Origin of the sequence: Marinobacter sp. M1C, assembly GCF_023314135.1 — a bacterium.
In the GTDB taxonomy this organism is placed as follows: domain Bacteria; phylum Pseudomonadota; class Gammaproteobacteria; order Pseudomonadales; family Oleiphilaceae; genus Marinobacter.
Window position 1 is genome coordinate 3,565,634 of sequence record NZ_CP092289.1, and the last position, 56,849, is coordinate 3,622,482.

General features: G+C 52.5%; 56 protein-coding genes and 5 pseudogenes (2 of these 61 running past the window's edge). 29 read left to right on the forward strand and 32 right to left on the reverse strand.

Annotated elements, in window-relative coordinates; all coding sequences use genetic code 11:
- Positions 1-38, forward strand: a pseudogene (locus MIH19_RS16775) (sodium-dependent transporter); its annotated part reaches 472 nt to the left of the window's first position; the annotation flags it as partial.
- Positions 39-234: 196 nt separating this feature from the next.
- Here the strand turns inward: MIH19_RS16775 and MIH19_RS16780 are convergent.
- The 9 genes from MIH19_RS16780 to MIH19_RS16820 form a co-directional block, all read right to left on the reverse strand.
- Positions 235-990, reverse strand: coding sequence for an ice-binding family protein (locus MIH19_RS16780; RefSeq protein WP_249005961.1), 756 nt, complete (start codon positions 988-990; stop codon positions 235-237).
- Positions 991-1,635: 645 nt separating this feature from the next.
- Positions 1,636-2,058, reverse strand: coding sequence for a sel1 repeat family protein (locus MIH19_RS16785; protein WP_249005962.1), 423 nt, complete (start codon positions 2,056-2,058; stop codon positions 1,636-1,638).
- A 117-nt stretch (positions 2,059-2,175) separates the two neighbouring features.
- Positions 2,176-3,861, reverse strand: coding sequence for a choline dehydrogenase (betA, locus tag MIH19_RS16790; protein WP_249005963.1), 1,686 nt, complete (start codon positions 3,859-3,861; stop codon positions 2,176-2,178).
- A 26-nt stretch (positions 3,862-3,887) separates the two neighbouring features.
- A complete protein-coding gene (gene betB / locus MIH19_RS16795) occupies positions 3,888-5,357 on the reverse strand; it encodes a betaine-aldehyde dehydrogenase (RefSeq protein ID WP_249005964.1) in 1,470 nt (489 codons plus the stop codon).
- Positions 5,358-5,397: 40 nt separating this feature from the next.
- Positions 5,398-6,012: a transcriptional regulator BetI gene (gene betI / locus MIH19_RS16800; protein WP_249005965.1), complete on the reverse strand. Its 615-nt coding sequence runs from the start codon at positions 6,010-6,012 to the stop codon at positions 5,398-5,400.
- Between the two features lie 212 nt (positions 6,013-6,224).
- The gene (locus MIH19_RS16805; RefSeq protein ID WP_249005966.1) at positions 6,225-7,283 is read right to left on the reverse strand and encodes a proline racemase family protein; all 1,059 of its coding nucleotides are present in this window, start codon (positions 7,281-7,283) and stop codon (positions 6,225-6,227) included.
- Positions 7,283-8,425 (reverse strand): zinc-binding dehydrogenase, encoded by a 1,143-nt coding sequence (locus MIH19_RS16810; RefSeq protein WP_249005967.1) that lies wholly within the window; start codon positions 8,423-8,425, stop codon positions 7,283-7,285. The genes MIH19_RS16805 and MIH19_RS16810 overlap by 1 nt, the downstream gene beginning before the upstream one ends.
- Positions 8,426-8,516: 91 nt before the next feature.
- On the reverse strand, positions 8,517-8,825 hold the full coding sequence (locus MIH19_RS16815) for a hypothetical protein (RefSeq protein WP_249005968.1): 309 nt from the start codon (positions 8,823-8,825) through the stop codon (positions 8,517-8,519).
- Positions 8,826-9,032: 207 nt separating this feature from the next.
- A complete protein-coding gene (locus MIH19_RS16820) occupies positions 9,033-9,416 on the reverse strand; it encodes a PAS domain-containing protein (protein ID WP_249005969.1) in 384 nt (127 codons plus the stop codon).
- Positions 9,417-10,042: 626 nt separating this feature from the next.
- Here MIH19_RS16820 and MIH19_RS16825 point away from each other — a divergent pair.
- The 5 genes from MIH19_RS16825 (at position 10,043) to MIH19_RS16845 (ending at position 16,615) form a co-directional block, all read left to right on the forward strand.
- Entirely contained in the window at positions 10,043-10,972 is a 930-nt protein-coding gene (locus tag MIH19_RS16825) for an ABC transporter substrate-binding protein (protein ID WP_249005970.1), read from the forward strand.
- Positions 10,973-11,173: 201 nt separating this feature from the next.
- The gene (locus tag MIH19_RS16830; protein WP_249005971.1) at positions 11,174-12,226 is read left to right on the forward strand and encodes an ATP-binding cassette domain-containing protein; all 1,053 of its coding nucleotides are present in this window, start codon (positions 11,174-11,176) and stop codon (positions 12,224-12,226) included.
- A gap of 17 nt (positions 12,227-12,243) precedes the next feature.
- Positions 12,244-14,304 carry an ABC transporter permease subunit gene (locus MIH19_RS16835; protein WP_249005972.1) on the forward strand — a complete coding sequence of 687 codons (2,061 nt, stop codon included), beginning with the start codon at positions 12,244-12,246 and terminating at the stop codon, positions 14,302-14,304.
- A gap of 182 nt (positions 14,305-14,486) precedes the next feature.
- A complete protein-coding gene (locus MIH19_RS16840; protein WP_249005973.1) occupies positions 14,487-16,097 on the forward strand; it encodes a phosphodiesterase in 1,611 nt (536 codons plus the stop codon).
- 212 nt (positions 16,098-16,309) lie between these two features.
- Positions 16,310-16,615: a hypothetical protein gene (locus tag MIH19_RS16845; RefSeq protein WP_249005974.1), complete on the forward strand. Its 306-nt coding sequence runs from the start codon at positions 16,310-16,312 to the stop codon at positions 16,613-16,615.
- 67 nt (positions 16,616-16,682) lie between these two features.
- Here MIH19_RS16845 and MIH19_RS16850 read toward each other — a convergent pair whose 3' ends face one another.
- Together MIH19_RS16850 and MIH19_RS16855 are read right to left on the reverse strand one after the other, a co-directional pair.
- On the reverse strand, positions 16,683-17,897 hold the full coding sequence (locus MIH19_RS16850; RefSeq protein WP_249005975.1) for a serine hydrolase domain-containing protein: 1,215 nt from the start codon (positions 17,895-17,897) through the stop codon (positions 16,683-16,685).
- Between the two features lie 36 nt (positions 17,898-17,933).
- Entirely contained in the window at positions 17,934-19,004 is a 1,071-nt protein-coding gene (locus MIH19_RS16855) for a mechanosensitive ion channel domain-containing protein (RefSeq protein WP_249005976.1), read from the reverse strand.
- A gap of 146 nt (positions 19,005-19,150) precedes the next feature.
- On the opposite strand from MIH19_RS16855, the gene MIH19_RS16860 reads away from it, so the two are divergent.
- The 4 genes from MIH19_RS16860 (at position 19,151) to MIH19_RS16875 (ending at position 24,086) form a co-directional block, all read left to right on the forward strand.
- On the forward strand, positions 19,151-20,584 hold the full coding sequence (locus tag MIH19_RS16860; protein WP_249009035.1) for an aldehyde dehydrogenase family protein: 1,434 nt from the start codon (positions 19,151-19,153) through the stop codon (positions 20,582-20,584).
- Between the two features lie 157 nt (positions 20,585-20,741).
- Entirely contained in the window at positions 20,742-20,942 is a 201-nt protein-coding gene (locus MIH19_RS16865) for a PLDc N-terminal domain-containing protein (RefSeq protein WP_249005977.1), read from the forward strand.
- Positions 20,943-21,009: 67 nt separating this feature from the next.
- Positions 21,010-23,295, forward strand: coding sequence for an FdhF/YdeP family oxidoreductase (locus MIH19_RS16870; RefSeq protein WP_249005978.1), 2,286 nt, complete (start codon positions 21,010-21,012; stop codon positions 23,293-23,295).
- A gap of 122 nt (positions 23,296-23,417) precedes the next feature.
- Positions 23,418-24,086, forward strand: a complete 669-nt coding sequence (locus MIH19_RS16875; RefSeq protein WP_249005979.1) for a glutathione S-transferase — start codon at positions 23,418-23,420, stop codon at positions 24,084-24,086.
- A gap of 44 nt (positions 24,087-24,130) precedes the next feature.
- On the opposite strand, the gene MIH19_RS16880 is transcribed toward MIH19_RS16875, so the two are convergent.
- Entirely contained in the window at positions 24,131-24,511 is a 381-nt protein-coding gene (locus MIH19_RS16880; RefSeq protein WP_249005980.1) for a DUF2237 domain-containing protein, read from the reverse strand.
- 232 nt (positions 24,512-24,743) lie between these two features.
- On the opposite strand from MIH19_RS16880, the gene MIH19_RS16885 reads away from it, so the two are divergent.
- The 6 genes from MIH19_RS16885 to MIH19_RS16910 all read left to right on the forward strand — a co-directional run bounded on the left by MIH19_RS16885 (position 24,744) and on the right by MIH19_RS16910 (position 30,128).
- Positions 24,744-25,964, forward strand: a complete 1,221-nt coding sequence (locus tag MIH19_RS16885) for a dicarboxylate/amino acid:cation symporter (protein WP_249005981.1) — start codon at positions 24,744-24,746, stop codon at positions 25,962-25,964.
- Positions 25,965-26,265: 301 nt separating this feature from the next.
- A complete protein-coding gene (locus MIH19_RS16890; RefSeq protein WP_249005982.1) occupies positions 26,266-27,234 on the forward strand; it encodes an ABC transporter substrate-binding protein in 969 nt (322 codons plus the stop codon).
- Positions 27,235-27,335: 101 nt separating this feature from the next.
- Positions 27,336-28,367 (forward strand): ABC transporter permease subunit, encoded by a 1,032-nt coding sequence (locus MIH19_RS16895; RefSeq protein ID WP_249005983.1) that lies wholly within the window; start codon positions 27,336-27,338, stop codon positions 28,365-28,367.
- Between the two features lie 11 nt (positions 28,368-28,378).
- Positions 28,379-29,437: a betaine/proline/choline family ABC transporter ATP-binding protein gene (locus MIH19_RS16900; RefSeq protein WP_249005984.1), complete on the forward strand. Its 1,059-nt coding sequence runs from the start codon at positions 28,379-28,381 to the stop codon at positions 29,435-29,437.
- 162 nt (positions 29,438-29,599) lie between these two features.
- Positions 29,600-29,842, forward strand: a complete 243-nt coding sequence (locus MIH19_RS16905; RefSeq protein ID WP_249005985.1) for a type II toxin-antitoxin system ParD family antitoxin — start codon at positions 29,600-29,602, stop codon at positions 29,840-29,842.
- Positions 29,835-30,128, forward strand: a complete 294-nt coding sequence (locus MIH19_RS16910; RefSeq protein ID WP_249005986.1) for a type II toxin-antitoxin system RelE/ParE family toxin — start codon at positions 29,835-29,837, stop codon at positions 30,126-30,128. The genes MIH19_RS16905 and MIH19_RS16910 overlap by 8 nt, the downstream gene beginning before the upstream one ends.
- Before the next feature lie 73 nt (positions 30,129-30,201).
- Here MIH19_RS16910 and MIH19_RS16915 read toward each other — a convergent pair whose 3' ends face one another.
- The 6 genes from MIH19_RS16915 to MIH19_RS16940 all read right to left on the reverse strand — a co-directional run bounded on the left by MIH19_RS16915 (position 30,202) and on the right by MIH19_RS16940 (position 34,650).
- Entirely contained in the window at positions 30,202-30,687 is a 486-nt protein-coding gene (locus MIH19_RS16915) for an acyl-CoA thioesterase (RefSeq protein WP_249005987.1), read from the reverse strand.
- A gap of 92 nt (positions 30,688-30,779) precedes the next feature.
- Positions 30,780-31,028 (reverse strand): DUF3297 family protein, encoded by a 249-nt coding sequence (locus tag MIH19_RS16920; protein ID WP_249005988.1) that lies wholly within the window; start codon positions 31,026-31,028, stop codon positions 30,780-30,782.
- 100 nt (positions 31,029-31,128) lie between these two features.
- Positions 31,129-31,302, reverse strand: a complete 174-nt coding sequence (locus MIH19_RS16925; protein ID WP_249005989.1) for a FeoB-associated Cys-rich membrane protein — start codon at positions 31,300-31,302, stop codon at positions 31,129-31,131.
- Positions 31,303-31,365: 63 nt separating this feature from the next.
- Positions 31,366-33,240 (reverse strand): ferrous iron transporter B, encoded by a 1,875-nt coding sequence (locus tag MIH19_RS16930; protein ID WP_249018603.1) that lies wholly within the window; start codon positions 33,238-33,240, stop codon positions 31,366-31,368.
- Positions 33,241-33,244: 4 nt separating this feature from the next.
- Complete coding sequence (locus tag MIH19_RS16935) at positions 33,245-33,679, reverse strand: FeoA family protein (RefSeq protein ID WP_249018604.1); 435 nt, start codon at positions 33,677-33,679, stop codon at positions 33,245-33,247.
- A 518-nt stretch (positions 33,680-34,197) separates the two neighbouring features.
- Positions 34,198-34,650, reverse strand: a complete 453-nt coding sequence (locus MIH19_RS16940) for an Sbal_3080 family lipoprotein (protein ID WP_249005991.1) — start codon at positions 34,648-34,650, stop codon at positions 34,198-34,200.
- A gap of 538 nt (positions 34,651-35,188) precedes the next feature.
- Here MIH19_RS16940 and MIH19_RS16945 point away from each other — a divergent pair.
- Positions 35,189-35,581: a globin gene (locus MIH19_RS16945; RefSeq protein WP_249005992.1), complete on the forward strand. Its 393-nt coding sequence runs from the start codon at positions 35,189-35,191 to the stop codon at positions 35,579-35,581.
- Positions 35,582-35,846: 265 nt separating this feature from the next.
- Here MIH19_RS16945 and MIH19_RS16950 read toward each other — a convergent pair.
- A pseudogene (locus MIH19_RS16950) lies at positions 35,847-36,683 on the reverse strand (IS5 family transposase); the annotation flags it as partial.
- Between the two features lie 17 nt (positions 36,684-36,700).
- Positions 36,701-36,964 (reverse strand): hypothetical protein, encoded by a 264-nt coding sequence (locus MIH19_RS16955; RefSeq protein ID WP_249005993.1) that lies wholly within the window; start codon positions 36,962-36,964, stop codon positions 36,701-36,703.
- A gap of 262 nt (positions 36,965-37,226) precedes the next feature.
- On the opposite strand from MIH19_RS16955, the gene MIH19_RS16960 reads away from it, so the two are divergent.
- The 6 genes from MIH19_RS16960 to MIH19_RS16985 all read left to right on the forward strand — a co-directional run bounded on the left by MIH19_RS16960 (position 37,227) and on the right by MIH19_RS16985 (position 43,975).
- Positions 37,227-38,489: a site-specific integrase gene (locus MIH19_RS16960; RefSeq protein WP_249005994.1), complete on the forward strand. Its 1,263-nt coding sequence runs from the start codon at positions 37,227-37,229 to the stop codon at positions 38,487-38,489.
- Positions 38,486-39,430: a tyrosine-type recombinase/integrase gene (locus MIH19_RS16965; RefSeq protein ID WP_249005995.1), complete on the forward strand. Its 945-nt coding sequence runs from the start codon at positions 38,486-38,488 to the stop codon at positions 39,428-39,430. The genes MIH19_RS16960 and MIH19_RS16965 overlap by 4 nt, the downstream gene beginning before the upstream one ends.
- Positions 39,427-40,434, forward strand: coding sequence for a tyrosine-type recombinase/integrase (locus tag MIH19_RS16970; RefSeq protein WP_249005996.1), 1,008 nt, complete (start codon positions 39,427-39,429; stop codon positions 40,432-40,434). The genes MIH19_RS16965 and MIH19_RS16970 overlap by 4 nt, the downstream gene beginning before the upstream one ends.
- Before the next feature lie 333 nt (positions 40,435-40,767).
- A complete protein-coding gene (locus MIH19_RS16975) occupies positions 40,768-42,030 on the forward strand; it encodes a site-specific integrase (protein WP_249005994.1) in 1,263 nt (420 codons plus the stop codon).
- Positions 42,027-42,971: a tyrosine-type recombinase/integrase gene (locus MIH19_RS16980; RefSeq protein ID WP_249005995.1), complete on the forward strand. Its 945-nt coding sequence runs from the start codon at positions 42,027-42,029 to the stop codon at positions 42,969-42,971. The genes MIH19_RS16975 and MIH19_RS16980 overlap by 4 nt, the downstream gene beginning before the upstream one ends.
- Entirely contained in the window at positions 42,968-43,975 is a 1,008-nt protein-coding gene (locus MIH19_RS16985) for a tyrosine-type recombinase/integrase (protein WP_249005996.1), read from the forward strand. The genes MIH19_RS16980 and MIH19_RS16985 overlap by 4 nt, the downstream gene beginning before the upstream one ends.
- Positions 43,976-44,262: 287 nt before the next feature.
- Here MIH19_RS16985 and MIH19_RS16990 read toward each other — a convergent pair whose 3' ends face one another.
- The 9 genes from MIH19_RS16990 to MIH19_RS17030 form a co-directional block, all read right to left on the reverse strand.
- The gene (locus tag MIH19_RS16990; protein WP_249005997.1) at positions 44,263-44,814 is read right to left on the reverse strand and encodes a hypothetical protein; all 552 of its coding nucleotides are present in this window, start codon (positions 44,812-44,814) and stop codon (positions 44,263-44,265) included.
- Position 44,815: 1 nt separating this feature from the next.
- Positions 44,816-45,181, reverse strand: coding sequence for a hypothetical protein (locus MIH19_RS16995; protein ID WP_249005998.1), 366 nt, complete (start codon positions 45,179-45,181; stop codon positions 44,816-44,818).
- Positions 45,181-45,372 (reverse strand): hypothetical protein, encoded by a 192-nt coding sequence (locus MIH19_RS17000; RefSeq protein WP_249005999.1) that lies wholly within the window; start codon positions 45,370-45,372, stop codon positions 45,181-45,183. The genes MIH19_RS16995 and MIH19_RS17000 overlap by 1 nt, the downstream gene beginning before the upstream one ends.
- Positions 45,373-45,640: 268 nt before the next feature.
- Positions 45,641-45,886, reverse strand: a complete 246-nt coding sequence (locus MIH19_RS17005) for a BrnA antitoxin family protein (RefSeq protein ID WP_249006000.1) — start codon at positions 45,884-45,886, stop codon at positions 45,641-45,643.
- On the reverse strand, positions 45,870-46,133 hold the full coding sequence (locus tag MIH19_RS17010) for a BrnT family toxin (RefSeq protein WP_249006001.1): 264 nt from the start codon (positions 46,131-46,133) through the stop codon (positions 45,870-45,872). The genes MIH19_RS17005 and MIH19_RS17010 overlap by 17 nt, the downstream gene beginning before the upstream one ends.
- Before the next feature lie 252 nt (positions 46,134-46,385).
- On the reverse strand, positions 46,386-46,646 hold the full coding sequence (locus MIH19_RS17015) for a helix-turn-helix transcriptional regulator (RefSeq protein ID WP_249006002.1): 261 nt from the start codon (positions 46,644-46,646) through the stop codon (positions 46,386-46,388).
- Positions 46,647-47,302: 656 nt separating this feature from the next.
- Positions 47,303-47,848, reverse strand: a complete 546-nt coding sequence (locus MIH19_RS17020) for a hypothetical protein (RefSeq protein ID WP_249006003.1) — start codon at positions 47,846-47,848, stop codon at positions 47,303-47,305.
- Between the two features lies 1 nt (position 47,849).
- Positions 47,850-50,072, reverse strand: a complete 2,223-nt coding sequence (locus tag MIH19_RS17025) for a hypothetical protein (protein WP_249006004.1) — start codon at positions 50,070-50,072, stop codon at positions 47,850-47,852.
- Between the two features lie 160 nt (positions 50,073-50,232).
- The gene (locus tag MIH19_RS17030; protein ID WP_249006005.1) at positions 50,233-50,340 is read right to left on the reverse strand and encodes a hypothetical protein; all 108 of its coding nucleotides are present in this window, start codon (positions 50,338-50,340) and stop codon (positions 50,233-50,235) included.
- Between the two features lie 125 nt (positions 50,341-50,465).
- Between MIH19_RS17030 and MIH19_RS17035 the strand changes: the two are divergent.
- The 4 genes and pseudogenes from MIH19_RS17035 to MIH19_RS17055 form a co-directional block, all read left to right on the forward strand.
- Positions 50,466-50,912, forward strand: a pseudogene (locus MIH19_RS17035) (transposase); the annotation flags it as partial.
- A gap of 254 nt (positions 50,913-51,166) precedes the next feature.
- Positions 51,167-51,671: pseudogene (locus MIH19_RS22555) on the forward strand (acyl-CoA dehydrogenase family protein); the annotation flags it as partial.
- Between the two features lie 9 nt (positions 51,672-51,680).
- On the forward strand, positions 51,681-52,388 hold the full coding sequence (locus tag MIH19_RS17050; RefSeq protein WP_249006006.1) for an acyl-CoA dehydrogenase family protein: 708 nt from the start codon (positions 51,681-51,683) through the stop codon (positions 52,386-52,388).
- Between the two features lie 39 nt (positions 52,389-52,427).
- Positions 52,428-52,681 (forward strand): annotated as a pseudogene (locus tag MIH19_RS17055) (IS3 family transposase); the annotation flags it as partial.
- Here the strand turns inward: MIH19_RS17055 and MIH19_RS17060 are convergent.
- Positions 52,667-53,128 carry a hypothetical protein gene (locus MIH19_RS17060; protein ID WP_249009080.1) on the reverse strand — a complete coding sequence of 154 codons (462 nt, stop codon included), beginning with the start codon at positions 53,126-53,128 and terminating at the stop codon, positions 52,667-52,669. The pseudogene MIH19_RS17055 and the gene MIH19_RS17060 sit on opposite strands and share 15 nt — an antisense overlap.
- Positions 53,129-53,780: 652 nt before the next feature.
- Here MIH19_RS17060 and MIH19_RS17065 point away from each other — a divergent pair.
- Both MIH19_RS17065 and MIH19_RS17070 read left to right on the forward strand, forming a co-directional pair.
- Positions 53,781-55,348, forward strand: a protein-coding gene (locus tag MIH19_RS17065) for an IS3 family transposase (protein ID WP_249008996.1) whose coding sequence is annotated in 2 segments (ribosomal slippage) — positions 53,781-54,269 and positions 54,272-55,348 — 1,566 coding nt in all. Because the reading frame shifts where the segments join, the coding sequence is not laid out codon by codon here.
- Positions 55,349-55,387: 39 nt separating this feature from the next.
- Complete coding sequence (locus tag MIH19_RS17070) at positions 55,388-55,948, forward strand: YdhK family protein (protein WP_249006007.1); 561 nt, start codon at positions 55,388-55,390, stop codon at positions 55,946-55,948.
- 336 nt (positions 55,949-56,284) lie between these two features.
- On the opposite strand, the gene MIH19_RS17075 is transcribed toward MIH19_RS17070, so the two are convergent.
- Together MIH19_RS17075 and MIH19_RS17080 are read right to left on the reverse strand one after the other, a co-directional pair.
- A complete protein-coding gene (locus MIH19_RS17075) occupies positions 56,285-56,416 on the reverse strand; it encodes a hypothetical protein (protein ID WP_249006008.1) in 132 nt (43 codons plus the stop codon).
- A gap of 155 nt (positions 56,417-56,571) precedes the next feature.
- Positions 56,572-56,849, reverse strand: the 3' portion of a protein-coding gene (locus MIH19_RS17080; protein ID WP_249006009.1) for a DUF3703 domain-containing protein. 91 nt of this gene lie beyond the right edge of the window; 278 of the gene's 369 nt are visible here — the last part of the coding sequence; its start codon lies beyond the right edge, outside the window; the stop codon is at positions 56,572-56,574.

Consider the following 56,849-nt stretch of genomic DNA (forward strand, 5'->3'; position numbering starts at 1 on the left):
TGGGCGCGGTATTTATCTACAACCTGTTCGGATCGTAAGCGGCGTCGGGTAAGTGTCTGTTTATAACGGATCGGGGAGGCCTGCAGGGCCTCCCCGATAAACGCCTTCAAAAATAAATCTGTCCCGGTTTTCTGCAGAGACTCTGGATGACAGAACGCCAGATGATGTTCATTATTCATACCCGGTCAAACTGGCCGCTTAACTGTGGAAGACCACTTAGCGAACTGTCTGGTTTTAGGGGTTTAGTTCTATGAGCCCTAAATTGCCAGGCGCTGTAATGTTGCTCTTTTGAAGTGTCACGGCCGTTTGTGCCAGCAATCTACCATTAACTGACGCACCCGTGTTCACTGCAATCAATGTTTTACCCAGTACCACACCTTCAAAATGTGCATAGGTTCCAATCGTTACTGAACCTGCAACCTGCCAGATAATATTCTTAGCTAAGGCACCACCCGCTAAGACTACTTTCACTGCACTGGCCTCGGTCAGTTCACCTGATACCTGCATGATCCAGACATCATTCGGACCGCCAGAAAAAGTGACGTCAGTACTAATGTTAAGACTTGAAGACCATTTGTAAAGCCCGGGAGCAAGGGTTAATCCGCCAATTTCACCCGCACCAAGTTCTGTAAAATCAGGCGATGTTCGTCCTGCTGCGTTTTCGTATGCAAATCCCATATCGTTTATTGCTACAGACAACGAACTAGGAGAAATGGTGTAACAGGGAAGCGGACCAGCCGCATCGACGGTATATATATTTCCGGTTACTTCGTCGCACTTAAGGAGTAACGCTGCACCAGTAATCGGACTTGTACCTACATCGCCAACAATTGCCGACCGGTAAACATCGGTAATACCGCTCTGACTAAGAATGGCAAAACTTCCTGCGCTTCTCAAATTTATGGGAGACGGGCCAGACGCTGCTATTGTACTTCCTGAAAACAAACCACCTATAATTAGGGGTAAGAGTATTCTTTTTGAAATATTCATAGTTATTTTATCCTTGTCTTGTTATATGATAGTTAAATCATCAAAGGTAAATATTGTTTATTGTCATTTACCTGATAATATTGCAATAAGCATTCCAATTCAAACTTTAACTTATATAAGTAATATAAAACTGACATTAAATAAACGAGGTGGCTAGCTAGCGCCTCCAGCCACTACCCGATGAGGCATCATTGGCCTCAGTCGTAACCGCGTTAACCCTCTAAAATTAAGCGTTGACAGTAGATTATGGGAGCCGAACCTTCCATAATCTAATCTGTATATTGTATAGCGACGCGCTAGTTAACCAACCCGCTTAGGAAAAATCAAAAGGAGGAAGAGCGGACGCTCGCCTTCCTTAACTGACAAGGTTTGGATGTAAGAAAAATTTTAAATTCAACAGATCAAATACCACAGAAAGTACAACTTGAGCCTTCCTTTCTGGGTTTCTGCGAACTAACTCTTGAACATTAGATCTTGATCACAGAAACATCTGCTATAAATATGTTTTTAATTGTCAGCATTTGTAACGGATGGACAAGTTGACTCCTTAGAATGGGATGGAGAAGAACGTGGCTCGTTACTACCCCAAGGGCCAAAGCGGTCGGCCAGAAAGAGTTGTTGAAATGACAAGAACGACCGATTAGCTCAGTTTCCAACCTCGGCACGTTCTTCCCAATACCGAGCCCGTTCTGCATCCTCTTTTACGCCGGTGCCTGTCCGGTAGGCCTTTGCTGTTTCCTCTATACCGATTCGGTCGCCCGATTCTGCCAGCCGGAGATACCACTGAAAGGCATTGCTGTCGCTTTGCTTTACCCCTTTGCCTTCAGAGTACATGTTGGCGGCGTTCAGCATGCCCTGGCGGTTGCCATCCTCGGCCAGGGCAATGTAGCGCTCAAACGCCAGATCATACTGGCCCATTTTGTACACTGCGTAGGCTTCCAGCACCCGGATCATATCCCGGGCAACACGCATCTGGTCGTCTGCCGGTTCTGCCTGTGTTGTGCTCGGCGCCAAACCGATAAGGACCACAAGCGCCATCGCCTTGAGTGCGTGCCTGGTGCGGTGCATAAGAGCGTCCTTTACAGGTGGCGTGAAGATTGTTTGACCAATTCACGTTAGCAGCGCCGGCAGAGAAGGTGAACGGTACTTAAGTACCTTTGTCATTCGACTCAACACTCCATAGCATTAGCTCTGCTGCCGCTTTGCCTCTCCTGGACGCTGACGTACCTGCCATTGTTCATCCATGACCACAGGTGCATCTAAAGATTGCAGGGGCTCCTTGCCGCGGATCAGATCGGCGGCGCGCTCAGCCACCATGATGGTGGGCGCGTTCAGGTTGCCATTGGGTATGGTCGGGAAAATCGATGAATCCACAACACGCAGATTTTTGATGCCATGAACCCGAGTTTGCGGGTCTACCACCGCACGCTCATCGATGCCCATTTTGCAGGTGCAGGATGGGTGATAAGCGCTCTCTACCGTCTGCCGAACGAAAGCGTCAATTTGCTCGTCGCTGTCAACCGCGGTACCTGGCTGAATTTCAGGCCCGCGGTACTCATCCATTGCCGGCTGATTAATAATTTCCCGGGTCAGGCGAACGCACGCCCGAAAACCTTCCCGGTCGGCGTTGTGCTGCAGATAGTTGAACTGTATCCGTGGCGCTTCTTTTGGATCCGCAGACTTTACGTGTACGGTGCCGCGACTTTTGGGTTTGTTGTGGCCAACATGTAGCTGAAATCCGTCGCCATCAAACGCTTCTTTGCCGTCATAACGCATTGCCGCAGGCAGGAAATGGTATTGCATATCTGGCCATTCCACGCCCGCTTTGGAGCGGATAAAACCGCAAGATTCGAAGTGGTTGGTGGCGCCAAGGCCATCTTTTTTCAGAATCCAGCGCACGCCTATTTTCAGTTTGTTCCACCAGTCGAGCTTGCGGTTTAACGACACCGGCTGCTCACAGCGGAACTGAAAATAAAACTCCAGATGATCCTGTAGGTTTTCACCCACTCCCGGCAGCTCGTGCTTCACCTCAATGCCGGCCTTTTCCAGAACCTCGCGGTTACCAATGCCGGAAAGCTGCAACAGGTGCGGAGAGCCAATGGACCCTGCCGACAAAATCACCTCTTCAGTGGCTTTCACCTCTCGGATCTTACCGCTCTGTTCGTAACGCACACCCGTAGCGGTATTGCCGTCGAGAAGCACTTTGTGCACCAGAGCATGGGTAACCACGGTCAGATTAGGGCGATCCATAGCCGGCCGCAGATACGCATTCGCAGTAGACCAGCGACGACCATTTTTAACCGTCATGTGCATGCTGCCAAACCCTTCTTGCTGGGCGCCGTTGTAGTCCTTTGTAGGGAAATAACCGGCGTCCTGACCTGCGTCAATAAAGGCCTTATACAGGGGGTTTTGCATGTTGTTGCCGTTGTTTACGCCCAACGGACCGTCACCGCCACGGTAGCGATCACCGCCGAATGCCCAGGTCTCCGCTTTTTTGAAATATGGCAGTACCTGTTGGTAATTCCAGCCTTCTGCGCCTTGTGATTCCCACTCATCAAAGTCGCGGGCGTGGCCACGCACGTACACCATGCCATTGATGGACGACGATCCGCCCAGCACTTTGCCGCGTGGGCAATGCATGCGACGGTTGTCCAGATAAGGCTCCGGTTCGGTTTCAAACTGCCAGGCGAATTTTTTGGTGTTCATCGGAATGGACAAGGCGGTCGGCATCTGAATAAAGATGCTTTTGTCGCTACCACCGGTCTCCAGTAGCAGAACCTTACGGTGGGTATCTTCGGTCAGGCGGTTAGCCAGCACACAGCCAGCAGAGCCCGCGCCCACAATGATGTAGTCGTATTGGTTGTCGTTCACACACGTTCCCCTTTTTAGCTCCGAAATCAAAATGGCGCGTCGATGTCTTCCATGCCCACATACACCGCCTTGAGCTGGGTGTAGTGAGAGATCGTCTCGCGGCCATTTTCGCGGCCAATACCAGAGAGTTTGTAGCCGCCCACGGGCATTTCTGCCGGGGAAGCTCCGTAGCTGTTAATCCAGCAAATACCTGCCTGCATCTGATGAACAACCCGGTGGGCACGGCGAATGTCATTGGTAAACACGCCCGCCGCCAGTCCGGTTTCAGTCGAATTCGCGCGATCAATCACTTCATTTTCAGCGGCGAACGTGAGCACAGACATCACCGGCCCGAAAATTTCTTCCCGCACGATCGCCATATCGTCAGTGCAGTCGGTGAAAATGGTCGGTTCAACAAAATAGCCGCCCTTGGAATCTTCCGGCTCAAATCCGTGACCTCCGTGACGGAGTGTTGCGCCTTCTGCCACACCTTTAGCGATATAGCTCAAAACCAGCTCGCGGTGCTTTTCAGAAATAAGCGCACCAAAGTTGGTTTGCGGGTTCATCGGATCGCCCGGCAGGATGTTGTTGCGGGTACGCTCCAGCAAACGCTCCATGAATTTCGGGTAGATATCCTCATGCACGAACACTCGGGTGCCGTTGGTGCAGACTTCGCCCTGGGTATAAAAATTGCCCACCATGGCGGCCGAGATGGCATTCTCCAGATCAGCATCGTCAAAAATAATGAGCGGGGATTTACCACCCAGCTCCATGGTCACACTTTTCAACGTAGTAGCCGCAGCGGCCATGACTTTCTTGCCGGTACCTACTTCGCCGGTAAACGACACTTTGGCGATTTCGGGATGGTGAGTCAGCCAGGAGCCGACCTCTGCTGCGCCCTGCACGACGTTAAACACACCGGCAGGAACACCTGCTTCAATATAAATCTGGGCCAGTTTGGTGGCGCCCATTGGCGTTTCTTCAGAAGGTTTGAAGATCATCGCGTTGCCACACGCCAGTGCCGGAGCAGACTTCCAACAGGCGATCTGTAACGGATAGTTCCAGGCGCCGATACCGGCGCATATGCCCAGCGGTTCCCGGCGGGTGTAATAAAAGTCACCCCCAAGATCCTGCTGGTTACCTTCAATCGACGGCGCCAGACCGGCAAAAAATTCAATCGAGTCTGCGCCCGTTACGATGTCAACGGCTTGGGCTTCCTGCAACGGTTTGCCGGTATCCAGAACCTCAATAACGGCCAGCTCGTCGTTACGTTCACGCAGTAATGCGACGGCTTTCAGAAGAATGCGACTGCGCTGCACGGCAGGCATGGCAGCCCATTCTGTAAATCCAGCCCGGGCGCTCTCAATGGCGGCCTGCTGCACAGATTCATCCGCTATTTCTACTTCGTAGATCACTTTGCCCGTGGCCGGATTGACAACTGGAAACACCTCACCGGTATTGTTGGCAAAGAAGCGACCGTGAATAAAGTTCTGTAAACGAGGTACTGAGTGGGACATAAAAGCGTCAAACCTTAACGTGAATAATGAGTGATTCTGCTTAAACGATGCGGCTACTAAATGTTGCCTGGGGCCGGGCCAGCGTGTCCCGTATAAAGCGCTTACACAGCCGCTCACCCGCTTCGAAACTTTCCTGTGGGTCCAGGCTCAACGCACTACGCAGCCAGAACCCGTCTATCATCGCCGCCGTTTGCCGCGCCACCTCGGTCGCAGCTGTAGGCTCCATCACCTGGGCGAAGGAATAACGCAGGTTGCTATAAAGACGCGCATTGTTGATCTGCTGCAAACGTTGCAGACCGGGCTCATGCATGGACCGCGACCAGAAACTCAGCCAGGTTTTTGCCGCCAGTGCCGAGCGCTGGAAGTTGGAAAAGTTGGAATCAACGATGCAGTCCAGGCGCTGTTCCGGCGACCCGTCGGTCTTCGCCATACGCTCACGAAGCTCTTTTCCCAGCTGGTCCAGTAAATATCGAAGCGCTGCTTCAATCAGGCCCTGCTTACCACCGAAATAGTGGCTGATGATGCCCGAGGACATTCCCGCGCGTTTGCTGATGCTAATAATGGTGGTATTCTGCATCCCCAGTTCCGCAATCGACTCCATCGTTGCTTTGATCAGCTGCTGTTTTCGGGTGTCTTTCACTCCAATTTTTGCCATGATTATTCGCTACTTTATAGCCCTGAGTTTATTAATTGAACGTTCAATTAACTTTAAGGCTACAGAAACTACAACGGAGCTGCAACCTGCAGAAGTACAAAAAATAACCGATCAGAGTCTGGTAAGTCGGGGAACGAGCATCAAACAGATACCCATTATTTGTCCGCATAGTCCGCAGAAAAATGCCCTTTAATTAGCCAATACAATCGTGTTCACAGCGGGTCTGTAGTGCCTGATTGTTGACCGGACAAAATGTGGTGCAAGCTGCGGCACTCAACCATGGGGTCGTCACAGTTGACGACAATATCGGAACGGGCAATCACATAACTCTTGCCGGTAATCTGGTTCTTCACCATCTGGACCTCGCCGTTCTGCTCTACGGCACTGAACTCGCCGATGAAGCTGGTTTCCCGCAGAGAAACAGTTTCCAGCCGGTCACCGGGTTTGATGGTACCTTCGTAATTCATCAATGCCAGCCGCGCCGAGGTTCCGGTGCCAGTGGTGCTGCGGCAGATGACGCCGGGATGCACATAAGTCGCGGAACGGGAACGGTAATAGCCTTCGCCCACATGCTCTACGGGGCCCATAAAGTGGAGAAACGGCAAGGGCCCCACATCGCCCAAAGTGTGATGGGAAAAACTTCGTTCCGCCTGCACCGCCTCAACAATGGCATGAGCCGCCTCGGCAAGCCTGCGCTCTTCGGCCAGAGTAAGGTCGAACCCCAGCTCTTTCGCATCTACCAGAGCATAGAAACCGCCACTGTAAGCAACGCTGTAAGTTACCCTCCCCAAAGACGGCACCTCAACGGTAGCCCTGTAGGTGTGGATGTAGCTGGGCAGACCTTCACAGGTGATGGATTCCACCACCCCGTCACGCACCGTTGCGTCTATTTGCACCAGCCCGGCCGGCGATTCCAATAGGAACTGTTGCCGGCCTTCCTGCTTGGGCACAATGCCCGCTTCCAGAACAGCGGTGGCGGTGCAGATGGTGTTGGAACCGGAGTAAATCGGATACCCCATCACTTCCATGATGATATACCCGGCCGCTGCTCGCGGGTCTGTCGGCGGCACCAGCAGGTCAACAGACATCTCGGGAATACCGTGGGGCTCTTCCAGCAACAAACGGCGCAAGCCATCGGCATTGTCCCGCAGGTATTCCATCTGGGCCCGCACTGTGTCGCCCGGCAGCGGATCAATGCCACCGGTAACAATTCGGCTAACGTCGCCGCCAGCATGGGTATCCATCAACTGAATGGTCAGTTCCGGTTTCATCACACGTCCTCCAGAGTGAAAGGCTTACCATGCTCGTCCCATTGCGCGTCGGGAACAATCACGATCTTGCCGAGATAATTGCTGCCCCGATTTTCAAAATAGACCTCGGCATGGTGCAAATCCGACAGTTTGAACGCGCCGTGCAGCACCGGCTTCAATTTCCCGTCACGAATCCAGGCCATGAGTTGGTCGGCTTCGTCACGGGTACCGTGTGAGACCCCAAAAATTTGTACCTGATAAAGGTAGATGCGGGTCCAGAGAATCTCGCTGATGTTGCCACCACTGGCACCAGCGATGCTCAGCCGCGGGTAGGTGCTGCGGGCCTTCATATCAAAGATCATCGTATCGATGAATGTGTCGGTCATCTCTCCGCCCACCAGATCCATCACCGCGTCAAACGGTTTGCCGCCCGTTGCCGTCTTTACCCGGTCAACAAAGCTGTTCATATCAGAACGATCCAGCACGGCCTCGGCCCCCAGCTTAAGCAGCGCATCGGCTTTATCGTCTTTGCTCAGAGCGAAGGGAATAGCGCCCACAATGCGGCACAGTTGAATCAACGCAGTACCCACACCGCCGCTGGCACCCGTGACAAGTACCCGTTCGCCAGCCTGAATGTTAGCCGAGGTGACCATATGATAGGCCGTTTGGTAGGAGCACATGCCCATTGATGCCAGTTCAGCGTCGGACAATTCTGGGTTGGGAATGTGATGAAACTGGTCCGAAGGCAGCGCGACATATTCTGCATAGCCACCATCCGCGCCGTGGCCATAGTAATCAGGGGTCAGGTTAATATCTGTGCGGGCATCGGCGTAAATATTGAAATCCAGTAAGCCACGTTCGCCTATGCGGCTTTCATCAACACCTTCACCCACGGCCACAACGCGACCGGCTATGTCAGCACCCTGAATGCGTGGGAAAATCAGCGTCGGCTTGCCACCCATTTGGAAAGACGTCATCTCTCCTTTTTTAGTAGGGTAAAGTCCTTCACGGGCCTTGCGATCCGTGTTGTTTTTGGCTGTGGCTGTTACCAACACCAGCACCTGCCCTGGCGCCGGCTCAGGTGTCGGTACCGTCTGGTATTCAAGCGTGTCGATACCACCATGGCCGGTTAAAACCATGGCTTTCATAGTATTGGGAATCATAAGCGCGCGCTCTTGCCAAGTAGAATCCCGATGTTAACAGTTGCAGCGACGATCACCACGTCAACGGGTTTTACCTAACAGCTTTCTGCGCTCACATATGGCCACGCCGAATGGCGGATCGGTCTTGCCACTGCATGTCATACCAAGGGCAATTCAGACTTTCTATCTTTTTTTCCCTCAACCAGACCGTTTGCCCCTGATAATCTTGCGGTTTCCAATTTTCTGTTACTTTTATGCAAAACCCGGGGCGGTCCGGAAGAGACTTTATGTATGTTTTCGGATACCCCGCCGGCTTTTCACCCGTCACAGCAGATTTCAGATCATCCAGAGTCGTAACCTCTTTCTGTGTTGAACAACCGACGACAAAAACGGCAAGAAAAATCGCTATGATTTTTTTCAATGTTCTTCCTCGTTCTGGGCAAAACATCTGCTGTTGCGGCTACCTGAATTCTGGTGCAACTTCAAAATTTTACGTGCGGGGCGCTTGATCACAACCAGAGGGAATCTGAATCAGCCCAAAACTGACCAGCCCTGAGTTACGCCAATAAACCGAGTCAAGCCAGCATTCAGGCTTGACTCGGTGTACTCCAAGATGAATTTGTAAATCTTAGTCAACGGCTCTCTGCACCGCCACATAATGTGTGACCTTAGCGCCGTCCATCACCGGCGATACCTTCCATTCAATGGTAAAAGGTGACCCGTCTTTGCGATAGTTGATGGTGCTGCCGTGGAAGGTCCGATTGTGCTTCAGATCGTCAGCCAAACGATCCGTTTCCGCTTTATCGGTCTTCGGACCCTGCAGCAGACCAGGCGTTTTGCCCATCACTTCATCGGCCGAATAGCCGGTCAGGTCGGTAAAGGCCTGGTTGACATAAATGATCACTGAATTTTTATGATCATCGGTCACGTCAGTCACCATCACCGACTCGAAAGCCAGACCCGCAACAGACTGAAAAAGTGGGGATTGCAGCAATTCTTTGGAATTATTCATACATTTCCTTTTGTATTAAACACACTGGCCCGAGTTAAACGACCATTCTTGTATATACGCACAGCGGCCGGCGCTGTATCAATACCCGCAACGCGATAGACTGGGGCAAAATTATTTTTCAGAGCCCTGCCTATCCGGTTTTCCTCGAGTGAAAAAAACGCCGACACCTAAGATGTGTTAGCCTGCTGATCCTGGCATACGAGTTATCAAGTAGTTTTGCTGCTTGACCAGTTCGAGCGCTTTCTTCCGGCGTTTTCTCGAGATCTCGCGTTTCATCGGCGGCCTGACCGCCCTCGGCCCTCTGTTTCACCGACAGATGCAGCCTTTTCAAAGACAGATACAGCCTTCATAGCATTGCGCCATTGACACATTTAACCCTGGCGCGCATGACCTAAAAACCGAAGTCATTGTGACTTTTAGACGTGCCATTTTAGGTGCTGGCCCAATATCGTGCTTTTAAAAAAAGCTCGCGATGCCGTCGTTGCCGTCTATTTTTTTGCCCAGATATAATTTTTAGCTAAAAACGAAACAGGACTTTGCCTGCGATCAAAGAAAGTAGGAAAGAAAGTACGAGACAAAGAAAGAAACGATCAATTACTGATAACAATACTTTTTCGGAGATGTGTATGAGATTTTTAAAAAAACTTGCTACTGCCGCTGCAGTTAGCTCACTAGTGCTTGGCGCGACGGTAGCCCAGGCAGATTCAAAAGAGCCTATTGTCATTGCCACCCATAACTGGACCAGCCAAATTACTATGGCTTACGTTATTGGCGGTATTTTTGAAAGCATCGGCGATAACGTTTCTTACGTACCTGCTGATAGCCAAGCGGTTTACGAATCTGTTCGTAACGGCGACGTTACTATTGCCCATGAAGTCTGGCAGTCTACTTTTGGCAAGTCTTTCAACAACGCTTTAGACGCTGGCGGCATTATTGATGTGGGCACCCACGCCTCTGTTACCCAAGAAGAGTGGTGGTACCCCGCGTATGTAGGCGACTTATGCCCGGGCCTACCCTCCTGGGAAGCGCTGAACGATTGTGCCGAACTGTTTGCAACACCAGGCAGTGGTGGCAAAGGGCGTTATCTTGACGGCCCTATGGACTGGCATGGCCAGGAAACCCTGGACCGCATTGAAGCTCTTGATATGAACTTTACAGCCAAGTTTGCCGGGTCATCCGGTGCACTTTGGGCTGAACTGGAGTCTGCAGCCAAAGACAACCGTGCGGTGGTTGTATTTAACTGGTCACCCAACTTCACCGATGCCGGTGACGGTGGCAGCTTCGTTGAATTTCCCGCGTATACAGAGGGCTGCAAGAAATCAGACGGCGGCGATGGCAAGTGTGGTTCGCCCCCAGCAGGTTGGTTGAAGAAAGCCGCTTATTATCAAATGCCCGCAAAATGGCCAACCGCTTATAAGATCTTTAACAACGTATCCTTTACCAAAAGCGATATCGGCAATATGGCAGCATTGGTAGACATCGATGGTATGTCCCACGAAGCAGCCGCTACTAAATGGCTGGCTGATAACGAAGCAACTTGGAAAGCCTGGTTGTAAGCTAAACACGCTAACCTGAATGCGCTGCATTCAGGTTAGCTTTTATATTAAGAATCTCTATTTATTTGTTTTTTTTCAGTGACAGCAGTGCTATTGACGCGGTGCAACAATACTCTATTGCGCTTGTTAGTCCGATATATTCACTGAATTATTGCCATCAACCCTATCTTTTAGCACTTCTTTTTTTACAGGAATTTGATTATGTCAACGTCAGCTCAGCCGGTCATCAAGTGCGAGTCTGTCTATAAAATTTTTGGCGATAACGCTGTAAAAATTCTGGAACAATCCGGCGGAAAAGTAGATACAGCATCATTACTCAAAGCCGGCTGTGTCATTGGTGTTAACAACGCTTCTTTTGAAGTGCACAAAGGTGAAATGCTCGTCATCATGGGCCTGTCAGGCTCTGGTAAATCGACCCTTTTACGCTGTATTTCACGCCTGATAAACACCACTGCAGGCGATATTTTTATTGATGGTGAAGACCTGCTTGCGATGAATGCAAAGGAACTCATCAACATTCGCCGTAATAAAATGGGCATGGTATTCCAAAGTTTTGCCCTTCTGCCTCACAAAACCGTTCTGGAAAACATTGCCTTACCCTTGCAGGCAAAAGGCATAAGCACCCGCGACAGCATGGCCCGTGCGATGGACATGGTGAACCTGGTAGAGCTCACAGGTTGCGAAAACGACTTTCCGCGCCAACTCTCCGGTGGTCAGCAACAGCGTGTCGGCATTGCCCGCTCATTGGCCGTAGAACCTGAAATCTGGTTCCTCGATGAGCCCTTCTCGGCTCTGGACCCGTTGATTCGCAGGGAAATGCAAGACGAGTTTCTGCGCTTGCAAAGTGTATTGCACAAAACCATTTTATTCGTTACCCACGACTTCGATGAAGCGCTACGCCTAGCCGACCGCATTGCCATTATGAAAGACGGCGTCATCGAACAAATTGACACCCCGGCCAACATTGTACTCAAGCCAGCCACGGAATACGTCGCCAAGTTCACCCGTGGCGTACCTCGTGAGCGCGTACTTTCTTGCAAAACCATCATGGAAGATTACGACGCAACCGCCAAGATGAGCGACGTCACTGTCTCTGCCAATGCCATTATCGAAACTGTAGCTGGATCTGTTCTAACCGAGCAAAACCCAGTGGCTGTCATTGATGCCGAGGGCAATATTGTTGGCGCTTTAAACCGCAACATTATGATAGACGTCTTGTTTGGTGAAACTAACAGCATGCCAGTTAATAACTAAGTTATGAGCAAAGCCTAATGCAATATTTTACCGAACATAAATGGACGCAGTTTGTCGCCCTATTGGTAGTGTTCTTTGGCCTTGTGATGGCTATCGACCCAGCCACAGGTGGTAACCTATGGCGCCTGCAAGAAACCCGATTTTGGTTGCTTCCCGACGTTGTTAACGACGGCCTTAAGTTCTTAATCAATGATTTTTGGGTGGTCGAGACTTACGATGCCGAGTTAGACATCACCGAACAGTCGACCATGATGAAAGAGTTTACCCGCGACTTGTCTGGCGTGGTTCTGTTCAGCATCAACCTGATTCGTGAGCTCCTGTTAGGGGGCGTCAAAACCGTTGTGGCCTTCACCAGCTGGGATTTTATCAGCGAAAACGAGTGGGCTCGAATTCCGGCACTGCCGTGGCCCGCCGTTGCTGCGGGTGCCTTTTTAACAGGGCAGTATCTTGGTGGCCGCAACCTGTCACTTCTGGCCGGCATCAGCACCATTTACATTGCCGTATTTGGTCAGTGGACACCCGCCATGCAAACCTTATCGTTTGTGTTGGTGGCCGTGCCTTTATCGGTTTTGCTGGGGTTAACCTTAGGCATTGTCGCCTTCAGGAACAAAACCTTCGAGGCTGTTTTGGCGCCACTATTGAACGTGGCTCAAACCATGCCCCACTTCTCGTACTTGATTCCAGTGGTGGTGTTCTTCGGCATTGGTGACCACGCCGGTGCTATTTCAACGGTTATTTTTGCCACTCCCCCAATGATTCGCCTCACCATTCTGGGCCTTAAAAAGGTCTCACCAGAAGTCGTGGAAGCCGGCATGATGAGTGGCTGCAACTCACGCCAGCTGATGTTTAAAGTACTCATCCCCACCGCACGCCATGACATTTTAATCGGGGTGAACCAAGTCATCATGCAGTGTTTGGCTATGGCGGTTATCGCATCGTTTATTGGGGCAAAGGGCTTGGGCTACGACTTACTTGTTTCGTTGAATATGCTCAAGATAGGCCAGGCCCTCGAATTGGGTATATCCATTGTCTTGATTGCGGTGGTTCTGGACAGGTTATCCTTGGCCTGGGCAAAAAAGCAGGTGGATTACTTCGCTGACGTACCCTTTCATTTGCGTCACAAGTATTCACTCGCCTTCGTGGGCATTCTGATTTTCACCTCCGTTGCTGCCTATGTGGCATCCGTGGCTTTTCCAGACAAAGCCAATTACTTCTACTTCATTCATGAATCACAAGGGCTTACCACTGAAAAATTCTGGGATTCTATTGTTGACTGGATCATAACCAACACTTACGACAGCGTACAAAGCTTCAATGCCTTTATGATCATCTCGATTCTGATGCCCATGAAAGAAGCCTACTTAGCGATGCCCGTCGCGGCCACTTTGCTCCTGGTTGCAGGTACCGGTTACATCGTTGGCGGCCTTCGCTCTGCTATGGTTGTAACGGGTTTTATCGCTTTTATTGCCTTGACGCCTTGGTGGGATCGCGCCCTCATTACAGCCTACATGGCCACCTTTGCCGTCATCATTTCCGTCACTATTGGCTGTAGCGTCGGCATTTTGTGTTCGCGAAGCGCCAAGGCAACCAAGTTTATATTGTTGGTCTGTGACACGTTTCAGACATTTCCGTCGTTCGTTTACTTAATCCCGGTCATCATGTTGTTTGGTGTAAGCGACTTATCGGTGCTTATTGCGGTGATCGTGTACGCCACCATCCCTGCCACACGTTACACAGTGGAAGGGTTGAGTAACGTGCCAAAAAGCTTGCAAGAAGCCGGTTCTATGTCAGGAGTTAACCGCACGCAGCGTTTACTGAAAATTGAACTGCCCCTGGCTTTCCCGCACATCATGCTGGGCATCAACCAAACCGTCATATTCTCATTGTTTATGATCATCATCGGCGCCTTTATCGGGACCGACGACTTAGGTCAGCTCATCATGCAGTCTTTATCTGAAGCCAACGGTATGGGCCAAGGCATCGTGCTCGGTTTGTGCGTTGCCTTTATTGGTCTGGCCGTAGACCACTTGATTCATACCTGGGCAGAGCAGCGTAAGAAAGTGCTGGGGCTTGCTTAACCGATACACCGGGACAGGTTTATTATCCATAGCCTAACCTGCCTGGTTTCCCGACAATAAATCATTCATCTGCTGTTGGCGCTGGCGGGTAGTTGAAGCCGGCCGGTGTCGCTTACACAATCGCGGGAGATCAATGCCATACTGCACGAACGCATGAAAGCAGCAGCTGAGGAATCGGATATATGGCAAATGGCAAATGGAATTGGGATCCGAACAGTTTCCTCGATGATTTTCCAGTCGAAGATACCCCCGGTATAAAACTTTTGCTTAACAGTGCTGGCGTGCTTATGGCTGGCCGTGGCGAAAGTATCGACAAGGTTCTTAATCCAGATCAACATTCGCTCGGGGAACACATCGACACCTTATTCCCCGAAACGGCGGGAAACCGGGGACTACGAGAGGCCCACTCCAAGGCTATGGGAGGCGATCTACAAAACTGTCGCCAGCGAGTTGGTAGCCTGGATGTAGCCTGGGAACTCATTCCTGTGAATACAAAAAGAGGCCGGGAAGTGCTCGCGTTGGCCATTGTACTGACCGACAACCAACCCCTGAAGGATAACCCGCACGAACTCCGGGAGATGGACCCGACCACGGGCATTCCAACCCGGTGGGTGGTCATGGCACAAGCTGAAGAAGCGTTCAACCGCCATCCCAACACTCAATGGGCCGTCCTTCGGCTTAAAATCGAAGGCATGAGGCGTATTAACCAGGCCTTGGGCCAGGATTTGGGTGATCACGCGTTCCATCAGGCTGTCGGACGTATCGTGCGTTCGCTAGCCGAGGATGAGTGCGTTGGACGGATAGCCGGCAACGAGTTTATTCTGCTCATCCAGCATAAAAGTGACAACCATACCGTTGAGCGCATTCAGGCCATGGACCTGTTGTTTGATGAACCCCTGAAGGTTGGTCTGCTTCAGTTCATGCTTCGCATAAATGTGGGCATCGCCCGATCTCCTCAGGACGGTTCAACTGCAAAGGATCTGGAACGGCGGGCCACCATCGCCCTTGAACGGACCCGGCGTTCCGGCGTCAACCACTCATTTTTCAGCCTAGCCCTGGAAGACCACGTATTAGCCCACAGCTGGGTACCGGCTGAAGCCCAGCGCGCCCTTCGTGAATCTGAGTTTCAACTCTATTACCAGCCTTTGGTTGACACACGTACCGGGGAAACGGTTTCTATGGAGGCCCTGATCCGCTGGCAACACCCATGGCGGGGAATGATCCTGCCCGGGCACTTTATTCCAGTGATTGAAGAAATGCAGCTTATCGTTAATCTCGATCTTTGGGTGCTTGAGCGTGCGTGTCATGAAGCGATGTCCATGGGCAAGCCGGTAGCGGTCAACATTACCGCCAATACCATTACGGCCCCGGACTTTTTGAAAAGACTGGATCGCGCCCTGACCCAGAGTAAGCTGCCACCAAGCTGGTTGACTCTGGAACTCACAGAGCGGGTATTCAGCTCACCGGAACTGGTGCTGGAGCCGTTAAAGGCCGTACACGAGCGCGGGATTCAGATTGCTGCCGACGACTTCGGCGTGGGCTATTCGTCGTTGTCGTACCTTTGGCAATATCCGCTGGATAAGCTCAAGCTCGATGGCTCTTTTGTCCGCGCAGCGGCGCTGGATCAGCGCGCCCAGGATCTGGTAACCGGTCTTGTGCCACTCATAAAAACCCTTGGAATGACGCTGATTGCGGAATGCGTTGAGACGGAAGAGGACCGGAACTGGCTGCACGAAGCGGGCGTATTTTTCCAGCAGGGATACTACTTCGCACGTCCCGCTCCTTTCTCATAACGTCCAGAACAGCTGGCGCGGCCCAGCTCTATGGCGAGTGCCAAGTCTATTTCGGGAACCACCGACATGACGGCTGCGGCACTGGACTCAAGATGGGATTACCGGACGGTTTTGAGGGCCTGGCTTTCTTGGGCATGAACCAGCGTTAACGTCACCGCGTTCAACCCCGTGTTAGCTTAGCGGAGTATCGTGATTTTAGGAGTTAATAGATTATGAAGTTTATTCTGATGCTTGCCCTGTTGGGCGTAATGATTGGCGCAGCGCCGGCAATGGCCAAATCATCTCATAGCGATCAGCTACCGCCGGGCCTGCAGAAGAAAGTCGAGCGTGGCCAGCCACTGCCGCCGGGCTGGCAGAAAAAGCTGAACTATCGGAAAGGTGATCATTTCGACCGGGAGTTGCTGCGCTTCGGCAATATCCGCGACGTCGATGGCAACCGTCAGCGGGTAGAGATCGAGGGTCGCGTCTATACGATTATTAAGGATACCCGAGAAATCATCGATATTCTCAACCAGTAACATCAAATAAGCCGGGACAGATTTCTTTTCCAATCCCGGACTCCCTGAAGTTATAGGGCCCTGTGGGTCACACCAAAGCCCCATTCACAATGGCCCGCAACTCCTGCCGGATCGGGTAAGACGACGAGGGAATCAGTTGCGTCATGAAGATCATGACCAGCTCCTCCACCGGATCGACAAAAAAGTTGGTGCTCGCCAAGCCGCCCCAACCGTATTCGCCCGCCGACCCGTTGGTCTGGGATTTGGCAACGTCTGTCTTAACCGAGAAACCCAGGCCAAAGCCGGTTCCGGCATAAGGTGTTTCGCTGAAGGCTCCAACCGCAAGGCCCGGCAGATCCTGATTACCCGGCAAGTGATTGCAACGCATGAACTCCAGGGTTTTTCGACCAATAATCCGTCGCCCCCGAAACTCTCCGCCCTGGCAAAGCGCCTGGGCAAAATGAAAGTAATCGTCGATGGTGGACACCAGCCCGCCGCCGCCTGACACAAACTTATTTTTGTGCCGAAAATGTGACGTCTCCGGATCGTCCTGCAGCTTGAGCTGATCGCCAGCCCGGTACTGATAGCAAGCGGCGAAGCGGTCAAGCTGATCGTCACGAACCTGGAAGCCGGTGTCTGGCATGTCTAATGGAGCAAAGATATTGTCGCGTAGATACTCGTCTAAAGGCTGATCCGCCAGCAACTGCACCAAATACCCCAGCACATCCGTGCTGACGGAATAGTTCCAGGCCGTACCCGGTGAAAACTCGAGCGGCAGTTCCCCAAGTTGGCTCACCAGTGCTTCCAGCGTCAGGTTCCGGCTGCCATCAAGCCCTAACTCGCGGTAGGCCGCGTCAACATTGGTGCGGTTCATGAATCCGTAAGTCAGGCCCGACATATGGGTGAACAGGTCGCGGATGGTCATGATGCTGGTGGCAGGCGTGGTCAGAAAATCGGGATAAACACCACTTTTATAAACCCGTAGGTTTTTCCACGCCGGAATGTACTTATGTACCGGGTCATCCAGCAAAAACCGCCCCTGCTCGTAAAGCTGCATCATGGCGATAGACGTGATCGGCTTGGTCATCGAGTAAATGCGAAAAATTGTATCCCGGCAGACAGGTTTGTTGCGCTCCGCATCCATCAACCCCTGGGCTTTCACATAGGCGATTTCTCCTCGCCGGGCGACCAGTGTCAGCGTGCCGGGTAATTTTCCAGGCTGGATATAGCGACGATCAAGATGACGTTCAATATTGCGAAGCTGGTCTGCTGAAAGGCCAGCAACCTGTTTGAGTTCCGTCATAGTGAAAGCACCTTGTTGTGTGGTTTTGAAAGCAATTTACGAATCAATGGTAGCGTCTGGTTCATCCACCAGCCGCGCCCGAACCCGTGGCAGATACTCCGGATAGTTGTTCTGTACAAAGGTCACCAACCCCTCCCGCACTGCGCACCGTAAATCCCAAGCCTTGCTGGAATTCGAGGCACTCATCAGGAAGCGCACCTGCAGCGCCCGCTCGTTCGATTCGGTTACCTGCACTGTCTCCGTTTTTCCGTCCCACAGAGAGGATTTCCTGAGCAGCCGCGCGAACTCCTCGCGCAATTGTTCCACCGGCATGGCGTAATCCAGTGAGAGAAAAACCGTACCCATCAGGTCAGCGCTATTGCGCGACCAGTTCTCAAACGGGTTCTCGATGAACCATTGCAACGGTACGATCATCCGGCGCAGATCCCAGATCCGCAACACTACGTAAGTCGCGGTTACTTCCTCAACCCAGCACCACTCATCCTGAACATGGAGTACATCGTCTATACGGAACGGCTGGGTCAAAGCAATCTGCATGCCTGCCAGCAAGTTACCCAGCACCGGGCGGGCCGCGAAACCCAGAACAATGCCGCCAATGCCTGCGGAAGCCAGCAGGCTGCCACCAACGTGGCGCACGCCGTCAAAGGTCATCAGGGCGCCCCCCAACCCTATAATCACGATCAGGATATTGAGGCCGCGAACCAAAAACCGGGTCTGTGTTTCAACTTTTCGGGCACGTTTCCATTGGTGCTCAAGCGCCGGGTTGAGCGTAACAATCACATCCCCGATGGCCGAGGTGCAACGCACCGCCGCCCAGGTCATCGACAAGATCAGCAGCAGCGTGGCGAAATGCTGCAGTTCCGCCAGCAGGAGAAGACCTTCAGGTGCGGTTTCCAGAACCCCGTTCAGCACCAGCAAACATAAAAATACGCCCAGGGCGCGGGCCGCGGCGTCCAGAAAGATCCGGGGAACGGCTTTGGAACGTGTAACCCGACGTGTCACTCCCAACGCAATCCGGTAAGCGGCGTAGGTCGCTACCAGCGCCAGTAACGCAGAGGCCCCCGGCACCAGCCACGCGGTTAGACCGGCCTCGATCGACTCCAACATTCCTTACTCCCGCCACAATAACTCTGAAGTCGTCAAATTAGCGCATGCCGCGAGTGCTAGCAAAAAAAAGTGTTAAAAAAGGTAATAGGAAAGTCAAAGTTCACGAGTCTGCTACCATGAGTCAACTCCCACAAAAGAGCAGACGCATTATGGATACAACCAAGTTCTACATTAACGGAAAATGGGTAACGCCTCAGGGCGCCCAAACGATAGACGTTATCAACCCCTCTGATGAAACCGGGTTTGCCAAGATTACTCTGGGCTCTGAAGCTGATACGAATATGGCCGTCAGCGCTGCAAAAAGCGCATTTCCGGCTTGGTCGACATCGACCAGAGAACAACGTATTGACCTGCTGGAGCGCTTGCTGGAAACCTACACCGCGCGTGCTGAAGAGATGGCACAAACCATCAGTAAAGAAATGGGAGCGCCCATTAACCTGGCGAGAACAGCCCAGGTGGGTGCCGGTGCTACGCATCTGGCAAACACCATTCGTGCTTTAAAAGCCTTTAAGTTTGAGCACGCCCTGGGTGACCACGCGCCAGAAAACAGAATCATGCACGAACCGGTGGGCGTTTGCGCTCTGATAACCCCCTGGAACTGGCCGATGAACCAGATCATGCTGAAAGTGCCGGCTGCCATTGCGGCTGGCTGCACAGTGGTTCTCAAACCGTCAGAGATTTCACCTTTGTCCGCAATGCTGCTGGCAGAAATGATCGACAGCACGGGCTTTCCTCAAGGCGTATTCAATCTGGTCAACGGCGATGGCGTAGGCGTTGGCTCGCAACTTTCAAAACACCCGGATATTGATCTGGTCAGTTTTACCGGTTCAACCCGTGCCGGCAAAGCCATCACCATTGCCGCAGCAGACACCGTGAAGCGAGTTGGCCTGGAGCTAGGCGGCAAAGGCGCTAACATCATCTTTGCCGACGCCGATGACAAAGCCATAACGCGTGGTGTGCGCCATTGTTTTGCGAACTCAGGCCAATCCTGCAACGCGCCAACACGGATGCTGGTGGAGAAGTCGCTTTACAAGCAGGCAGTTGAAACCGCCGCATTGATTGCCAGCCAGACAGATGTTGGCCCTGCCGACGTAGACGGTCGCCAAATTGGCCCCGTGGTCTCTGAACAACAGTTCCAGAAAATTCAGGCACTGATCAAAAAAGGTATTGCGGAAGGCGCGACGCTGGTCTCCGGTGGCGAAGGTCGGCCAGAAGGGCTGGACAAGGGCTACTTTGTAAGGCCAACGGTTTTCGCAGACGTTACACCTGAGATGACCATCTGGAGCGAAGAAATTTTCGGCCCTGTTCTAGCCATCACACCGTTTGAAACAGAAGAAGAGGCGGTAAAGCTGGCGAACGATACCCACTACGGGTTAACCAACTACATCCAGACCTCCGATAAAGAAAAAGCTCATCGCTTGGCGCGGCAACTGCGGTCGGGCATGATCGAAATTAACGGCAAATCCGGATCGTCAGGCTTCCCGTTCGGCGGCATGAAACAGTCGGGCAACGGCAGCCGGGAAGGCGGCGTGTGGGGGCTGGAAGAGTTTCTGGAAGTTAAATCTGTTACCGACTGGTAATTAGCCTGTCGGGTTAACCACTCACTTAGACTTGCCACACTCTCTACGGGGCCGGGCTGTACAAACAGCCGGCCCCGTTTTTTCATTATTCGGCTATATTTTGTAGTTAGAGTTATGCTGCTTATGGATACGCCAATCAACAACCAAGGAGAAGTTTATGGACAGCCTGTTTAGTAGTGTTGGTAATGCCTTCGGTGGTTTACTGAGCCTGGTTTGGCTGGTCATCGTTATCATGGCCATTGTTAAAGTAGCAAAGAGCCGGGCCAGCACCATCGCCAAAGTGATCTGGATTATCGTGCTGCTTGCGTTTCCCTTGGTCGGCTTCATCATCTGGTTACTGTTCGGGCCCCGAGGTTAGTGATTGGAGCGGTGATTCGAATAGTGATTGGAATACTGAATACAAACAAACTTGATCGGGGAAACACATGAGTAATAAAGATGACATCGTCACCGGTAAGGGACCGGCTGGTGGCTGGGGGTCGTTGAAAGGAATCGCCAGCATCTCTATCGAATCGTCGGCCTCACTTTCCGCAGCGGACACACTGCGCCGGATGAACAAGCCTGGTGGCCTTATGTGTCCTTCCTGCGCCTGGCCCAAGCCCAAAAACTACAGCGCGTTTGAGTTCTGCGAAAACGGCGCAAAAGCGGTCATGTGGGAATTGACAACAGACCGCTGCACGCCCGCATTCTGGGAAACACATACGGTGCAACAGCTCCGCACCTGGACCGACCATGAATTGGAAAAAACCGGCAGGCTGACCCACCCCCTGCGTTATAACCCGCAAAACGACCGCTATGAAGAAACCGACTGGGAATCGGCGTTCAAAGACATCGCGCATAAACTCAACGCACTCGATCCCGAAAGTGCGGTTTTCTATGCATCTGGCCATGCCGGACTTGAAGCTGCTTATCTTTACGCACTGATGGCGCGACTGCACGGCAATAACAATCTGCCGCAAAGCTCGAATATGTGCCACGAAACCACCTCTGTTGGCCTAAGCAAGGTAATTGGTTCTCCCGTCGGCACTATCATCTGGGAAGACCTGGAACAGGCCGATGCCTTTTTCTTCTTCGGTCAGAACCCCGGCACCAACAGCCCCCGCTTTCTTCACCCCCTGAAAGATGCAAAAAAACGCGGTGCTAAAATTGTCACCTTCAATCCCATCATCGAGCAAGGGTTGGTGGCGTTTGTAGATCCTCAGAATGCAGTTGATATGACCACGGGGCGCCAAACCAAAATCTCCGACCAATATCACCAGTTAAACTCCGGCGGCGATGTGGCGGCCATCATGGGTATTTGCAAGCACGTCATCGAAGCGGACAAGACCGCTCAACACAATGGCAAAAAACGTATCATCGATGTGGCCTTCATTGAGGAGCACACCCAGGGTTTCGACAGCTTTCTGAGCTCGGTTGAAGCCGCCGACTGGAACGATATCGAAGTCGGTAGCGGGCTCACCAAGCAATCACTGCAAGAAGCCGCCGACGTGTATATAAAGGCAGAACGCGTCATTGGCGTTTATGGCATGGGGCTCACCCAACACACCCACGGCTCGGTTAATGTGGGCATGCTGGTCAATTTGCTGATGCTCAGAGGCAACCTTGGTCGGCTTGGCGCGGGTATTTGCCCGGTGCGCGGGCACTCCAACGTTCAGGGCCAGCGAACCGTAGGCGTCGCGGAGAAAGCTGGCCTTATTCCCATGGACAAGCTGCGCGAGCTTTTCGACTTTAATCCGCCCTTAAAAGACGGTGTCAACATTGTCGAGATGGTCGAGGGTTTGATCGCCGGATCGGTCAAAGCGAGTATTTGTCTGGGTGGCAATCTGCTGCGCGCCGTGCCGGACCAGCAACGTATGGAAAAGAGCTGGGCCGAGCAGGACCTAACGGTGATGATTTCTACCAAGCTTAATCGCAGTCATATTTTTCCTGGCAAGTCGGCCTATATATTGCCCTGCCTCGGCCGTGCTGAAGTGGATGAACAGGCCAGCGGGCCGCAGGCCGTTTCCACCGAAGACAGCTTTTCGATGATTAGCGGTTCTACCGGCCATCGGTCGCCCATATCCGAACACTTGAAAAGCGAACTCGCTATCATTACCGGTATCGCCAAGGCGCTGTTACCAGAGAATCCGAAGGTGAAGTGGGAGGCGTGGACCGCAGATTATTCGCTGGTGCGGGATCTGATCGAGCAAACATACCCCGACGACTTTGGCGATTTCAACGCACGGATGTTCGAGCCCGGTGGCTTTTATCGAGGCATTGCTGCACATGAACGAATCTGGAAAACACCGGAGAAAAAAGCACTCTTCACCACGCCAGAGCGGCTGACATCGCTGGGATTCGATGCAAAACCCGGCCGTTACAGTTTGCTTACCATGCGTTCAAACGATCAGTTCAACACCACCATTTATGGCTATTCGGATCGCTTTCATGGCATTGAAGGCACGCGGGATGTGCTACTAATGAACCCGGATGATATTAAACGTGCCGGGCTGTCGGGCGGAGATCGAGTGCTGATGATTACAGACCTGGATGACGGCGTTGATCGCCGCCTTGGTGGCCTGGTGCTAACGCCTTACCGGATTCCGGCAGGCACCGTGGCGTCTTACTACCCGGAGTGCAATGTTCTAGTGCCGGTCAGCCATCATGATCAGCTGTCGAAAACTCCAGGGTCGAAGTCCGTTCCGGTACGGATTGAGCGGGAGCAAGCTTAAAAGAGCTCTGCCCTGCGGCTTTTCCACGGGGCAACTCAAAGCGCGATAGTGGTGAACCAAAAAGTCATTTCGAGCCTATTTTACAGGATTGCTCATTCTTTTGACTCGAACAGGATTTCTGCATGATTACCGTCCACCACCTCAATAACTCCCGCTCACAACGCATTCTCTGGATGCTGGAAGAGCTGGGAGTGCCCTACGAGATTAAGCGCTACGAGCGTGATGCCAAAACCATGCTAGCGCCTGAAAGCCTCAAAAAAATACACCCGCTGGGTAAATCGCCGGTAATCACCGACGGCAACTTGGTCATCGCGGAGTCTGGCGCCATTATTGAATACCTTGCCCACACCTATGGCAAGGATACTATGTTGCCGGAAAGCGGTGGCCAGGCTTGGCTTGATTACACATACTGGCTGCATTACGCCGAAGGCTCTTTGATGCCGCCGCTGGTGATGCGCCTGGTGTTTGAAAAGGTAAAAACCAGTCCGATGCCGTTTTTTGTCAAACCAGTGGCAAAAGGCATCGTGAACAAAACCAATGAAGTTTTCATCGGCCCGATGATCAAAACCCACCTGGATTTTGTCGAATCTCATCTAGCGAAAAACACCTGGTTTCTTGGGGATAAACTGAGCGCTGCGGATATTCAGATGAGCTTTCCATTAGAGGCCTCAGTGGCCCGGGGCATCATCGGCAAGAACCGGCCTCATATTACAGCCTGGGTGAAACGTGTGCACGCCAGACCGGCTTACCAAATTGCCCTTGAAAAAGGCGGGAAATACGATTTTGCCTGAGCAGACGGTGGAGTGCGCTCAGGCGCCCTCCCCGCTTTGTGCCACTAACTCAGATCCACAGAATGCTTCTTCAGGTCTGCGAGGTCACACACCTCCAGTGCGGCGCGGTGAGTAGCCTTAAGCCGAACCCGGGGTGCGCAGCCTGCTTCCAAAGCTTCGCGCCAGCGGCCTGCACATAGGCACCAGCCATCGCCGGCTTTTAAACCCGGAAAGCCAAACTCCGGGCGGGCCTCGGTCAAATCGTTGCCCCGGCTGCGGGAGAAATCCAGAAACTCATCGGTCACTACGGCACACACCGTGTGGCTGCCCATGTCATCAGAACCGGTATTGCAGCAACCATCCCGGAAAAATCCAGTCACTGGGTCTTTACCGCAAGCCTCTAATGGCTCACCAATAACGTTGATGGGTTCTTCCTGTACAAGCATGAGGTTGCTCCTTATATAAGTGGACAATATGATAGACCAATATACGCTATAGACAGGCACTACATCATCCAGTGACCGTCAACGAGCGTAAATCGAGGTCGGTTTTACGTCCCACTGCTGAATTCAGGTACTATGCCGTTCCCAGCACGTTGCACTGATAATTGAGGCGGCTTGAATCGTAATAATTCCCGCCTGCGGTTAATACCTAGCTCTACAAGGCCAAACGAAACACATGAGTATATGGAAAACGTATAAAGAAACCTCGCTAGTGATTAAAATGTCAGCGGGGTTTTTTCTGGGCATTGCTATCGCCATCATTTTCCGTGAACAAGCCGCTATCCTCAGCCCCTTGGGCACAATTTTTATCCGCCTACTCAGCTTAATTGCCACACCGGTGATTTTTTTGACGGTCGCGCTGGCAATTGGCCAAATGAATGTCAGGCAAATGGGCAGATTAAGCGCCAAGCTCATACTCTATTACGCTGCCACTACGGCCATGGCCGTGTGTATTGGCGTGTCACTGGCTCTGCTTTTTAATCCGGGAAATAATTTAAGCTTGCCCGATGTGGTTGTCCAGCAACCTGAGATACCGGGCGCGTCTGCCATGCTGTTGAAAATTGTGCCCAACAACCTGCTTGGAGCCTTTGCAGCGGGTGATTTAATGGCCATTCTATTTGTTGCCATTATTATCGGTATTGCCATTTCAACCATGACCTTTTCACCCGACGAGCAGACAAAAGAGCAAGGCCTGTTGCTGGAGCGTTTTTTCAACGCCTTCAACGAATTATTTTATAAAATACTGGGCGGCATTTTGCTCTATGCGCCCATTGGCGTAATGGCGATCAGTGCCGCCACCTTCGGTACCCAGGGGTGGGCCACCCTGAAGTCATTATTGGTGTTTGCCGCCACGTTTTACCTGGGCCTGGCTGTTTTGTGGTCGCTGGTATACACCGGTTTTTTAAAGTTCTACGGCTACGCGGCACTGCGTTTTTTTGGCGACATCAAAGAGGCTTATGCCACCGCATTTTTTACCTCAAGCAGCCTGGCAACGTTACCCGTCGCTATTTCTGCTGCAAAAAAAGCAGGCGTATCGGCCAAAACCGCCAACTTTGCCCTACCGTTAGGCGCCATTTTTAACTCCGACGGTGGCGCGCTGCGCATGGGCGTGTCTTTGGTATTCGCCGCTAACATTATGGGGCTGGACCTGGCATTGATTGACCTGGTAACCATCGTGTTGATCGGAACAGTGCTGTCCATTGGCACGGCGGGAGTGCCGGCCGCCGGCCTGGTTACCTTATCAGCCGTTCTAAGCCTGTTTGGCTTACCGCTGGAAATCGTTGCCCTGATTGCCGGCGTTGATGCCTTAATCGGCATGGGCGGTACCGCTTCCAACGTGGCCGGTGACATCATTGGCGCCGCCGTGATTGATGAGAAAGAAGTCGTTACTGCTTAACGGTCGTGGGAAACCGGCCAAAAACCGGGGACAGATTTCAAATCTGTCCCCTATCTTCCGTTGATAATTCGGTCAGAAAAATATGACCTCAATGTGGCACCTTCTAGCGACATTTAAAATTAATCACTTGTAACTCCTACTCAAATCATTACTCTGGTGACTAAGTAATAACCGAGGTCATAACGTTTGCATTGCCTTTCAAACACGCTCACAAAGCGCGAAATCATCTCCCGAGAAGTCTTCCAGACTCCCTCAGCGGCCCCTGAGCCGTGCACGTTCAAACCAAAATGGAGTACCAACCATGCGTAAATTAACGCCTGTGGCGCTGTTGTGCGCCCTGTCTGCACCCTCGCTCGCTGCCGCCGAATGCGGTGACGTATCCATCACCCAGATGAGCTGGGCCTCGAACGCCGTAGTAACGGGCGTCGCCACATTTATTATGGAACAAGGCTACGGCTGTGACGTAACCGTGATTCCTTCTGACACCGTTCCTGCCGTTACATCGGTCGCTGAAAATGGCGAACCGGACATCGTGACCGAGCTGTGGCTGAACTCTGCCGGCGAGGCATACCTGCGGCTGGAAGAGCAAGGCAAAATCAAGCGCGTGGCCGAAGTACTGGACCCGGGTGGTATTGAAGGCTGGTGGATTCCCACGTATCTGGCCGAGAAACACCCGGAACTGAAAACCATTGAAGGCATCATGGCGAATCCGGAACTGGTGGACAGCCGCTTTAACAATTGCCCGAGCGGTTGGGGCTGCCGTGTTGTCAGTGACAACCTGATTCGCGCTCTCGATCTGGAAGCCTCAGGCATCAAGGTATTCGACCACGGTTCCGGTGAAACCCTGGCGACCTCTATGGCATCCGCGGTTCAAAGTGAAGAGCCCTGGTTCGGTTACTACTGGGGCCCCACTGTTCCACTCGGCAAGTACGACATGACCCGCGTTAAAATTGGCGAGTACAAGCCAGACGTTCATACCCGTAACCAGACCCAAGAAGCCGAAAACCCCGGCGTTTCCGAGTTCCCTGCTGCCACCATTCTGACCGCAGTCACAACCAGCTTTGGTGATCGCGAGCCGGAAGTGGTCGAGATGCTGAGCAAGATGACCTTCAAAACCAGCACCATGAGTGGCCTGCTGGCCTGGATGGATGAAAATAACGCCTCCGCCGAAGAAGCTGCCGTCTACTTCCTGAGCAACAATAGCGACGAGTGGTCTAGCTGGTTGAACGAATCAGCCAGTCAACGACTTGCCAACGTGCTTGGCCAGTAGACGTTCTTAATAAGAGCCGGCTCGCCGGCTCTTATTTTATCTGGCCAATGAAAGTCACACCCAATACCTCATTCTGAATGCGCAAGGAACACTGAACGCTCATGGCAACCTACGACTTCCTATTTTCATCGCTCGGACTCACAGAGTGGTGCGCTGAAGGCAAGAGCAACGCGCCCATGTCAATGGCCGAGTTACTCAACAAATCAAAAGGTACGGAAGCCGAGCAATCCCTCTGGGACGTGCCGTTTCCATCCATGGATGCACTCAATGACTCCTGCGCAGCCTTCCCCCAGTCCCGGGAATTAACTCAAGGGCTGGAGCAAGGTTTTCTGGCCATCAAAGACAATCTCAGCATTGTGCTGGACCCCATTACCCAGCCCCTGAGCTGGGCCCTTGATGGCACGCTTTACGGCATGATCACGACGCCATGGTGGATCGTTATTCCGATTCTGCTGGCGGTTGTTCTGTTTGTCACCAAATCCTGGAAGCTGGTCGGCTTCGTGGCTGGCAGCCTGTGCCTGCTCGCCTTCATCGACTACTACGAATACGCCATGCAAACGCTGGCGATTATATTTGTCTGCGCGTTCATCTGCGTTCTGCTGGGCGTACCTATTGGTATCGCCATGTCCCGGAATGACATGATGCAGAGGCTGACGGTCCCGGTACTCGACATGCTGCAGACCCTGCCTCCTTTTGTGTATCTGATCCCGCTGATTTTTCTGTTCAGCGTGACCGAGTCCAAGCTGTACGGCATTGCCATCATTCTTTACGCCATCGTGCCCGTTATACGCATGACCAACCTTGGTATCCGGCTGGTAGACCCAGACGTAATTGAAGCGGCGAATGCCTTCGGCATGACCAGCCGGCAAAAGCTGTACAAAGTACAGATTCCGCTCGCGCTTCCTAACATCATGGCAGGGGTAAATCAGACCATCATGATGAGCCTGGCCATGGTTGTTATTGCCTCTTTGGTGTCGGCGCCCGGCCTTGGCGTGTTGGTACTGCAGGGCATACGCAACCTGGAACTCGGCGTTGGCCTGGTAGCGGGACTTGGCATTGTTATTCTGGCGGTCATTCTGGACCGGGTAACCAAAGCATCGCTGGCGCGTATTAACGCCTCGCAAAAACAGTAAGGAAGAGCATTGTGGATCGGGACATCAAGATTTCAATCCGAAACCTGTACAAGATTTTCGGCCCTACTCCCGACGTTGCCCTTGAGTACGTAAAGCAAGGCATGGGAAAGGCCGAACTGCTCGAAAAGCACCAGCACGTGCTGGGCCTTCAGGATATCAACGTAGATATACGCGAGGGCCATGTCACCGTCATCATGGGCCTGTCGGGCTCCGGAAAATCCACGCTCATCCGACATCTCAACCGGCTGATCGAACCCACCGCCGGTGAGATCGAAGTGGATGGCGAGAACGTGCTGACCTTTGACGAAGACCAGTTGCGCAAGCTGCGTCGGGAACACATGTCGATGGTGTTCCAAAAATTCGCGCTGCTGCCGCACAAAACCGTTCTTGAAAACGCCGGAATGGCGCTTTCCGTGCGCGGCCATAAAATTGAAGAATTCGAAGCGGAAGCCAAAAAATGGATCGCCCGTGTGGGCTTGGAAGGCAACGAATACCAGTACCCGCACCAGTTGTCTGGTGGTATGCAACAGCGCGTCGGTATCGCCCGGGCACTGGCCTCTAACTCACCGATCATGCTGATGGACGAGGCCTTCTCGGCTCTGGACCCGCTGATACGGTCAGACATGCAAGACCTGCTGCTGGAGCTTCAGGACGAGCTGCACAAGACCATCGTTTTCATCACCCACGATTTGGATGAGTCACTGAAACTGGCAGATCACCTGGTGATACTCAAGGAAGGCTATATTGTTCAACAGGGTGAACCGCAAGAAATACTGATGCACCCGAACGATCCCTACATCGTCAACTTTATCAGCGACATCAATCGCGCCCGGGTACTGCGGGTTCGGTCCATCATGAAGAAAACCACGGAAGCGCCAGACAACGTAGCCGGCGATATCGGTGAAAGGGACAACCTGGAATCGGTGATTGCGCTGTCTGGAGGCGACACCAGCCTCGTCTATCGCGTGGTTCGCAAAGGTAAGCAGGTCGGGGTTCTGGAAGTCCAAGACCTGTTCAAGGCTCTGGTGCCTACCGAAAGCACAGAAGGCGACACCCGCTCGCATTATTGAACGAACGAAAGCCGGAGCAGGCCTAATCTTCAGAATCAAACCTGCCCCGGTTTTCGGGTTTTGCGGTGGCTGCCAGGCTACTGGTTTTATCCGCGGCTTGTTGCACCATCGTTGGAGCGCCACACTTGTGTTAACTATTAACACAGCAAAGGGGTTGCTTCCATGGCCAGAACGACAAGTGTCACTATCGGCGCCCAGTTAGACGACTTCGTGGGAAAAATGATTGAATGCGGTCGGTACGGCTCAACCAGTGAAGTTGTTCGATCAGCTTTGAGGTTGCTTGAGCGCCAGGAAAATCAACTGGCAGCGCTAAGGAGTGCCGTGAACGCTGGTGAACAAAGCGGGGAAAGCGATCTGTCTTTGCACGACATTGCCGCTCGGGTAAAACAGCAGCACAATGTATAGGCTCTCAAACCTGGCGGCAGAAGATTTTGCAGCTATCTACGAGTGCACCTTGCTGCATTTTGAAGTTCTTCAGGCTGACGCCTATACCGACGAACTGGACAGAGTCTTGAAACTTCTGTCCAGTTCGCCTCTGATGGGACATGAATTCCCGGAAATTGCAGATGCGATACGCCGCCATGATCACCAGAACCACGCCATCTTTTATCGGCAAAGCGAACACAGCATTTTCGTGATCAGAATCCTGCATCAGCGAATGGAACCTTGGAGGCACCTCTTCGAGATTTAAGCCATTAAACCTTAGCCTCACGCTGAAAACATGAAAGTAAATTTGTCTCAATGTTCCAGCTTTGCAATCCCTGCTATGCCCCCGGACGATGAAGCGCCTTGTACCGCTCTTCTAGCTCAACACGAATTGCACGGCGTTCCTGGCCGTTCGAAAATCGCCTGATTTGATCACCCGTGAGCGGCTCCAGCTTGGGCACTTCAACGGCTTTTCCATTTTCATCAACCGCCACCATAGTGAAAAAGCAGCTGTTGGTATGTCTGACCAGCTTTTCACGGATGTTCTCCGTGATCACCTTAATACCCACCTCCATGGACGTGCGCCCGGTGTAATTAACGCTGGCCAGAAAGGTCACCAGTTCGCCCACATGAACGGGTTGAAGAAACATAACCTGATCAACCGACAAGGTAACGACATAAGCACCTGCATACCGGCTGGCGCAGGCATAAGCCACTTCATCAAGGTGCTTCAGCAAAGCACCACCGTGCACATTGCCGGAAAAGTTGGCCATATCCGGCGTCATTAAAACAGTCATGGTCAGTGATGCAGATCCGGGTTCCATAGTGTTCTCTTTGTTCTTTGGTATTTCAGTGTATGCGTAGAACGCAGGTCTTGGAACTGGCAAACCATCAGACTGGGAAAACCGGGGACCGATTAAAGGTAGTAAGCTTCAACAGTGCCTTTTAACGTGATCATCATAGGCTGGCCACGACGGTCCAATGCTCTAGGCGATGCGATTTTTACCCAACCCTCGCTGATGCAGTATTCATCGACATCTTTACGCTCTTTGCCATTCAGCCGAATACCGATCTGGTGCTGGAAAAATTCTTCCAAGTGGTGTGGGCTGCGAGGATTACCCGCAAGGCGGTCTGGCAAGGTTGGTTTTGAGTTTGTGTCGCTCATGTTCATGACCTTCAGTGTATGAAAAGTGCGCCATTTTAGACAATGCAAGCGTTGCACTCAAGAACTGAGGTTAAAGCCTCTCGGCTGGTGGTTACACAGCCTAATGCAGGTCTTTTTCGGCGGGGTTGCGACAGCCATCATCACTGCTACTGCTGCTGCAACCGTTACAGCCGCCACAATCTGAAGACTTCTTACCCAAACCGGGTATCCACTGGCGCGCCACGAAAACCACCGCGGCCAATACGCAAAGCCCTACAATAATGTTCTGCCACATAATAGCTCTCCAATAGTAACTCTCCAACAGCAACTCCCCAATAATGACTCCCCAACAAAATTCTCAATGAATCAGTAACCCTGAGATTTGGTAAGTTGCCCAGGCTGCAAAATAAGCCAGACTGAATAAGTAGAGCGTAAAAAGTGCTGTTGATTTCAGCGAGTTGGTTTCTCTTTTAACGACCGCAATGGTGGAAATACACTGAGGCGCATAAACAAACCAGGCGAGATAGGCAAAAGCCACCGATAAACTCCAGCTGCTGTGCAACGCACTGCCCAATGCGTGATCTTCGCCAGCCACGGCGTAGACTGTCGCTAGCGCACTTACAGCCACCTCGCGCGCGGCCATAGAGGGAATCAGTGCAATACACATCTGCCAATTAAAACCGAGAGGGGCGAAAAAGGGCTGCATCCAGTTACCCAGCATGCCGGCAAAACTGTACTCAATCGCCGAGCGAGTGGCATCCACTGGAGCGCCGGGGTAACTGGCCAGAAACCACAGGATTATTGAAAGCGACAAAATAATAGTGCCTACGCGGCGCATGAAAATCCACACTCGCTCACGCAAACCGATGAACACGTGATACGGCATAGGCCATCGGTAACTGGGCAGCTCCAGTAATAGCGGAAACTCTTCACGGGCCTGACGGCGCCGCATTATCCAGGCGACCAATGCGGCGCTCGCAACTCCGGCAAAATAAAGCACAAAAAGGGTTAAACCCTGCAAGTTGAATACGCCTGTTATCGTCTTGCGAGGAATAAAGGCACCGATAACCAGAGCATAAACCGGTAAGCGCGCCGAGCAAGTCATCAATGGCGCCACCATAATCGTAATAAAACGCTCGCGCGGATCAGAGATGGTTCGGGTGGCCATAATGCCCGGCACTGCGCACGCGAAACTTGATAGTAAGGGGATAAAAGACCTTCCTGAAAGCCCGAGCCCGCGCATGGGGCGATCTAGCAAAAAAGCCGCACGTGTAAGGTAGCCACTGTCTTCCAGTAGCAAAATAAACAGAAACAGAAGAACAATCTGGGGAAGAAAAACGATAACGCCGCCAACACCGGCGATAATACCGTTTACCAAAAAGTCGCGCAGAATACCGACGGGTAAAATGTGGGTCAATAAATCGCCCAGCATACCAAAGCCCGCACTTATGGTATCCGCAACAGGGGTAGCCCAGGCAAAAACTGCCTGAAAAACCACCAGCAAAATCGTAAAAAGAACCACCAGCCCCAACACAGGGTGCATCGCCACCTGATCCAGACGATCCTGCCAGCGCGGCATTTGAGCGGGTTGAATGACGTGGGCGCGCATCAAGCTCTCGATCTTGTCGTACAGTGCTTCAACCGATTCCTGCCGGTCGCTCAGTGTCAGTATCTGAGCATCGCCATTCTGCTGGTGGGCATACTGATTCAACTGATGTTTAAGTGCATCCGTACCATTGCTGTTTACGGCGACCGTCTCAATCACTGAAATGCCAATGGCCTTCGACAGGCTGGCTGTATCAATGCTTATGCCCCGGCTGCGGGCTGCATCCATCTGATTCAATGCAAGAATCAGGGGTCGGTTCAAACTGCGCAGTTCCATCACCAGGCGCAACCCCAGGCGCAGGTTGGTGGCGTCTACTACCGCGATAAGCACGTCGGGTCTGGCTTCGCCCTGAATATTTCCCAGGATAAAATCACGTGCCACCTGCTCATCCGGGGAGGTTACAAACAGGCTATAGGTGCCGGGAAGGTCAAGGAGTTCAGCTTTTTTACTGAGGCCGCCAATCATGCCCGAACGCCGCTCGACGGTAACGCCGGGATAATTGGCGACCTTGGCACGTGCGCCGGTTAAGCGATTAAAAAGCGACGTTTTCCCGCAGTTAGGCTTACCTATCAGAGCAAAACGTACAGGGGCTTTATTAGCGTCGATATATGCGTCAGGCTGTTTCAATCGACTACCTACCACCGATTTCGGTGACCGCTTCAACACAAATTTTGGCAGCCTCGGCACGGCGTAAGGCAAACTTGGTTCCATTGACCTGAACCGCCATCGGGTCGCCACCAAAAAGACCAAAACCTATAACCCTGAGACGAGCACCCGGAAGGAACCCCAGCTCTTTAAGCCGAAGGCCAACCTGCTCGTCATGAGAGCCAAATAAAGATTGCGGGAGCAAGCCGATGACTCGTAAGGTCGTGCCCTTTCGGCACTGATCGAGGCGGGCTGAGGTATGCAGTGCACTTGAAGAAACTGCAGAATTCATAAGGGTGACACTCACTAGACGCAAATGAGATTGATTTTCACGTAGAATAGCGCATTTATAAATCTCCCGCAATTGGAAGGGAGCCTGTCTTTGTTGATCTAACGCAAGGTTGTGTGTTTGAAGTAGCAAAGCGGAGTCAAAGGCACCCGAGTGCCGCGCCTGTGTAAATTGCTATCGTTCACCCTACAGGCTATGCCATACCCGCAGAATGATGATGACACTGGCGTGAACTGAGTATCAAACGATGTACTTTTCGAAAATCATATCTCGAATGGAATCAGGCAGTTCAGATCTTCAATGGCTTCATCCGTGTAGACCAGTTTCACTTTCCTGAACTCGGCGCATCCTGCTCAACTTCTGCATGAAGACGAACTGTAGTGACAATCATGACGATACCCTCAGACTCAACAACTACACTGTATTACATCATAATCGGCAAAGGCGCGGCGGTCATCGTCAGGTTCAAAATCACCTCACGCCGATTTCGGCGAGACGTCACATGGTACAACGCACCTGCAAATTCCAGTCGCAGCGGTCTGGCCGCCCCCTGGCTCCTTCCATGGTTCTAATTGAGGCGGGATAGAACGAACGATTACAACGAAAGGGCCAGGCAGGGGAATACGCAGGGCCTGGCCCCGGCATCCGTTTTAGCCAAATTTTTGAACGAATAACGATGCTAATTTAATTTGCATCAGTTGATTTACTAATTCGCGGATTTTTGGCTCAGCGTCAATAAATTTACTCATATTTGCACCACCTTTTGTGGAGTCATACTTGGCTTCACCATCCAAGTTTCCTTTATAAAACACCTTAATTTCGGCATACGACATATATAAAGCAAGATCCCACGTCCAACGAGCAACATAAGTAGATGTCCATTCGCACGAATCGGGAACCGAATTCTCACTTACCAATCTATGCGATATACTTTTACTTGATAGAACAGACTGATATTCTTTTAAGAAACCCTCACGAACATCGGTATTTTCGATTATACACAGCTCGCTCCCTTTAACGATTTCCGCTGGCTCTATAACTTGAGTAATAGAGCAAGCTGAAAGCATCATGATCGAGGTCATTACTGAGGCTTTCTTAATCATTTTTCTTCCTTTTAGCATTGATTAGTTGTTCGTATTCCCTGTGTGTCAATCGAAGCATGAACCAATTAATTTTGAGTTAACATACAAATCAGAGTGCTTTAAGAGACCGTTATACCAAATCCGATGACACAAATCCTACCCAATCCAAAACTGGAAAACCGAGGACGTCGCTCATTTAGTGTAGAATATAAGATACCCATTCTACAGTAATCCGATGCCTATCAACACGATGAATTAAGCTCTCTGTTGCGCATACCTTTCGAAAGATTGCCGCCAGGTATTTCAGGTAGTAATTGCCCATTAGGCAGTAAGCGTGGCATTCCCAGTTGAAAGTTTCACACACTTCGTCGAAATTTTAGGCAATATAGAATGAGACGATTACGACGAAACAGCAAGGTAGGGAAAAAAGCAAGACCTGACCCCGGCATCTGGGAACTGGCAATACCGTTAACAAAACTCAACTGAAGAAATCGCACCCAACCACTATCCTAAGCGGTTTAATCAAACATCCGCTACTTCGCAAGGACACCTACTGCACATGAATAACACTGATCTGGTTTTTCAAAGCTACGGAAGGTGCTGTAGCCGTGACGAATTTTTCGTCGATTTCTACGACCACTTCATGTCGAGCTCAGATGCCATCAAAAATCGCTTCTTAAACACCGATATGGCCGCGCAAAGGCATCTGCTGCGCCATGGGATCTTGCAACTGATACTGACCGCACGAGGCATGTCAGACCGAAAGCTCAAAGCACTGGGCGAAAGCCATAACCGATCGAACTTTGACATCAAGCCTGAATGGTATTCGCTGTGGTTGGGTGCGCTGATGAAAACCGTGCGCAGCCACGATCCTGAGTACACAAAGGATCTGGAAAACGCGTGGAAAGAAGTACTGACTCCGGGAATCGATGTGATCCGGGGAGCCTACTGACAAGCTCGCAACACAGAGCGCCCGCCAGCAGCGCTGATACTTCTTGATTCAGCCAATTGATTTCCACACACTTGAATGCTAGCCCTCAAGCGAAAACTGCTCTTATGCTCTACAAATTACTGCCTGGTTTGCTTTGGCTGCAGGGATGCACGAGAACACGCGGGAACACGGGGTCAGGTCTTGCGTTTTGCCTAACAAATAATCCGAAATACGCACTCCACGGCCAAGTTTCCCGCCATTTTGGCGGAATTCGGGCGCACTGACCCTACGCCAGTAGATATTTTTCACCGATCATCAAGTTGGTGAATGCGGCCAGCAGGTGCAGCCGATGGGTGTTTTTTGATAGGCCACGGTAGCGCACCTTGCTGTAGCCAAAGACTTGCTTGATGTACCGGAACGGGTGTTCCACTTTGGCCCGGATGCTGGCTTTGATTTTCTCGGCCTTTAACTTATCCGCATCTAGCTTCTTGCGAGTGCCAGGGCGCTTGGCAATGAACCAGGACACATCTTTACGATGCTTATGCTCAGCCCGTTTTTGGATGCCCAAGTAACCGGCATCGCCGAATACCCGCCGCTCATCACCGTGCAGCAGCTTGTCGGCGGGTACGATGTCGTGGACGTTGGCGGCCGTGGTGTCGATGCTGTGAATCAGCCCGAGTGTGTCGTCGACACCAATGTGAATCTTCATGCCGAAGTACCATTGGTTGCCCTTCCTGGTCTGGTGCATTTCTGGCGGTCCGCCGATGCGGTCACGCTGGCCGCTCTCATTCTTGGTGGAGCTCGGAGCCGAAATCATGCTGGCATCCACAATGCTGCCTTCGCGCAGCATCAAGCCATTCTTCTCCAAGTGCTTGTTCACCTCTTTGAACAACACCTTGCCAAGGCCGTGGCGTTCCAGGAAATGACGGAACTTGAGAATGGTGGTTTCGTCCGGCAAACGATCCAGCTTCAGGCCAGCGAAGCACCGCATGGATTCGATCTCGTACAGCGCATCTTCCATCGCCGGATCCCGATGTGTCGGACCACTAAGCTTGTAAAACAGTTGCATGCAGTGAACCCACAGCATGGAAGACAACGGGTACGGTGGCCGACCGTTCTGGCCCATGGTGGCGGCGAATCCTATGCGGTTAGCGATGGCTGTATTATCGCCGATTTTGGAAAGTTATTCAGAGGTTCCTTAGTTTCTTGCGGCATCTTGTATATTTTATCAATAACATGGCCACCGGTATCGAGAGGGTTATCTTTCGATCCATGGTAAACCACCGATGGCATCTCATTGACCTGAAACTCCGCAACAATCGGTGTAGCCCGAGTGGTCGTGGCATTCCCATTGGAGTAAACCTCCTTCAGGCTTCCTGAGGGCATTAACTGATTGATGTTCATCCCGTCGTCTCCATCAAAGCGCTTCCTTTAATCGGTAGTTTTCGGCATAACTTTAATCAATTCGTGACAACTGCATATTGCGGTTATGGTCACGTTTCCATAATCGCAATTATCCGTGGTTCTCGATTATGGAAGGTTGCCTAAGACAAATCCCACCAAGTCGCTATTTTTCAGCGCTATAAACGGCTCACTGCGCTGACTTGCCATACATAATTCTCGGTGCTTTCTTTGTAGCTCTCTACCATCACGAAGGAGAGTTGCCATGCTTGATTCTGCATATTCGAAGCATGTACAGAGAACGAGTGAGTGGTTCGCCGGTACAGTACTTGGTTCCAGTGAGGATCCTTACGTTAAATACCTTGCCGAGCGCGGTTATGCTTCTGGCACCATCGAGGGATATTCCAGAAGTGTCGCGCATTTTGCTCACTGGTCCAGAGGACAAGATGTCCATCTCTCAGACATGGGCGAAGCGTTAGTTAAACGCTTCATTGACGAACACCTGCTGGTGTGTCGATGCGCAACTCGGTGCCGACGTGCGCGTAAGGAAGTCCGCGCCGCACTCGGGCATTTACTTAAGATGCTCAGAAGCAATGGTCAATGCAGACCAAAAATATCTGTAGTTCCTGCTCCTATCGCAGCGCAACTAGAGGATTTCGAACAGCATCTTGCCGATGTGAGAGGTCTGGCTCCGACCACCCGTTTGGCCCGGGCACGCCATCTGCGCGATTTTCTCATCGATAGTTTTGGCGCTGGGCCAGTGCAACTGAGCTTACTTGGGCCGGCGGATGTGATCCGCTTCTTCGCCCACTACACAGCAGCATGGGCACCCGCGTCGATTAGTACAGCCACTTCGTCGCTAAAAACTTACTTTGCCTTCAGAGCAAGTCAAGGAGAGCAGACGGCAGCGTTGATTGCCAGCCTTCCTCAAGTCGCACAATGGCGTCTTTCTGGATTACCGCAGGTACTCTCCACCAAGGAGGTGGAGCAATTTCTCAATGCCTTTGATCGCCGCCATGCAACGGGCAAGCGCGATTATGCGATAGCCCGTTGCCTTCTCGATCTGGGCTTGCGTCGAACGGAAGTGGCTCGCCTGCAGCTTGACGATGTGGATTGGCGAGCAGGAACGCTTTATATCCACGGTAAAGGTAGGCGCATCGATATCCTCCCGCTACCAGACGCAACCGGCCGAGCGATCGCACAATATTTGCAGGATGGTCGGCCACAAACGACTCGCCGTGAGCTGTTTGTTCGACATCGCCCACCACTCAACGCCCCGGCCGATCCGGATATCATACGCAATGCCATACGTAATGCAGCGCAACGCTGCGGTCTTGGACACCGCATTCGAGGCACGCACATCTTGCGGCACACACTGGCCGGTCGACTGGTGCACAGCGGCGCCAGATTCAAAGAAATCGCCGACCTGTTGCGCCATCGCAGCCTCGACACCACGACAATCTACGCCAAAGTCGATATTCAGGCGCTAGCACAGGTGGCCCTGCCGTGGCCTGGGAGGAAGTCATGAACACGCCAGAAACATTTGCCCCCACGGTAGAGGCATACCTGAATTACCGGCGGCAGGCAGGGTTTTTACTGAAGATTGAGGGTGAGCAGCTAGAGCGTTTCGCGCGCTTTTCCGAACGCATCGGCCATCAGGGTCCACTGACAATTAAGCTGTCTGAGCAGTGGGCCTGCGCTTCACGCCAGCACAAACGGATCACTGCCGCCCGGCGTATCGAAGTGTTGCGTCCCTTTGCTCGATACTGCCTACAGTTTAATCCTGCGACCGAGATTCCACCCCGTGGGCTCTTCGGGCGTGCTCATCGTCGGCTGACACCGCATATTTATACGGACGCCGAAATCTGCGCGTTGTTGGAAGCCTGCGCCTCTCTGCCCCCGTCGGGTGGTTTACGGGGTGCCAGTTGCGCCACGATCTTCGGACTTATCGCCTCAACAGGTTTGCGGATCTCTGAAGCTACCGGGTTACAGCGCCCGGATGTAGATCTCGAGCACGGATTGCTGCATATCCGGAATGCCAAGTTCGGTAAGTCACGCTGGGTGCCATTGCATTCCACCACGACAAACGCGTTGCAAGATTACGAACGTCTGCGCGATAACCATCCTCTCGCCGCCAATACCAAGGCGTTCTTTGTATTTGATTATGGCCGGTCCGCGTCGATCTCTAGTGTGGAATATGCCTTCAAGTTATTACGACAACAATTGAAGTGGCGTTCTCGTGGTGATCATCCTGCGCCACGCATCCATGACCTTCGGCACTCGTTTGTCTGCCATAACCTTGAGCGCTGGTATGCGCAAAACATCGATATCGAACACCACATTCTAGCGTTATCTACCTACCTCGGACACGCTAAGATCACCGATACCTACTGGTACCTGACGGCGACACCCGAGTTGCTGGCCAAGGCGGCCTTGCGTCCCGAACTTTACCAGGGAGAGCTATTATGAGCGCGCCAGCACCGTTAAGTTTTCCATGTCTATTACAGCGGTTTTTCGTACAGCGGCTGATGCAGCAACAGCAGGCAAGCCCGTGTACCGTTGCGGCCTATCGTGACAGCTTCCGATTACTACTTGAATTCGCCCATCGGCGGCTAGGGAAACAACCCAGCGACCTGGTGCTTGATGATTTGAACGCGGGTCTTATTTTGGATTTTCTCCAGTACCTCGAGGTGGAGCGCCATAACTGTGTTCGTAGCCGTAACGCACGCTTCGCCGCGATCCGGTCCTTCATGGCGTACGTTGCTTACCAAGAACCTTCAGCTCTTGCCATTGCGCAATCAGTGCTGGCAATCCCGATGAAGCGCTTCGAGCACCCGTTGGTCGGATTCCTCTCACGCGAGCATATGCAAGCCATTATCGCGGCACCGGATCAAAACACCTGGACGGGACAACGTGATCGAGTAATGTTCGCCACGCTCTACAATACCGGAGCCCGTGTATCCGAGCTGACTGGGATGCTGGTGGGTGATCTGGTTCTTGACCCCAGTGCTTCCTCCATTCACATCCGCGGCAAGGGACGCAAAGAGCGCGCGGTGCCATTGTGGCCAAATACGGCCGCACAGCTCAAACGCTGGCTGCGAGAATCCCCACGCTCCTTCGAGCAACCGCTTTTTCCGAATAGATCCGGCGGCCATTTGACACGCATTGGCTTGACCGAGCGATTGAAACTAGCGGTTAAATGCGCCGCCAGACAATATCCTGAACTAGCAAAGCGACGGGTATTTCCGCACCTGATTCGGCATTCCATCGCCATGCATATGTTGCAGGCTGGGGTTGATATAACCGTCATTGCGCTGTGGCTCGGTCATGAAAATCTATCCACCACTCATCAGTACATCGAAGCTGATCTTGCGATGAAAGAACGAGCGTTAAAGAGCCTGCAAGCGCTTCCCCTCGCCCCATTACGATACCGGCCATCGGATAGCGTCCTGCGGTTCTTACAGAGCTTGTGATTATGCATGGTTAACAGGGACATTAAACCGTAAGGAGATATAGGATAGATGTTGTTTTGTTTGGTTATTATCGAACAAAACAGCATCCATTCTGGCATATCGTCCATGTCTCTAGGCGCAACCTTCCATAATCGAGAACCACGGATAATTGCGGTTATGGTCACGTTTCCATAATCGCAATTATCCGTGGTTCTCGATTATGGAAGGTTGCCTAAGACAAATCCCACCAAGTCGCTATTTTTCAGCGCTATAAACGGCTCACTGCGCTGACTTGCCATACATAATTCTCGGTGCTTTCTTTGTAGCTCTCTACCATCACGAAGGAGAGTTGCCATGCTTGATTCTGCATATTCGAAGCATGTACAGAGAACGAGTGAGTGGTTCGCCGGTACAGTACTTGGTTCCAGTGAGGATCCTTACGTTAAATACCTTGCCGAGCGCGGTTATGCTTCTGGCACCATCGAGGGATATTCCAGAAGTGTCGCGCATTTTGCTCACTGGTCCAGAGGACAAGATGTCCATCTCTCAGACATGGGCGAAGCGTTAGTTAAACGCTTCATTGACGAACACCTGCTGGTGTGTCGATGCGCAACTCGGTGCCGACGTGCGCGTAAGGAAGTCCGCGCCGCACTCGGGCATTTACTTAAGATGCTCAGAAGCAATGGTCAATGCAGACCAAAAATATCTGTAGTTCCTGCTCCTATCGCAGCGCAACTAGAGGATTTCGAACAGCATCTTGCCGATGTGAGAGGTCTGGCTCCGACCACCCGTTTGGCCCGGGCACGCCATCTGCGCGATTTTCTCATCGATAGTTTTGGCGCTGGGCCAGTGCAACTGAGCTTACTTGGGCCGGCGGATGTGATCCGCTTCTTCGCCCACTACACAGCAGCATGGGCACCCGCGTCGATTAGTACAGCCACTTCGTCGCTAAAAACTTACTTTGCCTTCAGAGCAAGTCAAGGAGAGCAGACGGCAGCGTTGATTGCCAGCCTTCCTCAAGTCGCACAATGGCGTCTTTCTGGATTACCGCAGGTACTCTCCACCAAGGAGGTGGAGCAATTTCTCAATGCCTTTGATCGCCGCCATGCAACGGGCAAGCGCGATTATGCGATAGCCCGTTGCCTTCTCGATCTGGGCTTGCGTCGAACGGAAGTGGCTCGCCTGCAGCTTGACGATGTGGATTGGCGAGCAGGAACGCTTTATATCCACGGTAAAGGTAGGCGCATCGATATCCTCCCGCTACCAGACGCAACCGGCCGAGCGATCGCACAATATTTGCAGGATGGTCGGCCACAAACGACTCGCCGTGAGCTGTTTGTTCGACATCGCCCACCACTCAACGCCCCGGCCGATCCGGATATCATACGCAATGCCATACGTAATGCAGCGCAACGCTGCGGTCTTGGACACCGCATTCGAGGCACGCACATCTTGCGGCACACACTGGCCGGTCGACTGGTGCACAGCGGCGCCAGATTCAAAGAAATCGCCGACCTGTTGCGCCATCGCAGCCTCGACACCACGACAATCTACGCCAAAGTCGATATTCAGGCGCTAGCACAGGTGGCCCTGCCGTGGCCTGGGAGGAAGTCATGAACACGCCAGAAACATTTGCCCCCACGGTAGAGGCATACCTGAATTACCGGCGGCAGGCAGGGTTTTTACTGAAGATTGAGGGTGAGCAGCTAGAGCGTTTCGCGCGCTTTTCCGAACGCATCGGCCATCAGGGTCCACTGACAATTAAGCTGTCTGAGCAGTGGGCCTGCGCTTCACGCCAGCACAAACGGATCACTGCCGCCCGGCGTATCGAAGTGTTGCGTCCCTTTGCTCGATACTGCCTACAGTTTAATCCTGCGACCGAGATTCCACCCCGTGGGCTCTTCGGGCGTGCTCATCGTCGGCTGACACCGCATATTTATACGGACGCCGAAATCTGCGCGTTGTTGGAAGCCTGCGCCTCTCTGCCCCCGTCGGGTGGTTTACGGGGTGCCAGTTGCGCCACGATCTTCGGACTTATCGCCTCAACAGGTTTGCGGATCTCTGAAGCTACCGGGTTACAGCGCCCGGATGTAGATCTCGAGCACGGATTGCTGCATATCCGGAATGCCAAGTTCGGTAAGTCACGCTGGGTGCCATTGCATTCCACCACGACAAACGCGTTGCAAGATTACGAACGTCTGCGCGATAACCATCCTCTCGCCGCCAATACCAAGGCGTTCTTTGTATTTGATTATGGCCGGTCCGCGTCGATCTCTAGTGTGGAATATGCCTTCAAGTTATTACGACAACAATTGAAGTGGCGTTCTCGTGGTGATCATCCTGCGCCACGCATCCATGACCTTCGGCACTCGTTTGTCTGCCATAACCTTGAGCGCTGGTATGCGCAAAACATCGATATCGAACACCACATTCTAGCGTTATCTACCTACCTCGGACACGCTAAGATCACCGATACCTACTGGTACCTGACGGCGACACCCGAGTTGCTGGCCAAGGCGGCCTTGCGTCCCGAACTTTACCAGGGAGAGCTATTATGAGCGCGCCAGCACCGTTAAGTTTTCCATGTCTATTACAGCGGTTTTTCGTACAGCGGCTGATGCAGCAACAGCAGGCAAGCCCGTGTACCGTTGCGGCCTATCGTGACAGCTTCCGATTACTACTTGAATTCGCCCATCGGCGGCTAGGGAAACAACCCAGCGACCTGGTGCTTGATGATTTGAACGCGGGTCTTATTTTGGATTTTCTCCAGTACCTCGAGGTGGAGCGCCATAACTGTGTTCGTAGCCGTAACGCACGCTTCGCCGCGATCCGGTCCTTCATGGCGTACGTTGCTTACCAAGAACCTTCAGCTCTTGCCATTGCGCAATCAGTGCTGGCAATCCCGATGAAGCGCTTCGAGCACCCGTTGGTCGGATTCCTCTCACGCGAGCATATGCAAGCCATTATCGCGGCACCGGATCAAAACACCTGGACGGGACAACGTGATCGAGTAATGTTCGCCACGCTCTACAATACCGGAGCCCGTGTATCCGAGCTGACTGGGATGCTGGTGGGTGATCTGGTTCTTGACCCCAGTGCTTCCTCCATTCACATCCGCGGCAAGGGACGCAAAGAGCGCGCGGTGCCATTGTGGCCAAATACGGCCGCACAGCTCAAACGCTGGCTGCGAGAATCCCCACGCTCCTTCGAGCAACCGCTTTTTCCGAATAGATCCGGCGGCCATTTGACACGCATTGGCTTGACCGAGCGATTGAAACTAGCGGTTAAATGCGCCGCCAGACAATATCCTGAACTAGCAAAGCGACGGGTATTTCCGCACCTGATTCGGCATTCCATCGCCATGCATATGTTGCAGGCTGGGGTTGATATAACCGTCATTGCGCTGTGGCTCGGTCATGAAAATCTATCCACCACTCATCAGTACATCGAAGCTGATCTTGCGATGAAAGAACGAGCGTTAAAGAGCCTGCAAGCGCTTCCCCTCGCCCCATTACGATACCGGCCATCGGATAGCGTCCTGCGGTTCTTACAGAGCTTGTGATTATGCATGGTTAACAGGGACATTAAACCGTAAGGAGATATAGGATAGATGTTGTTTTGTTTGGTTATTATCGAACAAAACAGCATCCATTCTGGCATATCGTCCATGTCTCTAGGCGCAACCTTCCATAATCGAGAACCACGGATAATTCCGGCCCATCGTGAACACCCATTCCGGAAAATTACCCGAAAGTGTTCATCTTCGACCAGAATGCCTGTTCACGTTCGCGGGAATACGCATCACGCCACTGTTTTGCCTCAAATCCTCTTAAAGCATCACGACACTTTTTAGAACTCTCCCCGCTCGTGTCGGCTTGCAATTTCCTTGAATAAATCAAACAGCCCGTCCTCAAACAACCATGGATCGCCCATCTCGAACATCTGGCAGAAGGCCCCTTCTGGCAAAACGGTTGAATGCTCAATGCGGTTGAGATTATCGAAGGAATAGCCGGGGATATACTCACCACCGAACCAGGCACCTCGTGTGACACCGAGGGTTTCGCTGCCATTGACCGGTTCCTCAATGGTAATTTCGCCTCGGGGCACGGCATTGGGGTGATCTGGCGGCAGAAAAAAACGCTCCACGGTATCTACGAACCATCGGGCCCCGGAAAGGGGGTATTCGTATTGAGTAATCGCATTGCGACCAGTTTGCGAGTCCCGGTCGGGTAGCTCTACTTTTTTGTTAACTATTAGATGTGCTTCATGAATAAAAAAGTGCCAGACTTTCTGCGAAGTTTTGCTTCTCGCTCGATCAACGCTCTCTCCAACCTTTAGATAGTCTTGCGGCGGACTTTCTGGATCGATAAATGGCCAAGGCGGCAGTTTGGGATAGCTCATCTCATTCTCCAAAATCAATAGGTGTCAAATCGATTAGATCGACATAGGCCTCCGGCCCACTTTTGCCGCTGCTGGTCATTGCACGGAAGGTCTGTGGATTTTTCTCCACCGTGAAGGTCTCAATGGTGCCATAAACATCCTTGCCATCCTGTGATAGCGCGGTGTGTTTGGTCAGGCCGTTGCCCAGAAAATACTGGTTGGCGCCGGTTTCGTCTTGAATATCGAAGCGTGCTTCGAACGCTTTAATTTCTTTAGCGCCAAGCCCCTGCTTATCTAAATAGTCTCCTCGTATATCAAGATCCTCCCACTCCGCGTCCCCCATGCCCTCAACCAGTTTTTCATACTTGGCTTGATACTCAGGCGTCATTACATCGTCCAACAACGAGTCTTTATCAGCATAACCGCCAGCTTGTAGGTGGCTTTCGGGTTGTACTCCACGCCCATCTGCTGGGCAATGAGCCTGGGACAGGTGTCGGAGGCTTCGACCTGATCAAGGGTTGTGGACCAGAACCGCACTTCGCCTGTGGCGGGGCTGGGTTTGCCCAGCGTGCCATTCATGGCGCCTTCGGGTTGCTGGTAGCCATCCAGGTGGTGCGATTAGCCTTCGTCTTGAGGCGGCCAACGCGGCCCGCACGTCTTTGAAGGTGCTGACGTGCAGGCGTCGGGGCTCAATATTACGGGGGTGCAGGTCGATGCCTTCGGGTCGGGGGCGGCAGGCACTTTCGCAGACGGTGTCGGTTGCCACATTGTAGTGGTATCGGGTCTGGTAGGTAATTTTGAGACGAGCGAGGCTAAGCTGTGCCTGTCCATGATTTTTTGATATTTTTCAACTATGCTCCGATACATATTGCCGCAGAGCTTCGTTCATTCTGGTCTGCCAGCCGCTACCGCCGCTCTTGAAGAACTCGATAACGTCTTCATCAATTCGCAGCGTGGTGGAGTGCTTGGGGGACCTCAGCTTTGGCCGCCCTACTCGTCGAGCCGCCGTGCCTCGCTTGGCTTGGGCAAACATAGTATCAGACCACTCTGGGTTGTCTGTATCTGTCATTTCCGGGTCAATCGAATTGCTCATAGCGTCTCACCTCACGTTTATTGGCTTTGCGCAGGCTGATTACACGAACAATGTTCGTGCGTAGCGTATAGACCAGAGCGTAAAGGCGGGAACCTATATGGCCCAGTGCAAAGTAGCGCTGTTCGCCATTTACCTCCTGCTCTACCTCAATCGCTCCATCGAAATCGAACTTTGCCGCCAGCTCGAAGCTAAGCCCTCTCAGCTCCATGTTGCGTTCGCTCTTAGCGTTATCAAATTCAATTTCCATGTCAATTATTGTAGTAACAAAAACTACGCAGTACAAGAATTACAGCCAAACCTGTCCATGAGAGAGCGTAGTAACAAATCGCTCAACGCCCGGAGGCTGGCTTAGCCTGAACAGAACGTCAAAATAGACACATCAGAAACACACACAGGCCCGAGGGTTGAAACCGCCGGACCTTTCGGAATCACGTCAGGCTAAGCTGTGCCGGCTAAGCTGTGCCTGTCCATGACGACTAATGGTCATTGATTGTATTGGTCATGCGGCGGATTCGTGCTCAATGTCCCAACCCGGGAACACAAGCACGGCAGGATGGCATTGCAGAGCCCGAGCCAAGACCTTTGCACGCTCAACACCCAAGCGCACCCGATCATTTTCGATAGCCGAGATAGTAGACTGCGGTATGCCAGTGGCTGCCGCCAACGCATTCTGGCTCATGACCTGAAGTTCACGCAGAATCCGAACAGATTCGCCGACAGAAACTTCAACTCTTCTTTTAGCTTTAATATATTCACTCATTTTATCTCCTTCCATAATCATGGGGAGTTACTTTTTCAACTTCCACGAGCACTTCGTTGTTCTGCACTTTATAAATAACGCGATACTGAATATTCAGCCGCGAGGACCGAAAACCCTTCCACTTTCCTGATAACGTTTCATCCTTAAAACCTCGAATCTGCCTCAGTCCCTGCGGACCCGAAATAGAAACGATATCCTTCCACTTTTCGTAGCGCTTTTGCACCTCAATAGGTGCCACCAACAAATTTTTTGTTACTCGCCTATGTTCAAATATTCTCCACATACTATATAGTGTATATACTTCATATGGCATGTCAACTATCAGCTGACTAACGCATGATAACGCCGACAGATTGATGCTTACCATAACCCCCGAAATACACTCATTAGAAACAACAAAGACCCGAGGGTCGAAACCGCCGGGCCTTTGGGAATCACGTCAGGCTAAGCTGCGGCTAAGCGGTGCCTGTTCTCGATTTGTGTCCTCGATTTGTGAGCTTGATGATAAGTAGTAGTTTGCCAGCTTTCACCCTAATCGCTTGATATCCGACTCTGGCTATGGCTGTGCAGGTAATTTTGGATTCATTACAGACTAACGTGAAACGTGTTCATGCCACTGTTTTGCCTCAAATCCTCTTAAAGCATCACGACACTTTTTAGAACTCACCCCGCTCGTGTCGGCTTGCAATTTCCTTGAACAAATCAAACAGCCCATCCTCGAATAGCCACGGATCGCCCATTTTGAACATCTGGCAACGGCTACGTGTTAAGAGTGTGCTGTGTTCGTAGCGATTCAGGTTGTCAAGGGAATAGCCCGGAATATATTGACCACCGAACCAGGCACCTCGTGTGACACCGAGGGTTTCTCCATCCACTTCACCTCGCATGTTGAATTTTTCTCGTGGCACAGCGTTGGGGTGATCCGGCGGCAGAAAAAAGCGTTCCACGGTGTCCACGAACCAGCGCGCACCGGCAAGCGGGTATTCATACTGGGAATGGGCGTACCACCCCGGCTTGCCATTTCGACCTTCCAGCCATTCTTTATCGGAAATGACTAAATATCCTTGGCTTACAAAAAAGTGCCAGACCTTTTGGGAGGTTTTACTCCTTGCTCTGTCTATGCTCTCTCCAACCTTGAGATAATCAGACGGCGGTGACTCAGGGTCAATAAAAGGCCATGCCGGCAGTTTGGGATAGCTCATTTCATTCTCCAAAATCTATTGGGGTTAGTTCGATCAGATCGACGTAGGCCTCGGGCCCATCTTTGCCACCATTGGTCATGATACGGAAGGACTGCGGGTTTTTCTCCACAGTGAAGGTCTCAATAGCGCCGTAAACGTCCTTGCCATCCTGCGAGAGCGCGGTGTGCTTAGTCAGGCCACTGCCAAGGAAGTACTGATTGGCACCAGTGTCGCTCTGGACCTTGAAGCGCGTTTCAAACATTTTGATCTCTTCTGAGTCTAGCTTTTGATCCATTAGGTATCGCGCACGGGCCTTATGACTCTCCCATTCCGCTGCTCCCATGCCCTCAAACAGTTTTTCATACTTCGTCTGATACTCAGGCGTCATTACATCGTCCAACAACGAGTCTTTATCAGCATAGCCGCCAACATTCTCACGAATATGCGCCTTGAGGTTGTCAAAGGTCGGAATCAGCGTTTTTGCCCCGGCTTTTTGGGTTGCGATGTCTTTATCAATAACCGCCAGCTTGTAGGTGGCTTTCGGGTTGTACTCCACGCCCATCTGCTGGGCAATGAGCCTGGGGCAGGTGTCGGAGGCTTCGACCTGATCAAGGGTTGTGGACCAGAACCGCACTTCGCCTGTGGCGGGGCTGGGTTTGCCCAGCGTGCCATTCATGGCGCCTTCGGGTTGCTGGTAGCCATCCAGGTGCTGCTCTTCCACAAGGCGCACGATGTAGCGGTCGTTGTCCAGGCTCTGGCTGGCTAAGTGTACCAACTCGTCCTGAGTATACTTGGGTGTAAAGCCACCTCGTGCGATTAGCCTTCGCCTTGAGGCGGCCAACGCGGCCCGCACGTCTTTGAAGGTGCTGACGTGCAGGCGTCGGGTCTCAATATTACGGGGGTGCAGGTCCACGCCTTCGGGCCGGGGTCTACAGGCGCTCTCGCATAGCGTGTCGGTGTCGACGTTGTAATGGTACCGGGTCTGGTAGGTGATTTTCAGGCGAGCCGCCAGATTGCGTAAGGCTTCGCCCAGTGGGGCCAGTTTGCGCAAGTAACGGGGCGCGGCGGAGGCCATGCCTGCCCCAGCGGCGCTGGCCAGTAGAATCGACAGCACGGCTTCAAACACCAGCCCGCCAGCGAAGTAGCTCAGTTCGGTGCTGTCCTGCGCTTGTGCAAAGTCCACGGTGAAGCGGCCCAGCAAGTCGCGGGTGTGCGGGTCCGCCACAATCAGGCTGGCGATGTCATAGGCTTCGGCCAGTTGTTCACGGGTGATGGCGTCCGGGTCGAAACCCAGGGCGTTCACCAGTGCCCGCTTGTTGGCTTCATCAAAGTTCTGTTTGAACGCGTCTATCCAGGCGGTATCCGAACTGCTCTGCGTGGCCGACCATGCGGACTGCAGGGAGCGATTGATGTACCCGAGGTGGGTGAGGTTCACGATCGCGAGATTATTGGCAATCAATCCGACTGCGGAGTCCCACAAGCCCATGAAGCCGTTTGCGAAGTGGACGCCGGCATTGATGCTGAGGGGCAACGCGTCAGTACCGGCTTGCAGGCGGGCGGCCTCTTGACGTTCTCGTGCCAGAACGCCATCCAATTGAGCCTGAAGCTGGCGGCGCAGAATGTCGAGTTCCCCGGCGGGTGCGGGCTTGCCGAAGCGGACATTCACCACAGGATCATTCAATCCGGTTACCCGGGCTTTTCCGGCGCTATCCAGTGTGCCTGCCTTATAGCTATCAAACCCGTCGACCACAAAAGGTGCACCAGCCACGCCACTGCCGTCCGGCCAGCGGTACAGCAGATCAAGGGTGCGGGTGCCCTGTTCAGGACCGGCCTGTTGTGACGGTGGCGGGGACTGATACGCTGGCTCAATGGCTGGAGCCAGGCTGCCGCTCTTGATGGGGGCTGACCGGCCGCCGCCAATGCCTCCTTCGGCATGATCGGTAATGGCCCGGCTAAGACGTGGCGGCAGGTTGGCGACCAGCGCCTCGGCATCAGGACGACGGGCCGTAAAGATGCCGGGGCTGGTGCCGCTGGCATCGAACAAGACCCGTTCACCCATGGTCAACTGCTCTAGCAGCTCGTGCGGCCGTTGGCTCGGATCGAGATTCTCAATCGGATCGCTTGCAGTGGTGTAGGGACTGAGTATTCGGCTGACGATGTCCACCGCGCTCAGGGGGTGTACCAGCGTCAGCAAGGCCTGCGGCGACTGCGGGAGGTCCGTCACATCCGTGAGACGGTAGCTCATTGATTTCATTCCTTGATGTTGTAACGGCCAGCGTCCGAGCCGGCGAAGAGCAATACGCTAAGCTATCGGAATTTGAGCGCTCAGACAAGCACTATAAGGGGCTATCACTCGCGATCCGCAGGGAGCTCTCTGGATGAAGGCAGGCCGCCAGCCTCTCAAGTCAGTGATCAGCCCCGGCGACGAATTGATTGAACTCAGGCAAAAGCTCGCACGGGTGACAGCTAAGGCAGTGGGCGAGGATGTAGAGCTTTTTCAAAGTCACGTTCATCTGGCCCCGCTCGATCTTGCCTACATAACTTCGGTCGATACCGGAGGCGTACGCTAGGAGTCTGCGCGGTAGAAACGTTGTTATGACATAACGGGCGGACTTTCTCGAACGGCGGAATAGATGTGATGGGAACGAGTTTTCGACCTTATTCGCCAGATCAGGAGTTGTTGCTGCCGGCCAGTCTTAACGAATGGCTGGCCGAAGGCCATCTGGCCTACTTCATTAGTGACGTTGTCGAAGAACGGGACGTAAGCGCATTTTACGCTCGCTACGAAGGAGACGGGCGCCGTAAGTCGCCTTTCGATCCGCGCACGATGCTGAAAGTCCTGATCTATGCTTACGCAAACAGTGTTTTTTCCTCCCGTAAGATTGCCAGGAAGTTGGAAGAAGACGTGGCCTTTCGCGTGCTGGCGGCCGACAATTTCCCCAGGCATCGAACCTTGTGCGATTTCCGCAAACAGCACTTGGGTGCGTTCAGAGAGGTGTTTGTTCAGGTCATCCAGATTGCCCGGGAGGCGGAGCTGATTCGTCTGGGAACGCTGGCGATTGATGGCACCAAGATAAAGGCGAATGGGATCTGGTCTGTCTTGCATTGAACCTGAGGCGTATGAGGCCTCTGGTGCGCTTCGACTAGAAGCCTGGGGGTTCCTCTCGGCGCTTAATCGAGTCTAGACGAGGCCAGCGCTATCCGTGCAAGTGCTCCATTGGCCATATTTTGAAGCGAAGCGAATCATTACAGGCCGCCGCTCTGAAATAAGGCGACTTGAAGCGGCGGGATGGACTTGAAGAGCCGTCCAGAAAACTTCTACCGCGCAGACTCCTAAATGAAGACCATCAGCGCTGGAACAAACTCCTCAACCAGAAGGGCTGGTATGCGGTGAGCTGGCCTGTGGAGCATGGCGGCACCGGTTGGACGGTCGTGCAGAAACACATTTTCGATGAGGAATGTGCTGCCGCAGCGCCTCCCCGCCCGGTGGCATTCGGCGTAAACATGGTGGCGCCGGTGATCATCAAGTTTGGTAATCAAGCCCAAAAGGACTATTACCTGCCGCGTATTTTATCCAGCGAGGACTGGTGGTGCCAGGGTTACTCAGAACCCGGCGCGGGTTCCGACCTGGCTGGTTTGAAAACCCGAGCTGAGCGTGACGGGGCCAAACGCGCTGCCGTTTCTGGAGCACGAATTGGAGTCGGACTTCGAGGGGGAACCGCTGTACCAAGACTACAGCTCAGCCCCGGCCAGCCAATACTTTAACCTGCGCAAGCTGTCCATTTACGGCGGCTCCAACGAAATTCAGAAGAATATTATCGCCAAGCGGGTTCTTGAAATTTAGGAGGATGCCATGGATTTTGATCTCAGTGAAGAGCAACAAATGCTGGCGGATACCGTTGAGCGCCTGGTTCGCAACACCTATGGTTTCGAACGGCGGGAAGCTTTCTATCAGAGCCCTGAAGGTTACAGCCCAGAGTTTTGGCGTCAGTTGTCTGAGCTTGGCATAGCCTCCGTTCCAATTTCCGCGGACTACGACGGTTTCGGTGGCAGCGTGATCGAGAACATGCTGGTGATGAAGGCGCTGGGACATGGTCTGTGCCTGGAGCCCTATCTGTATTCCCAGATCTACGGTGCCGGACTGGTCCAGCACCTCGGAACTGCCGAACAGCGCCAACGGATATTGTCTCAGGTTGCTTCTGGCGAACGCAGGCTGGCGGTAGCTGATGAGGAGTCTGGCAGCCAGCATCGTATGGCTGAAATGCGCGGCGAGCTGGAACTGGCCCTCTCCATGACCATTCTCGCGGCATGTGTGGCGGATGATCCGGATTCGAAAGATCGCAGTCGTCGTTTAGCGGCGGCCAAGCATATTGTGGCCCGGTCTTCACAGATGATTGCCGAGCAATCGATCCAGTTGCATGGAGGCATAGGGATGACCTGGGAGTATGTGCTTGCACATCATGCCAAGCGCTTGGTGATGCTTACCCACCAGTTCGGGGATGACGATTATCACCTCGGACAGTATTCGGCTCTGCTAGATCTACCACGGCAGGTTTCGTAGCAGGTGGTCTGGCCATGGGTCAGCCCTCATAATTAATAAATGGATACAGCTATGATGGCACGCTGGAAGGAGCTGGAGGGCGAGAAGCCGTCTCGACGCCGTGAGATGACGCAGAAAGCCGTGATAGACAAAGGCGTTAGTATTTTCCCTGTCCTGCTGGATGTTCAGTATCAGCGAAACCTGCTACCGCTATCAGACTAAGCTCAGCCATGAGAACACCGAGATTGCAGATTGGCTGATTCGTTTAACCCACAGCCGCTGGCTGGAAATCCTTCGGGTCAGGTCTTGCGTTTTGCCTCTCGAATAACCCGGCTTACGCGAGAATAATGCAGGCCAAAGAAATAGCCGACCTCCTTCATGCCGTACCCACCGCTTGAATAGGATAGAACGTTAGTTTCGTTCCGAGAGGAAGCAATATCAGAATAGTGTTGTAAGGGATTTACCAAGGGGAGACGCTGGCTGGACGGTATCTCACTCAGCAGATCTGGCCTCTCAAAACGTCTCTGCAGGTCATCGACAAACTGGTCGCTCCCCAGATAAATCTGATTTTTCAAATGTCCCCATGGTGACGGCTGGTTCTTCCCTTCAGCCACGAATCGCTCATAACCGATTATTGCTGCTTCACGACGCTCACCAAAAGCAGAAAGAATCCAATCCCTATTGAGTGCATTTGAGCCCTGCTGATAACCCGCTGTCGCCCGATAACTACTCCAAGGCCAATCAACTTCAGATCGAACCATGGCAGCGCGAACCGGGTTTAGAACAATGTATCGACACAACTCCAATAGGTAGCTGTTTTTCTCAACCAGGATCGCCTTATACCGTCCCTGAAAACATGCCCCACCCTTCCGTGAGTTCGATTGAAATGCTGGGTGTACATCCCGTTGAGTTGGCGCATACCTTTCGAAAGATTGCCGTCAGGTGTTTCAATCAAAAGATGATAGTGATTGCCCATCAGACAGTAGGCGTGACATTCCCAGTTAAAAGTCTCACACACTTCGTCGAAAACTGACAAAAAGGCGCGGCGGTCTGGCCATTCCCTGGCTCCTTCAGTGGTTCGAATTGAGACGGGGCAGAATTAGACAGTTACAGCGAAAGAGCAAGGCAGGGGCAAAACGCAAGACCTGACCCCAGCAACTTAAATAAAAATTATTATGCCGCATTATTTTTTAAGTATATTGTTACAGGTAAGACTGCAATCTTCATGCTTTTCCTGATCCTAGTGACTGTCTAATTTATAGGCAGTTTAAAACTTTAGCTTATAGCTGGATAAATACTAGCTATATTAGAATTTACCTAAAAAGGAGTGATATCAGACCCACCATGTCACCGTAGTTGTCCAGTTGGCGATTTCGCCTAATTCATCACTTGGTGGGTGGTATGAGAAACGAGATGGCTCGTTATTCCGAAGAGCGTAAGGCCGCAGTCCTGAAGAAATTGCTGCCGCCCCAGAACCACACAGTTGCTGCTGTCTCTGTAGAGGAAGGCATCAGTGATGCGACCCTGTACAATTGGCTGAAACAGTGTCGGCAACGAGGAGTGCCTGTGCCAGGTCATACCAAAACTGCGGACCATTGGTCCGGCGAGGCCAAGCTTGCGGTGGTCATTGAAACCGCATCTTTATCCGAAGAAGAACTCAGTGCCTACTGTCGTGAACAGGGCCTGTATGTTGAGCAAGTCCGGCGCTGGAAGGACGCCTGTATCCAGGGCACCAGCCTGCAGGAGGATCATCACAAAGAGGGCCAGAAAGCGCACAAGCTTAGCCGGAAGCGGATCAAGAAACTGGAAGCGGAAATCCGTCGCAAGGACAAGGTCCTGGCTGAGACCACGTCGCTCCTGGTGCTGTCAAAAAAGCTCGAAGCCTTGTATGGGACCGATCAGGACAACGAGGACAATTGACCTCCCTGGACGACCGTACAAGGCTATTGCAGTACTTTGATGAGGCGGTGAACACCGGCGCTTCACGCTATCAGGCGGCCAACCTGATGGGGCTGAGTGGGCGCACCCTGAAACGCTGGCGCACGGCATCCGGCCAGGTCGCCGAGGACCTGCGCCCAGAGGCCCCCCGTTCACCTCAGCAGCACCAACTGACCGAAGTCGAGGAAATGGCCATTATGGCAGCGTGTAATAAGCTGGCGTATCGCAGCTTGCCACCCTCCCAGATCGTGCCTTTACTGGCCGACAAGGGCGTCTATATCGCTTCGGTGTCTTCTTTCTATCGAGTACTGAAAAAGCACGAGCAGCTCCAGCACCGGGGACGTGCTCGGCCCGCCAAGCCGCACCCCTTGCCCACTAGCTTCACGGCCACCGGCCCGAACCAGCTATGGAGCTGGGACATTAGCAGCTGCCCATCACAGGTACGTGGTGAGCACTGGTACCTGTATCTGATTATGGACGTGTTCAGCCGCAAGGTCGTGGCCTGGGAAGTCCATCAAGCGGAGCTTGGCGAACACGCCAAGGAGCTGGTTCAGAGAGCGCTGTTGCGCGAAGGCTGCTGGCACAAGCCACCGGTGCTGCACTCTGACAACGGCGCGCCGATGACGTCGTATACGCTCAAAGCGCGCCTGGCCGACCTGGGCATGCTGATGTCCTATAGCCGGCCCCGTGTGAGCAATGACAACCCGTACTCGGAAGCTCTGTTCAAGACCACCAAGTACTGCCCCGCGTGGCCATCAAAGGGCTTTGCAACGCTGCAAGCGGTCCGTCAGTGGATGGTGCAGTTCGAGCAGGCCTACAATGAAAAACACTTACACAGCGGCATCAACTTCGTCACCCCCGGCAGCCGTCATCGGGGTGAAGACCGGGCCATTCTGAGTCAGCGGGAGGCGGTCTTTAAAGCTGCTAAGGCGAAGAATCCAAGACGCTGGACTGGCGCAACACGGGACTGGCGTCCGGTGCTGGAGGTCTCCCTGAACCCGGGGCGGGCCAGTGAAATAGAGCTCAATAAATGTGCTGCTTAAACCCTGATACTTGGACAACCCGGTTGACAATCTCCGCAGATGAAAAAACAACGACTTGTAATGGGCGTTACGTTTGCTCTTGTGCTTTCAGGCTGTGAACCGACGGTAACAACTGAAAAAGATTCCAATAAGAGCGAAGACGTTGCCCACGAAGATATGAAAGATATGGTTTATACTAACGATGGAATTATTCCCAATGGTCTAATGAAGGCCGAATATTCAAAATACATTGTCGGATCTGAAGCAATTATTCAAACGGATCATATGGAAGGCATGAAAGGAGCCACCGCAACAATTGTTGGGGCATTTTACACCACTGCATATTCCATCAACTACACACCGACAGATGGCAGTGCAAAAGTATTAGATCACAAATGGGTTATTCATGAAGAAATTGAAAATCCAGCATCCGCTCCTCTTGAGGAAGGAACTGAAGTGACGGTACTTGCTAACCATATGAAAGGGATGGAAGGAGCAAAAGCAGAAATTGAATCTGCCGAACAGACCACCGTATATATGATCGATTATTTCTCAACAACAGACGGGAACAAGGTAACGAATCATAAATGGGTTGTTGAAGATGAGCTGTCAGAAAAGTAAGCCTTTAGGCATCTCTTTACGCTCACTGCTCACAAAAGGTATGAGTCGCTCCCGGCATCCTCGGGGTCAGGTCTTGCGTTTTGCCTCTCGAATAACCCGGCTTACGCGAGAATAATGCAGGCCAAAGAAATAGCCGACCTCCTTCATGCCGTACCCACCGCTTGAATAGGATAGAACGTTAGTTTCGTTCCGAGAGGAAGCAATATCAGAATAGTGTTGTAAGGGATTTACCAAGGGGAGACGTTGGCTGGACGGTATCTCGCTCCGATTTCCGAAACACCTCACACGGTAAAACGCACCGGCAAATTCCAGTCGCTGGCTTGGTTATGTGTTGTTTCAGGCAGCGACAAGCTTCTTAACCTTGAGCTCTTTGCGATGTTGCTCAGCATGCCAGAGTTCATATTGAGACTGCTGGTTCAGCCAACTCTCTGCCGAGGTATCAAACGCGATAGAAAGCCGAATAGCCATTTCGGGACTAATACCAGCCCTGCCATTCAGCACGGCGGTCTGGCCATTCCTTGGCTCCTTCCACGGCCCTAGTTAAGACGGGCGCGCAAAGTTCATGTGCCTGACACCGGCCCGAAATTGACATTGAAGCCTATGTGCCTTGGCGGAGCGAAGGGTTACACACCGGACTTGGCTTCTTGAATCAACGTGACCAAGTCCGGCGCGATTGGCATTTTTCTGAACGGACTGACGTTAGCACCACCTGTATTTCCTTGGGGTACCAGCCCAAATATCGTTTTAGTCGCAGCACCGACGATCCGAAAAATCTGACCTATAACTTCTTTGGCTGAGCGATTGCGAAAAGCCCATACCAGCATCAACACATGAACCTTAACGTGCCAAAACGTCGATTCTTGGCCAATTACGTGGGCTCGTTCCAGATGAGCAAACTCCT

Excerpts from the sequence above, each read along its gene's own strand:
- MIH19_RS16825 (WP_249005970.1), top strand. The coding sequence starts at position 10,043 with ATGAGATTTTTAAAAAAACTTGCTACTGCCGCTGCAGTTAGCTCACTA.
- MIH19_RS16835 (WP_249005972.1), top strand. The coding sequence starts at position 12,244 with ATGCAATATTTTACCGAACATAAATGGACGCAGTTTGTCGCCCTATTG.
- MIH19_RS16910 (WP_249005986.1), top strand. The coding sequence starts at position 29,835 with ATGTATAGGCTCTCAAACCTGGCGGCAGAAGATTTTGCAGCTATCTAC.
- MIH19_RS16870 (WP_249005978.1), top strand. The coding sequence starts at position 21,010 with ATGAGTAATAAAGATGACATCGTCACCGGTAAGGGACCGGCTGGTGGC.
- MIH19_RS16995 (WP_249005998.1), bottom strand. The coding sequence starts at position 45,181 with ATGACGCCTGAGTATCAAGCCAAGTATGAAAAACTGGTTGAGGGCATG.
- MIH19_RS17075 (WP_249006008.1), bottom strand. The coding sequence starts at position 56,416 with ATGGCTATTCGGCTTTCTATCGCGTTTGATACCTCGGCAGAGAGTTGG.
- betB (WP_249005964.1), bottom strand. The coding sequence starts at position 5,357 with ATGTCCCACTCAGTACCTCGTTTACAGAACTTTATTCACGGTCGCTTC.
- MIH19_RS17005 (WP_249006000.1), bottom strand. The coding sequence starts at position 45,886 with ATGAGCAATTCGATTGACCCGGAAATGACAGATACAGACAACCCAGAG.
- MIH19_RS16905 (WP_249005985.1), top strand. The coding sequence starts at position 29,600 with ATGGCCAGAACGACAAGTGTCACTATCGGCGCCCAGTTAGACGACTTC.
- MIH19_RS16875 (WP_249005979.1), top strand. The coding sequence starts at position 23,418 with ATGATTACCGTCCACCACCTCAATAACTCCCGCTCACAACGCATTCTC.
- MIH19_RS17000 (WP_249005999.1), bottom strand. The coding sequence starts at position 45,372 with ATGAATGGCACGCTGGGCAAACCCAGCCCCGCCACAGGCGAAGTGCGG.
- MIH19_RS16960 (WP_249005994.1), top strand. The coding sequence starts at position 37,227 with ATGCTTGATTCTGCATATTCGAAGCATGTACAGAGAACGAGTGAGTGG.
- MIH19_RS17020 (WP_249006003.1), bottom strand. The coding sequence starts at position 47,848 with ATGAGCTATCCCAAACTGCCGGCATGGCCTTTTATTGACCCTGAGTCA.
- MIH19_RS17050 (WP_249006006.1), top strand. The coding sequence starts at position 51,681 with ATGGATTTTGATCTCAGTGAAGAGCAACAAATGCTGGCGGATACCGTT.
- betI (WP_249005965.1), bottom strand. The coding sequence starts at position 6,012 with ATGGCAAAAATTGGAGTGAAAGACACCCGAAAACAGCAGCTGATCAAA.
- MIH19_RS16920 (WP_249005988.1), bottom strand. The coding sequence starts at position 31,028 with ATGAGCGACACAAACTCAAAACCAACCTTGCCAGACCGCCTTGCGGGT.
- MIH19_RS17030 (WP_249006005.1), bottom strand. The coding sequence starts at position 50,340 with ATGAACGTGACTTTGAAAAAGCTCTACATCCTCGCCCACTGCCTTAGC.
- MIH19_RS16805 (WP_249005966.1), bottom strand. The coding sequence starts at position 7,283 with ATGAAACCGGAACTGACCATTCAGTTGATGGATACCCATGCTGGCGGC.
- MIH19_RS16785 (WP_249005962.1), bottom strand. The coding sequence starts at position 2,058 with ATGCACCGCACCAGGCACGCACTCAAGGCGATGGCGCTTGTGGTCCTT.
- MIH19_RS16840 (WP_249005973.1), top strand. The coding sequence starts at position 14,487 with ATGGCAAATGGCAAATGGAATTGGGATCCGAACAGTTTCCTCGATGAT.
- MIH19_RS16990 (WP_249005997.1), bottom strand. The coding sequence starts at position 44,814 with ATGAGCTATCCCAAACTGCCGCCTTGGCCATTTATCGATCCAGAAAGT.
- MIH19_RS16885 (WP_249005981.1), top strand. The coding sequence starts at position 24,744 with ATGAGTATATGGAAAACGTATAAAGAAACCTCGCTAGTGATTAAAATG.
- MIH19_RS17015 (WP_249006002.1), bottom strand. The coding sequence starts at position 46,646 with ATGAGTGAATATATTAAAGCTAAAAGAAGAGTTGAAGTTTCTGTCGGC.
- MIH19_RS16780 (WP_249005961.1), bottom strand. The coding sequence starts at position 990 with ATGAATATTTCAAAAAGAATACTCTTACCCCTAATTATAGGTGGTTTG.
- MIH19_RS16925 (WP_249005989.1), bottom strand. The coding sequence starts at position 31,302 with ATGTGGCAGAACATTATTGTAGGGCTTTGCGTATTGGCCGCGGTGGTT.
- MIH19_RS16855 (WP_249005976.1), bottom strand. The coding sequence starts at position 19,004 with ATGTTGGAGTCGATCGAGGCCGGTCTAACCGCGTGGCTGGTGCCGGGG.
- MIH19_RS16830 (WP_249005971.1), top strand. The coding sequence starts at position 11,174 with ATGTCAACGTCAGCTCAGCCGGTCATCAAGTGCGAGTCTGTCTATAAA.
- MIH19_RS16955 (WP_249005993.1), bottom strand. The coding sequence starts at position 36,964 with ATGAACATCAATCAGTTAATGCCCTCAGGAAGCCTGAAGGAGGTTTAC.
- MIH19_RS16820 (WP_249005969.1), bottom strand. The coding sequence starts at position 9,416 with ATGAATAATTCCAAAGAATTGCTGCAATCCCCACTTTTTCAGTCTGTT.
- MIH19_RS16980 (WP_249005995.1), top strand. The coding sequence starts at position 42,027 with ATGAACACGCCAGAAACATTTGCCCCCACGGTAGAGGCATACCTGAAT.
- MIH19_RS16945 (WP_249005992.1), top strand. The coding sequence starts at position 35,189 with ATGAATAACACTGATCTGGTTTTTCAAAGCTACGGAAGGTGCTGTAGC.
- MIH19_RS16865 (WP_249005977.1), top strand. The coding sequence starts at position 20,742 with ATGGACAGCCTGTTTAGTAGTGTTGGTAATGCCTTCGGTGGTTTACTG.
- MIH19_RS17060 (WP_249009080.1), bottom strand. The coding sequence starts at position 53,128 with ATGGTTCGATCTGAAGTTGATTGGCCTTGGAGTAGTTATCGGGCGACA.
- MIH19_RS17070 (WP_249006007.1), top strand. The coding sequence starts at position 55,388 with ATGAAAAAACAACGACTTGTAATGGGCGTTACGTTTGCTCTTGTGCTT.
- MIH19_RS16975 (WP_249005994.1), top strand. The coding sequence starts at position 40,768 with ATGCTTGATTCTGCATATTCGAAGCATGTACAGAGAACGAGTGAGTGG.
- MIH19_RS17010 (WP_249006001.1), bottom strand. The coding sequence starts at position 46,133 with ATGGAAATTGAATTTGATAACGCTAAGAGCGAACGCAACATGGAGCTG.
- MIH19_RS17025 (WP_249006004.1), bottom strand. The coding sequence starts at position 50,072 with ATGAGCTACCGTCTCACGGATGTGACGGACCTCCCGCAGTCGCCGCAG.
- MIH19_RS16985 (WP_249005996.1), top strand. The coding sequence starts at position 42,968 with ATGAGCGCGCCAGCACCGTTAAGTTTTCCATGTCTATTACAGCGGTTT.
- MIH19_RS16850 (WP_249005975.1), bottom strand. The coding sequence starts at position 17,897 with ATGACGGAACTCAAACAGGTTGCTGGCCTTTCAGCAGACCAGCTTCGC.
- MIH19_RS16940 (WP_249005991.1), bottom strand. The coding sequence starts at position 34,650 with ATGATTAAGAAAGCCTCAGTAATGACCTCGATCATGATGCTTTCAGCT.
- MIH19_RS16890 (WP_249005982.1), top strand. The coding sequence starts at position 26,266 with ATGCGTAAATTAACGCCTGTGGCGCTGTTGTGCGCCCTGTCTGCACCC.
- MIH19_RS16965 (WP_249005995.1), top strand. The coding sequence starts at position 38,486 with ATGAACACGCCAGAAACATTTGCCCCCACGGTAGAGGCATACCTGAAT.
- MIH19_RS16895 (WP_249005983.1), top strand. The coding sequence starts at position 27,336 with ATGGCAACCTACGACTTCCTATTTTCATCGCTCGGACTCACAGAGTGG.
- MIH19_RS16880 (WP_249005980.1), bottom strand. The coding sequence starts at position 24,511 with ATGCTTGTACAGGAAGAACCCATCAACGTTATTGGTGAGCCATTAGAG.
- MIH19_RS16845 (WP_249005974.1), top strand. The coding sequence starts at position 16,310 with ATGAAGTTTATTCTGATGCTTGCCCTGTTGGGCGTAATGATTGGCGCA.
- MIH19_RS16810 (WP_249005967.1), bottom strand. The coding sequence starts at position 8,425 with ATGATTCCCAATACTATGAAAGCCATGGTTTTAACCGGCCATGGTGGT.
- MIH19_RS16970 (WP_249005996.1), top strand. The coding sequence starts at position 39,427 with ATGAGCGCGCCAGCACCGTTAAGTTTTCCATGTCTATTACAGCGGTTT.
- MIH19_RS16915 (WP_249005987.1), bottom strand. The coding sequence starts at position 30,687 with ATGGAACCCGGATCTGCATCACTGACCATGACTGTTTTAATGACGCCG.